This window comes from Streptomyces sp. NPDC037242 (assembly GCF_055604165.1).
Genome location: NZ_JBVJUY010000005.1, coordinates 85868 through 133306, shown reverse-complemented (window position 1 = coordinate 133306; position 47439 = coordinate 85868). Strand labels below are relative to the sequence as shown.

Here is a 47439-nt window from a genome sequence, read left to right as displayed (position 1 = left end):
TTTTTCCTCCTCCGCCCTCCCGCGCCCCCGACCAAAAAAAAAAAAAAAAAAAACCCCCCCCCCCCCCCCCCCCCCCCCCGCTTCTTCACTGTGGAGCTAAGGAGAATTGAACTCCTGACCTCCTGCATGCCATGCAGGCGCTCTACCAACTGAGCTATAGCCCCTTGTCTTGCCCGCCACCTCGGCTCTCCGTTTCCGGTTCCCCTTGGCGACGTCCCAAACATTACACGGTCATGGCCCTGGTCCAAAAATCGGTTTCCGTGGACCGCGGACCATGTCCGTTTTGATACAGATCGTCAGGCTCGCGCGAACTGGTAGAACCGCTTGAGCGTGCAGTGCTCGTCGAGCAGGCGCCCGTAGATCGGCTCCCCCTCCAGCTCGCGGTACGTCTCGATCGGGTCGCCTTTTATGATCAGCGCCCGCGCGCATTCCTCGCACCAGTACTGGTAGTCGGAGTTGATCGGGTCCATGTCCCGCACGATCGGCGTGCCGTTGTTGCACCAGTCGCACCGCCGCCGGTGTGCACCCATCCGTCAGCGACTCCCTCCCGCGTCGGGCCGTCGTGTCCCCCTCCGGCCGTCCGATTCTGCCATGCCGGTGCGCGGCTGGTCAGCAAGGGACAAAAGCAAGGATCCCGCCCCCTGTTGGGGACGGGATCCTGATTGTGGAGCTAAGGAGAATTGAACTCCTGACCTCCTGCATGCCATGCAGGCGCTCTACCAACTGAGCTATAGCCCCGCTCTCCGCTGCGCTCCCCCCGTTTCCGGTGTTCTGCGCTGCGAACAAGAAGAACTCTAGCCTGTGACCAGCCGGAAAGTGAAATCCGGGTGGGAGGCGGGCGGAAGCGCTCAGTCGTCGTCGCCGAGAACCGGTTCCGGCAGCGTGCCGGCGTTGTGCTCCATCAGCCGCCAGCCGCGCGCGCCCTCGCCGAGGACGGACCAGCAGCAGTTGGAGAGCCCGCCGAGGCTCTCCCAGTGGTGCGCGTCCAGCCCCAGCAGACGGCCGATCGTCGTGCGGATGGCGCCGCCGTGGCTGACCACGACGAGCGTGCCGGCCTCCGACAGGCGGTTCGCGTGCTCCAGGACCACGGGAGCGGCCCGGTCGGCGACCTCGGTCTCCAGCTCACCGCCGCCGCGGCGGACCGGCTCGCCGCGCTTCCACGCTGCGTACTGCTCGCCGTACTTCTCGACGATCTCGTCGTGCGTGAGGCCCTGCCACTCGCCCGCGTACGTCTCGCGCAGCGCCGCGCTGCGCGTCACCGGCAGGCCCGTGACGGCGGCCAGCTCGTCGGCCGTGGCGGAGGCCCGCCGCAGGTCGGAGGCGATGATGGCGTCGGGCTTCAGCGAGGCGAGCAGCCGGGCGGCGCGGCGCGCCTGCGCCACACCGGTCTCGGTCAGCTCGATGTCCGTGGAGCCCTGGAAGCGGCGCTCCAGGTTCCACGAGGTCTGGCCGTGCCGCCAGAGGACGATCTTCCGTCCGGTCTTCCCCCTGGTGGGCGTGCTCAGAACAGATCACCGTCCAGGTCGTCGTCGCCCGCTGCCTCACGCAGCTTGGCGTGCTCCTCGGCCTTGCCCTTGGTGAGCTTGGCGTCCTCGGGCAGGTCGATCTCGGGGCAGTCCTTCCACAGGCGCTCCAGCGCGTAGAAGACCCGCTCCTCGCTGTGCTGCACGTGGACGACGATGTCGATGTAGTCGAGCAGGATCCAGCGGGCGTCGCGGTCGCCCTCGCGGCGCACCGGCTTGGCGCCGAGCTCCTTGAGGAGGCGCTCCTCGATCTCGTCCACGATCGACTTGACCTGGCGGTCGTTGGGCGCCGAGGCGAGCAGGAAGGCGTCGGTGATCGACAGCACGTCGCTGACGTCGTACGCGATGATGTCGTGCGCGAGCCGGTCGGCCGCGGCCTGGGCGGCGGCGGTGATGAGCTCGATGGAGCGGTCCGTGGCGGTCACTGGCCATGCTTTCGGGTTGGCGGGCAGATCCATACAAGGGTCTCATGTACCGCCGTCACCGCCCGCGCGGAACGTCCCGCGCGGGCGTATCCCCACCTCGGAGCCCTGACCGGGCAAGGCTCAGGACGTCTTGTAGTCCTTGCCCAAGATCACCACGATGTCCGCGTTGACCGTGTTCTCGCCCTTCTTCACGACCGTCTCGGGCAGCCCCAGCGTCTTGGCGACCTCGATCGCCCGGTCCCGCTGCGCGTCGTCCTGGTACGTGATCTGCGACGCGGGAGCGGTCTTGTCCGCCTTGCCGCCGTCGACCAGCGAGTAGCCGCCGTTGAGCAGCGCCGCCTTCGCCGCGGTCTGGTTCTTGTCGTCGCCGCTGGCGTCCTTGAGGCCGACCCGCGGGGCGGCGCCGGACTGGGCCGCCGTGAAGGAGCCGCCGAGCACCTCCTTGACGACCGTCTTGTTGGCGTCGTCCGTGAGGCCGCCGTCGGGCTTCACCGCGAGCACGTCGGTGCGGTACGAGCCCACCTTGGCGTGTTCGCCGAGCTTGGCCAGCATGGCGCCGAGGGTCTGCGCGTTCAGTGCCGGGTCCAGGATCTGGCCGATGCTCTCGACCGTCATCGTCGCCGACTTGGCGTCCCCGGGGACCTTGCGCAGCACGGCGTACAGGACCTTGCCGAGCCGGTCCAGCTGCTTGGCCTCCGGTTCGCCCTGGCCGCGGTGGGTGGCGTACGCGACGGCCATCGCGCCGCTGAGGCTCTGCTTCTGGCCCTGGGCCACGGCCGGGGCCTTGGCCGCGTCGTCCGCGGGCACCGCGGCGTCGGTGTCGACCTCGATGCCGCCGACCAGCTCGACGAGGTTCTCCAGGAAGGGGGTGTCCAGGCGCCAGGTGCCGCCGATGTGCGTGCCGAGCACCGTGTCGAGGGATTCGCGCACGCCGAGGCCGCCCTCCTCGACCGCCTTGCCGAGGGCGGCGGCGCTGCCGTCCTCCTTGGGGACGTTGAGGGTGTTGGGCACGAGGACGGTGGCGCCCTGCTTGGTGGTGACGTTGTCCACGAGCAGCGCCGTGGAGGTGCCGCCCTTCTTGGTGTTGTGCACGTGCACGACGATCATGTCGCGCTTCTGCGGCCCGGTGGCGGCCGCGGCGTCCTTCGCCTTTCCTGGGCCCTCCAGGAAGGGCAGCTTGCCCGCGTACCAGAGGTAGCCGAGGCCGCCCACCACGAAGAGGGCGAGCGCGACGATCAGCGCCACCACGCGCTTGCGGCCGCGCCTGCGGGCCTCCTCGCGGCGCTCGGTGCGGCTCTCGGTGAAGGCGAGCCAGTCGATGACGTCCTCGGAGTCCTCGTCCGGCTGGTCGATGAAGGCGAACTGCTCGGTGTGGTACCCGGCGGCCTGCTGCCCGGGGGCGGCGTCGGAGCGGCGGGGCTCCGGGACCTGCGCGGCGGGCCGGCGGTACTCGGGCTCCGGGGACGGTGCGGGCTCGGCGGCGGGGGGCTGGGCCGGGGCCTCGGGGGCGGCCTGCTGCGGGATCCACTGCTGCGCGGCCTGCGTGTCGTAGCCGTACGCGGGGGCCTGGGCGTAGTCCTGCGGCTGCTGCTGCTGCGGGTAGTACTGCTGCGGCTGCTGGTCGTACGGCTGGTAGCCGTACCCGCCGTACGACTGCTGCTGCCCGTAGCCCTGCTGCTCGTACTGCTGGGCGGGGGCGGGGGACGGCTGCGCGGGCACCTGGCCGTACACCGGCCGCCCGTACTCGTCGTAGCCGATGAGCTGCTGCTCGTGGGCGTGCGGATCGTACCGGTCGTACTGATCCTGTCGGTCGTTCACCGCGGGGCCCCTCTCTCCGGAAGCTCAGGCTCCCCGGTACAGCTCACGCTTGTCGATGTAGCGCACCACGCCGTCCGGAACCAAGTACCAGACAGGATCCCCCTTGGCGACCCGGGCGCGGCAGTCCGTGGACGAGATCGCCAGTGCGGGCACCTCGACCAGGGAGACGCCGCCCTCCGGCAGACCGTCGTCGGTGAGGACGTGGCCCGGACGGGTGACGCCGATGAAATGGGCGAGCGAGAAGAGTTCCTCAGCATTTCGCCAGGTCAGGATCTGTGCGAGGGCGTCGGCGCCGGTGATGAAGAACAGGTCGGCGTCGTCGTTGAGTGCGCTGAGGTCCCGCAGGGTGTCGATCGTGTACGTCGGCCCGCCGCGGTCGATGTCGATGCGGCTCACCGAGAACTGCGGGTTCGAGGCGGTCGCGATGACCGTCATCAGGTAGCGGTCCTCGGCGGACGACACGGCCCGCTGCGACTTCTGCCACGGCTCGCCGGTCGGTACGAACATCACCTCGTCGAGGTGGAACAGCGCGGCCACCTCACTGGCGGCCACCAGGTGGCCGTGGTGGATCGGGTCGAACGTCCCGCCCATCACGCCGAGCCGGCGCTTGACCGGGCCGGTAGGCACTTCCTGCTCTTCCATGAGCGCAGAGCCTACTGGCCCGGCGGAGCGGTCCGGACCCGCATTCGAGCGCGTACGCGAGGTGATCTAGCGGTCGCGGTTCAGGCGCGTGGTGACCCACAGCAGCAGCAGCAGGATGACGAACGCGGCGCCGCCGGTCAGGTAGGGGTTGAGGCTGTCGTGGTTGCCGCCGTGCTTCTCGGCCCCCTCCGAGGCGAGGACGACCAGGCTGTTGGCGGTGGTGGCGAGGCTCATCAGGCAGGTACCTATCGAGTCGGGGAGCGGGCGGAGATTTCGCTCACATCGTATGCGGGGGCCTGGGGCACGCTCACGTCGACTCAGGCGTTGGAGAGGATAGACGCACAGGCTGGAAGTCAGATCGAGGGGGAGGCGCTATGACGGACACGGGATTCGAGAAGGCACCGGCACGGGACCGCAGGAGGTTCCCCGGGATCTCCTCGCGGGCGTATGAGCACCCCGCGGACCGCTCGGCGCTGGTGGCGCTGCGCAGGCTGAGCGGGTTCGACACGGTGTTCAAGGCCCTGAGCGGGCTCCTTCCGGAGCGGAGCCTGCGGCTGCTGTTCCTGTCGGACTCCGTGCGGGTGGGCGAGACGCAGTTCCCGCACCTGTACGCGATGCTGCGGGACGCCTGTTACATCCTGGACCTGGAGAAGGTCCCGCAGATGTACGTGCAGCAGGACCCGAAGCCGAACGCGATGTGCATCGGGCTGGACGAGCCGATCATCGTGGTGACGACGGGCCTCGTGGAGCTGCTCGACGAGGAGGAGATGCGGGCGGTCGTGGGCCACGAGGTGGGCCACGCGCTGTCGGGGCACGCCGTGTACCGCACGATCCTGCTGTTCCTGACGAACCTCGCGCTGAAGGTGGCGTGGATCCCGCTGGGCAATGTGGCGATCATGGCGATCGTGACCGCGCTGCGGGAGTGGTTCCGCAAGTCGGAGCTCTCCGCGGACCGGGCCGGTCTGCTGGTGGGGCAGGACGTGAACGCCTCGATGCGCGGGCTGATGAAGATCGCGGGCGGCAACCACCTCCACGAGATGAATGTCGACGCCTTCCTTGCCCAGGCCGAGGAGTACGAGGAGAGCGGCGACCTGCGCGATTCCGTGCTGAAGATCCTCAATGTGCTGCCCCGCACGCACCCCTTCACTACGGTCCGGGCGGCCGAGCTGAAGAAGTGGTCGCAGAGCCGGGACCACCAGCGGATCATGGACGGCCACTACCCGCGGCGGGACGAGGACAAGGACACCTCGGTGACCGACTCCTTCCGGCAGTCGGCCGCGCACTACGCCGACTCGGTGCGCACCAGCAAGGACCCGCTGATGAAGCTGGTCGGCGACATCGCCGGCGGGGCGGGCGACCTGGGCGGCAAGCTCCGGGACAAGTTCACCGGAGCCGGAGCCGGAGCGGGTGGAACGGGCGGCGCGGGAGGCGACGCGCAGGGCAAGGGCCAGGGCGCCGGAGGGTCTACGGAACAGGGCTGACGCTCTGCGCCGGCGCCGGCGTCGCCGCCAGTACGCCGCACAGCCCGGCCGTCATGCGCGGATGGCCGCTGGCGTACGGGTCGCTCGCAGCCGGGCCGACCGTGGTCGGCCCGGCCCCGGCCAGGAGCGGGCGGAAGCCCGCGGCGGGGTCGGCGGAGCAGTCCTGCGGGCCGGCCATCACATAGGCCGAGGCCAGCTCGGCGCGCCGGGCGGTGAGGTCCTCGCGGTCGAAGCGCAGCCGCAGCTCGCGGCGGACGGTGAAGAGCGAGGCGCCGTCGGCCGCGGTCGGGGGCCCGGTGGCCGGGCGGACGGCGTAGACGAAGGTGTGGTCGGTGGTCACCTCCAGCACCTCCGGGCTCACCTCCAGGACGGCGAGGGTGCCGCTCACCCGGACCCGGGAGTCGGCCACGACGGCGGCCCCCGCGTCGAAGCGGACCAGCCAGCCGGTGGCGGCGTGCCGGCCGTCGCCCGAGGGCGAGAGCATGCTGCGGTCGAACTGCGCCAGCTGGTCGGGGTCGAGCAGGACCCGCACCGGCCGGGAGGCGGCGGAGGACAGCACGTCCGGGTCCAGCGAGGACTGCACCAGGTAGTCCTTGGCGACGGTCAGGGCGACGAGCACCTGGCCCTCGGTGAAGTGGTGGGTGCGGCGCACCGCGGGCAGGGTGATCCCGGCCGCCCCGACGCGGTACTGCGCGGCCGGGCTCTGGGCGTACAGGTCGGCCGGGCGGCCGCCCGGGACGGTCACGCTGGGCGCCAGCGGGACGACGGTGCTGCTGAGCGGCTCGGCGCGGCCGCCGACGGGTGGCACGTACGGGTTGCGCAGGCCCATGTAGACGGCGGCCGCGAAGGCCGCGGCGATGAGCAGCACGAGCAGCATGCCCTGCCGGGCTCCGCGGCCGGGGCTGCCGGTGCGGGAGCCCGCGTAGCCGCCGGACCAGATGGAGCGGCTGCGTACGGCGCGGGAGTGCCCGTCGAGGCGTTCCTCGGCGGAGTACTCCTGGATGCGGGCAGCCCTGACGAAGTCGTCGTCGAACACCACCGACCGGTACTCGTCCGCCCGGAACTCGTCGTCGCCCCCGCCGATGCCGTCGGGGGTGCCGTTGGGTGGATCTCCTGGCATGGCCATCGCTTCTCCCCGCTGTCCCCGCTTCAGAGAAGCCCCCGGCTCCGGCGAAAAAGGGAGTGGGGTCGTACCTTCAGGGTTGGCGGCCGACGGGCTGCGTAAACGCCTTGGCGCCGCTGACTTCGCCCATCGGAGTGCTGGCGGGTAGTGGGGCCGGGCCGGCGGGGTCTGCGTCGGCGGCGGCGCTGCGGTAGACGGCGCTGAAGGCGAGGGCCACCATGCCCAGGCCCATCACGAAGGCGAGCACCCAGGCGACGGGGCGCAGCCATGGTGAGCGGCCGCGGTAGGGGCGCAGGGCGCCGCCGTAGGCGCCGTACGGGCCTTCCGCGTAGCCGTAGCCGTGGCCGTTCTCCCAGCCGGATTCGTCGAGCCCGTATCCGTCGGGATGGCCGTAGGCGTAGTCCTCGTCGCCCTGCCAGCCGCCGGCGACGGCGCGGGCGGCTTCGGCCTCCGCGCGGGCCCGGTCGGCCGCCCGTTGGCGCTCTGCGGCGCTCGGTTCATGGATCTCGGCGTTCCGGACGAAGTCCTCGTCGAACACCACGGAGGCGAAGTCCTTGTCCGCGCCTCCGCGGTCGTCTGCATCGTCTTCGGGGGACCCGTCGTCCGGGAACGGCTTGCCCCCCACGTCGTCCGGCACAGAACCAGCGTAGACCTGGGGGGCGGGTTTGGGCAGGGCATGTGCCGAAATCCGGCCACGCGCCGTCCCGGCTGCGATTACCGAACGTGACCGTCGCCGGTGACGATGTACTTGGTCGAGGTGAGCTCGGGGAGGCCCATGGGGCCCCGGGCGTGCAGCTTCTGGGTGGAGATTCCGATCTCGGCGCCGAAGCCGAACTGGCCACCGTCCGTGAACCGGGTGGACGCATTCACGGCGACCGTGGTCGAGTCGACCAGCTGGGTGAAGCGGCGCGCGGCGGCCTGCGAGGTGGTCACGATCGCCTCGGTGTGGCCGGAGGTCCAGCGGCGGATGTGGGTGACGGCGTCGTCGAGGGAGTCCACGACGCCGGCCGCGATGTCGTACGAGAGGTACTCGGCGGCCCAGTCCTCGTCCGTGGCGGGGAGCGCGGTGACCTTGGAGTTCTCGGCGAAGGCGAGCACCCGGTCGTCGCCGTGGACGGTCACCCCGGCGTCGGCGAGCGCGTCGAGGGCGAGCGGCAGGAAGGCGTCGGCGATGTCGCGGTGGACGAGGAGCGTCTCGGCGGAGTTGCAGACGGAGGGCCGCTGGGCCTTGGAGTTGACGAGGATGTCCACTGCCATGGCCAGGTCGGCCTGGGCGTCCACATAGACGTGGCAGTTGCCGGTGCCGGTCTCGATGACCGGGACGATGGACTCCTCGACCACGGTCTTGATGAGGGAGGCGCCGCCGCGCGGGATGAGCACGTCGACGAGGCCGCGGGCGCGCATCAGCTCGCGGACGGAGTCGCGGGACTCGCCCGGGACCAGCTGGATCGCGTCGGCGGGCAGGCCCGCGGACTCGACGGCGTCGCGCAGGATGGCGACCAGGGCGGTGTTCGAGGCGTACGCGGAGGAGCTGCCGCGGAGCAGGACCGCGTTGCCGGACTTCAGGCAGAGGGCGGCGGCGTCGACGGTGACGTTGGGGCGGGCCTCGTAGATGATGCCGACGACGCCGAGGGGGACGCGGATCTGGCGGAGGTCGATGCCGTTGGGGAGCGTGGAGCCCCGGACGACCTCGCCGACGGGGTCGGGCAGGGCCGCGACGTCGCGTACGTCGGAGGCGATGGCCGCGACCCGCTCGGGGGTGAGGGTGAGCCGGTCGATGACGGTCTCGCTGGTGCCGGCCGCCCGCGCCTTGGCCGTGTCGGTGGCGTTGGCCTCGACGATCTCGGCCGTACGGGCCTCCAGCGCGTCCGCGATGGCCAGCAGGGCCGTGTCCTTGGCGGACCGCGGGAGTGGGGCGATGGCGGCGGCCGCCGTGCGGGCCGCTTGCGCGGTGGCGAGGACGGGCGAGGTGGCGGTGGCGTCATCGAGCGTGGTCATGCGGCCAGGGTAGTCCCCGGCCCGGCCCCGGCGGACGGGGGTTTCACCCCCCGAGACCGGGTCCTCGCAGCCGCCGCGTTCAGTACGGGTGGACGCCCACCGGGTGGGCCGGGGGCGGACCGTAGCCCTCCGCAACGCGCTGGTGGTAGGTGGCGCGGTCGATGACCTCCAGGCCGACGATCTCCCAGGGCGGCAGCTGCGCCGAGGAGCGGTGCTCGCCCCACAGCCGCAGGGCGACGGCGGCCGCGTCATGGAGGTCGCGGGCCTCCTCCCAGTAGCGGATCTCCGCATGGTCGTCGGCGTACCGGCTGGTCAGCAGGAAGGGATGGTCGTGCGCCAGCTGCTCCAGCCCGCGCCGGACCTCGGACAGCGGCGCCGGCTTGCCGGAGACGCTCAGGGTCACGTGCCAGAGGCGGGAGGAGTCGTCCTGCCCGTCTGCGCCGCCGTCCCCCGTGCCGACGCTGGTCAGCGCTCGCCTCACCAGCCGCCTCCTGTTCTTGCTACGCGTGTCCGCCCCTCACAGTTGACCAGTCCTTGGCGCACCGCGCGGCGGTTTTACGGAACCTCAGCCCTGGAGCAGGACCAGATCGTCACGGTGGACGACCTCCCGCTCGTACGCGGGTCCGAGTTCCCGCGCGAGCTCTCGGGTGGAGCGGCCGAGGAGCTGCGGCAGCTCCTTGGCGTCGAAGTTGACCAGGCCCCGGGCCACCGCACGGCCGTCGGTGGCCCGCAGTTCCACGGGGTCCCCGGCCACGAAGTCGCCCTCGACGGCGGCGATGCCCGCCGGCAGCAGGGAGCTGCCGCGCTCGGTGACCGCGCGCACCGCGCCCTCGTCCAGCACGAGGTGCCCCTGCGGGGTCGACGCGTGCTGGAGCCACAGCAGCCGGTCCGCGGAGCGCCGGCCCGTGGCGTGGAAGTGCGTACCGGTCAGGCGCCCGGCCAGCGCGTCGGCCGCCTGGCTGGCCGAGGTGAGGACGACCGGGATGCCGGCGGCGGCGGCGATGCGGGCCGCCTCGACCTTGGTGACCATGCCGCCGGTGCCGACGCCCGCCTTGCCGGCGCTGCCGATCGAGACGTGCGCGATGTCCTCGGGACCGCGCACCTCGTCGATGCGGGTGGTGCCGGGCAGGGACGGGTCGCCGTCGTAGAGGCCGTCGACGTCGGAGAGCAGGACGAGGAGGTCGGCCCGGACCAGGTGGGCCACCAGTGCCGCGAGCCGGTCGTTGTCGCCGAAGCGGATCTCGTCCGTGGCGACGGTGTCGTTCTCGTTGACCACGGGGAGGGCGCCCATGGCGAGGAGCTGGTCCAGCGTCCGGTAGGCGTTGCGGTAGTGGGCGCGCCGGCTGGTGTCGTCGGTGGTGAGCAGCACCTGGCCGACACGGACTCCGTAGCGCGCGAAGGAGGCGGTGTAGCGGGCGACGAGCAGTCCCTGTCCGACGCTGGCGGCGGCCTGCTGCCGGGCCAGGTCCTTGGGGCGGCGGCGCAGTCCGAGCGGGGAGAGGCCGGCAGCGATGGCGCCGCTGGAGACCAGGACGATCTCCTTCTCGCCGCCGCTGCGGGCCTTGGCCAGTACGTCGACCAGCGCGTCCACCCGGTCGGCGTCGAGTCCGCCGGCCGCCGTCGTCAGGGAGGAGGAGCCGACCTTGACCACGATCCTGCGGGCGTCCACGACACCTTGCCTAGCCGCTGACACTTCTGTCCCCTTGCCCCTTGCCGAATGCCTTGCCTGCCACCTCAATCTACGGGGTGGCAGGCAGGCACTGCGCGGGGGTTTCAGACCCTGGACGCGCCGCCGACCGGCTCGGGGTCGGCGCTCTGCGCCGCGGCTCCCGGAGTGAGGATCTTGCGCGACAGCAGGAAGGTGAACGGGATGGCGACGACGGCCGCGACCAGCGGCGCGATCTTGCTGTCCAGTCCGGCCCAGGCGACGAGGGCGTAGAGGCCGACCGACTGGACCACGTAGTTCGTGACGTTCGTCAGCGGGAAGAGGAAGAACTTCTTCCAGGTCGGCCGGGTCCGGTAGGTGAAGTAGGTGTTCATGAAGAACGACCCGATCATCGACAGCCCGAACGCCAGCGTGTAGGCCAGGAAGTACGGCATCCACGGGTGCAGGAGGAGGTAGATGAGGAAGAAGGTGCCGGTGTTCACGCCGCCCACGAGGGCGAACCGTATGACCTGGCCGAGCTGCTCTTTCCTGTCCTTCGTCATCGGCGGCTGTCCTCCGCGATCACTGCTTTGGACACGCCGGGCACTCCTTCCGCGCCGTGCGCTTCCTTCACGAGGAAGTGCGGGCGACGCTTGGTTTCGTAGTAGATGCGGCCGATGTACTCGCCGATGAGGCCCAGCATGATCATCTGGACCCCGCCGAGGCCGGTGATGAGGGCGACGAGGGTGACGTAGCCGGGCGACTCGACGCCGTTCGTGATCGCCATGACGGTGATCCACAGCGCGTACAGCCCGGTCAGGGCCACCAGCGACACGCCGAGCCAGATGCCGATGCGCAGCGGGCGGTTGTTGAACGAGATCAGCCCGTCCATGCCGTAGTTCAGCAGGGACCCGAACTTCCACTTCGTCTCGCCGGCCTCGCGCTGGGCGTTGCGGTAGTCGAAGTGGACGGTGTCGAAGCCGATCCAGGAGAAGAGGCCCTTGGAGAAGCGGTTGTACTCCGGCAGCGACAGCAGGGCGTCCACGGCCGGGCGCGAGAGCAACCGGAAGTCGCCGACCCCGTCGGTGAGCTCCACGTCGACCCAGCGGTTGATGCCCCGGTAGTACAGGCGGCTGAGGGCCGAGCGGAGCTTCTTGTCGCCCTCGCGCGTGCGGCGGGCGATGATCTGGTCGTGTCCCTGCCGGTAGTAGTCGAGCATGGTCGCGATGAGCTCCGGCGGGTGCTGGAGGTCCGCGTCCATGATCACGACGGCGTCGCCGGTGGCCTCGCGGAGGCCCGCGAGCATGCCGGCCTCCTTGCCGAAGTTGCGGCTGAAGGATACGTACCGGGTCCGCTCGCCGTGCTGCGCGGCGATCTTGCGGAGCTTTTCGAGGGTTCCGTCGCGGCTGCCGTCGTCGACGTAGCAGACCTCGTACTCGACGGGGAGGGCGTCCAGGACCCTGCGGATTTCGAGGTCGAAGCTGTCGACAACAGCTTCCTCGTTGTAGCAAGGGACTACTACGGACAGCTTCATGAACACTTCCTGCTGGGTCCGAACGGGTGATTGTCGGCGACCGGACCCGCCACTCACCTCTTCCTTAGAAGTATGCACGCCGACCATCGGCCTGCCTGAGTGGAGTGCGGCACACGGTAGCTTTGACGGGATAAGCGGAATGGAACGAAGGGATCGAGGTGCACGTGCCTGACGTCTCCGTGGTCGTCATCGTCTACAACGACGCAGAGCGTCTGCCGACAGCCGTCCAGTCGGTTTTGGACCAAACCCTGCACGGGGTCGAAGTCGTGATCGTCGACGACTGCAGCAAGGACCGGTCCTACGCGGTCGCGCAGGAGCTGGAGGCGGCGCACCCTGGCAGGGTGCGCGCCTTCCAGCTGCCGGAGAACAGCGGCGGCTGCGGTGCGCCGCGCAACCACGGCATCCGGCAGGCCACCGGCACGTACGTCATGTTCCTGGACAGCGACGACGTGCTGGAACGAAACGCCTGCCGCAACATGCTGTACGCCGCCGAGCGGACCGACTCCGACCTGGTCTCGGGCATGTGCGTACGCGTGCACCTCGACAACCGGTGGGGCAAGACCACCGAGTGGTACCCCTGGATCTACTCGCGCACCCGGACGCTGGAGTCGATCACCGAGTTCCCCGACCTGCTGGTCTACGACACCCTCTCCACGAACAAGTGCTACCGGCGCGCGTTCCTGCTGGAGCAGGGCCTGGAGTTCCCGGTCGGGATCCACTACGAGGACCTGCTGTTCTCCGCGCAGGCCTATGTCGCCGCCCGCCGCATCACGCTGATCCCCAACCACGTCTACTTCTGGAACGTGGTCGAGAAGGCGGCGGCGAAGTCGATCAGCAACCGGCGCCACGAGATCGCGAACTTCGTCCACCGGATGGAGATCCACCGGCGCGTGGACGAGCTGCTCGCGGCCAAGGGCCACGCGCAGATCAAGTCCGCGAAGGACGCCAAGTTCCTCAAGCACGACCTGGTGCTCCACCTGCGCGACCTGCCCCTGCTGGGTGATGCGTACCGGCAGGAGTTCGCCCGCCTCGCCAACGGCTACCTGGCCGGCATCGACCCGGCGGCGTACGACAACGTCAACCACCTCCAGGCCATCTGCGCCTACCTGCTGGGCAAGGAGGACTGGGACAACCTGCTCCCGGCCGCCGACGCCATGACCAACAAGGGCCGGCTGTCCTCCCCGCTGGCCGAGCGGGACGGCCGCGTCTACTGGTGCGCACAGCACATCGACGACCCCGACGACACCGAGGCCCGCCGGATACTGGATGTCACCGAGCAGGGCTTCCACACCACCCCGCTCGGCTCCCTGACCCTGGGCAACCGCCTCACCTCGTACGAGGACGACGGGCGCGGCACGGTGACGCTCTCCGGCGCCGTCGTGAACCCCCTGGGCCGCATCAAGCCCGAAACGGAACTCAAGGCTTCGCTCGAATTCCGGGCCCGCCGGCAGATCGGGGTGCGCTCGTTCAGCTTCCCGGCGGCAACCGTGCGCCACGCCGGTGACACGATCGAGTGGACCGCGACGGCCGACATCGGGAGCACGATCCGCCCCCTCGGCATCATCGACGCCGTCTGGGACGTGCGCCTGAAGTTGACGGCCGGCGCGGACCGGGTCACCACCCGCGTCTCGGTCGGCGGGGTCGACCTGGAGACGGCGGCGCGGCTGCGGGTCCGCCCCCGGCTGACCCGGCTGGTCTCGGACCGCTTCGAGCCGGAGATGACGAAGAAGGGCAACCTCTCCTACGTCCTGATCGCCGAGGGCGCCGCAGCCGTGCGCACCCAGACGCTGATCAACAGCGCGATGCACGGCAAGGCCGCCGGTGTGGTCAAGCGCAGCCTGCGCAGGGCCCTGAAGGCCCGGCGCAACCTGGGCTCCGGCGAGCAGAAGGTGAAGGTCTACCACGAGGTCTTCTCGAAGCTGCCGATCAAGAAGGGCACGGTCGTCTTCGAGAGCCACATGGGCAAGCAGTACAGCGACAGCCCCAAGGCGATCTACGAGGAGATGGTGCGCCAGGGCGCGCCCTTCGAGGCGATCTGGTCCTACGCGGGCGGCAAGCCCACCGGCTTCCCCAAGGAGGCCACCCTGGTCCGGCGCTGGAGCTGGCCGTACCTGCGGGCGCTGGCACAGGCCGAGTACTGGGTCGACAACCAGGGCTTCCCGCTGGCGTTGGCCAAGCGCTCCGGAACCACCTACATCCAGACCTGGCACGGCTCCGCACTCAAGCGGATGGGCTTCCACGAGCCGCGCACCAAGGCTCAGGGCCGGGCGGGCCAGGCCCGGTTCCAGGCGGCCGTCGACCGCTTCGACCACTTCCTGATCCGCTCCGAGCACGACACCCGCACCCTCGCCAAGGGCTTCCGGCTGCGCGACGAGGTCCTGCTGCGCACCGGCTACCCGCGCAACGACGCCCTGGTCGAGGCGCACCGCAGCGAGGCCCACAGCGGCGAGCGGGTGCGCGGGCCGCTGGCCGCGGAGCTCGGCATCGACCCGGACAAGAAGGTGCTGCTGTACGCGCCCACCTTCCGGGCGGCCGCGGACGGCACCGTCGAGGGCTTCGAGTTCCCCTTCGACGTCGAGGAGTTCGCCGACCGGCTCGGCGACCGCTTCACGCTGCTGGTGCGCACCCACTACCTCAACAGCGTCTCGCTGCCGCCGTCGGTCGAGGGCCGGGTGATCGACGTGTCCAAGCACCACGACATCACCCCGCTGCTGGCGCTCGCGGACGGGCTGGTCACCGACTACTCGTCGGTGATGTTCGACTACGCGGTCCTGGACCGGCCGATGCTGTTCTTCGCGTACGACTACGACAAGTACGCGACCGACATCCGCGGCACGTACTTCGACCTGAAGGAGAAGGCCCCGGGCCCGGTCGTGGCCACGGCGGACGAGCTCCTCCAGGCCATCGCCGCCTTCGACGAGGCGGACGCCAAGTACGCCGAGGCGCGCCAGCGCTTCCTCACCGAGTTCGGCGAGTACGACCGTGGGGACGCGGCCCGCCAGATCGTCGAGAAGTTCTTCACCAGGAGCGGCAAGTGAGCCAGCACACCGCCGGGTCCGCGTCGGGCGGCCGTGACATCTTCCTCGTCTCCAACAGCGTCGACGAGCTCGGCGGGGTGACCACCTGGTCGCACCAGATGGCCCAGCTGTTCACCGACCGCGGGCACCGGGTGCACATCGTCGGCATCGCCCCGGTCGCCGAGGAGATCCGGCAGAAGCTGCCGCAGGACCTCCCGTACGAGATGACCACGCTCTACGACGCCCACCCGCCCAAGGCCCGCCGGCTGCACGGGCTCAAGGGCCGGCTCAACGCGCCCGAGCGGCGCCGCCAGGCGGCCCGCCGGGCCCGGATGCGGGCCAAGGCGCAGACGCTGAACGACCTCTTCCGCGCGGCCCGTCCCGGCGGCGTGGTGATCGTCACCCAGGTCTGGGCGATGGAGTGGGTGGCCCTCGCCGACACCAAGGGGCTCAGCGTCATCGGCATGAGCCACGAGTCCTTCGAGGCCAGCCAGAAGTCCACCCGGGGCGAGCGGGTACGCCGCTACTACCCGGAGGTCGACCGGATGCTGGTGCTGACCCCGGAGGACGCGGACCTGTGGATCCGGGCGGGCATGGAGAACGTGGGGAGCATGCCGAACCCGCTGCCCTTCATGCCGGACGCACCCGCTCCGCGCACGGAGAAGGTCGTCGCGACGGTGGGCCGGCTCGCGTTCGAGAAGGGCATGGACCTGCTGCTCGACGCGTGGGCCGACGCCGCCCCGCACCACCCCGACTGGGTGCTGCGGGTCTACGGCGCGGGCGTGGAGGAGCCGGCGCTGCGGGCGCACTGCACCTCGCTCGGGCTCGACGACTCCGTGGAGTGGATGGGCAGTACGGACGACGTGCTGGCAGCGCTGCGCGGTGCCTCGGTGTTCGCGCAGGCCTCCCGGGCCGAAGGGTTCCCGATCACCCTGCTGGAGGCGATGGCGGCAGGCGTGCCCGTGGCCGCCTTCGACTGCGCGCCGGGCGTACGGGAGATCGTGGAGCACGGCGAGGACGGGCTGCTGGCCCGGCTGGGCAACACCATGGAGCTGGCGGGCCACTTGGACGCGCTGATGTCGGACCGCGCGCTGCGCGACCGGCTCGGTGACACCGCTTTCCACCACGTCCAGCGGTACTCCAGTGCCGAGATCACCGACCGGTGGGAGGAGCTGTTCTCCTTCCTGGAGCGCTGAAGCCCCTCCCCCGCGCAGACGAAGCCGCCCGCCCCGGTCGTGTCCGGGGCGGGCGGCTTCGTACGTACGTGGGCGGGCGGGCGGGTCAGCCCTTGCGGTTGGCCTCCCAGCCCTTCCAGGCGGAGGTGATCATCTCGCGGACGTCGTGCCGCGCCTTCCAGCCCAGCTCGGCCGCGATCCGGTCGGCCGAGGCCACGACCTTCGCCGGGTCGCCGGGGCGCCGCGGGGTGACCACGGGCTCGTAGGTGTGCCCGGTGTTCTCGTTCAGCAGCTCGACCATCTCCCGTACGGAGACGCCCTCGCCACGGCCGATGTTCACGGTGAGGTCCTGGTACTGGCCCTGCGCACCCCACTCGGCGAGCTTGCGCGCGGCCACGACGTGCGCGTCCGCGAGGTCCTCGACGTGGATGTAGTCGCGGATGCAGGTGCCGTCCGGGGTCGGGTAGTCATCGCCGAAGATCCGCGCGCCCTCGCCCGCGTCGAACCGCTCGAAGACCATCGGGACGAGGTTGAAGACGCCGGTGTCGGCGAGCTCGGGGGTCGCGGCGCCCGCCACGTTGAAGTAGCGCAGGCAGGCGGTGGAGATGCCGTGCGCCCTGCCGGCCGCGCGAACCAGCCACTCGCCCGTCAGCTTGGTCTCGCCGTACGGGCTCAGCGGCGCGCACGGGGTCTCCTCGGTGACCAGGTCCACGTCGGGCATCCCGTACACGGAGGCGGAGGAGGAGAAGAGGAAGTTGCGGATGCCCGCGGCGGCGACGGCCTGCAGCAGGACCGTGAGCCCCTGGACGTTCTCGTGGTAGTAGAACAGCGGCTTCTCGACGGACTCGCCGACCTGCTTCTTGCCCGCGAGGTGCACCACGCCGGTGATCTTGTGCTCGGAGATGGTCTCGTCCAGGATCAGCCGGTCCAGGACCGACCCGATCACCAGCGGGACGCCCTCCGGAACGCGGTCCTCGTTGCCCGTGGAGAGGTCGTCGAGGACGACCACCTTCTCCCCCGCGAGCAGCATCGCGCGGACGACGTGCGCGCCGATGTAGCCGGCGCCACCGGTGATCAGAAAAGTCATGCCGTGTCTCCCGAGTCCTGTCCGATATTTCTGGTGTGCCTCAGCCCGACGCGCGGCCTGCCATGGCCCGGTGCAGACGGTTGCGTACGAAGCTGAGCGCGCCCTGTGCGCCGGGCGCGAGCCGCAGGCCCAGCGAGCCGCCCGCGGCACGGAACGGCTGTGCCAGCAGAACACCGTACCGGCTGCTCGCCAGCGCGCGGCGGTGGAGCAACCCGTCCAGGGGGCGCGGGGAGGTGAGCAGGGAGCTCCCGTCCTCGCACTCCACGCCCACTTCGACGTTCCAGGCCTGCATCCCGCGCGCGCCGGTGCGGCGCCCGGCGGCGGCCACCGCGGTGAGCCGGAACGGCAGCTCCGCGCTCCAGCCGCCGGCCTCCTCGGACCGCAGCCCGGCCGACCGGGTGACCACGGGCTCGCCGCCCGCGCGGGGCACGAAGCGCAGGTACGCCGTGTGCGGCCCGGCCGCGGCGAGGCGCCCGTACAGGTCGTGTACGTGGATCCGCAGCCCGGCGGAGCCGGCCGGCCCGGCGTCGACGGTGACGGGCAGCTCGGCGACCGGCAGCCCGGCCAGGCCGTCCAGCCGGACCGGGAGTTCCGCGCTCCACACCGGCAGCCCGTCGGCTCCGGTGGCGTACGGGGGCAGCAGGCGGGGCGGGTCGGCGGCGAAGCGGGTGAGCCGCTCCAGGTCCGCGGGCGCGGGCGGGGTCGCGGTGGCGCGCAGCACCCGGACGATCCAGCGGGCATGCGCCCCGGCGGCCTCGATGTCGGCCTCGGCGAAGGTGTCGACGTACTCGCGGGTCAGGGTCCACCAGGCGGCCTGGTACTCGGGGTCCTTGCCGAGCTCGCGCAGGTACATGCGCAGGTCGTACTCCAGGAACTTGACCTGGCAGGCCCGGCCCAGCTCCGGCGAGGCCGCGCTGATGATCCGGGAGGCCGTGCGGTGGGCCTCGATGCGCGAGCGCCAGTTACCCACGTCCTTGCGGTCCAGGGAGATCGACACCTGGGCGGCGCTGCGGCGCACGTGCCACACGTAGACGAGGTCGCCGATCACCGCGATGCGCGGGGCGGCGGCCAGGACGCGGGCGGTGAAGACGAAGTCCTCGTAGATGAAACGACCGTCGGGAAAGCGGATCGAATGCTTGTCCAGGAAGGAGCGGTCGTAGAGCTTGTTGACGCAGAGCGTGTCCCGGACCAGTCCGGGCCGGTCGGCGGGCCGCTCGATCACGTCGCCCGCGGTGTACACCCCGGGCGCCCACGGGACGTCGCGGCCCTCGGGCAGCTCCCGCCTGACGCAGGCGCCGACGGTGACGGGTGCGCGGTGCTGCTCGGCGGCGCGCACCAGGGCGTCGGCCGCTCCCGGGGGCAGGACGTCGTCGCTGTCCAGGAAGAGCACGTAGGGGGCGCTCGCGGCCGCGATGCCGTCGTTGCGCGGGGTGCCGCAGCCGCCGCTGTTCTCCGTGCGGTGCACCACCTTCAGGCGGGGGTGGCGGGCGGCCAGCTCGTCGAGCACCTGAGCGGTGCTGTCGGACGAGGCGTCGTTCACGGCGATGACCTCGGCGACCACCGGGCCCTGGGCGAGAGCCGAGGAAACGGCTTCGCCCACGAGCCCGGCGTCGTTGTACGCGATCACCACGACGGAAACGGTGGGAGAAATGGTGCTGGTCACCCGGTGGATCCTAGGCGACCGGAGTAAACACCACCTCAAGGGCGTCCGGCACTCAGAAGGGACGGAACTCGTCGTACTCCTGCTGGGCGGAGTCCCCGCGCTTGGCTTCCTTCTCCTTGCGGCGCGTGGTCGCCGGGCGGGGGGCCTCCAGGCGGTGGTCCTCGCCTCGGCGGCCCAGCATCTCGGCGCCGGCCATCATGGTCGGCTCCCAGTCGAAGACGACCGCGTTCTCGTCGGAGCCGATGGCCACGCCGTCACCGGCGCGGGCGCCGGCCTTGCGCAGCGCGTCCTCGACACCGAGGCGGTTGAGGCGGTCGGCGAGGTAGCCGACGGCCTCGTCGTTGTTGAAGTCGGTCTGGCGGACCCAGCGCTCCGGCTTCTCGCCGCGCACGTTGTAGACGTCCTCGACCTCGTCGTAGGTGACGGTGAAGCCGGCGTCGTCCACGGCCTTCGGGCGGATGACGATACGGGTCGCCTCCTCCTTCGGCTTGCGGGCACGGGCCTTCGCGATGACCTCGCCGAGGAAGTAGGACAGCTCCTTCAGACCCGTACGGGAGACCGCGGAGACCTCGAAGACCTTGTAGCCGCGGGCCTCAAGGTCCGGGCGGACCATGTCGGCGAGGTCCTGGCCGTCGGGGATGTCGACCTTGTTGAGGACGACGAGGCGCGGGCGCTTCTCCAGGCCGCCGCCGTAGAGCTTGAGCTCCTCCTCGATGACGTCGAGGTCGGCCAGCGGGTCGCGGTCGGACTCCAGGGTGGCGGTGTCCAGGACGTGCACGAGGATCGAGCAGCGCTCGACGTGGCGCAGGAACTCCAGGCCGAGGCCCTTGCCCTGGCTGGCGCCGGGGATCAGGCCCGGGACGTCGGCGATCGTGTAGACGGTCGAGCCGGCCGTGACGACGCCGAGGTTCGGGACGAGGGTCGTGAAGGGGTAGTCCGCGATCTTCGGCTTGGCCGAGGAGAGCACCGAGATCAGCGAGGACTTGCCGGCGCTCGGGAAGCCGACCAGCGCCACGTCGGCGACGGTCTTGAGCTCCAGGACGACGTCGCCGGTGGTGCCGGGGACGCCGAGGAGCGCGAAGCCGGGGGCCTTGCGGCGGGCGGAGGACAGGGCGGCGTTGCCGAGGCCGCCGCGGCCGCCCTCTGCGGCCACGTAGGTGGTGCCCTGGCCGACGAGGTCGGCGAGGACGTTGCCCTCCTTGTCGAGGACCACGGTGCCGTCCGGCACGGGCAGGACCAGGTCCTGGCCGTCCTTGCCGGAGCGGTTGCCGCCCTCGCCGGGCTTGCCGTTGGTGGCCTTGCGGTGGGGGCTGTGGTGGTAGTCCAGCAGGGTGGTGATCGCCTGCTCCACCACCAGGATGACGTCGCCGCCACGGCCGCCGTTGCCGCCGTCGGGACCGCCGAGCGGCTTGAACTTCTCCCGGTGAACGGAGGCGCAGCCGTGGCCCCCGTTACCCGCGGCGACGTGCAGCTCGACGCGGTCCACGAAGGTGGTCATGGGTGTTCCTCCAGATACATACGGGAATGTCCCGGGCAGGCCTTGCTGCCCATTAAACGTGTCTATGTGACAACGCGCCGAGGGCGGACCTCTCTTCCCGGCTTGCGCCGGAAAGAGCTGAGATCCGCCCTCGGGAAGTTACGAACGCGCTAGATCAGCAGAAGCTGGATCAGGCGGCCGGAACGATGTTGACGACCTTGCGGCCACGGTGCGTACCGAACTGCACGGCACCGGCCTGCAGCGCGAACAGCGTGTCGTCGCCGCCACGGCCGACACCCGAACCCGGGTGGAAGTGGGTGCCGCGCTGGCGGACGAGGATCTCACCAGCGGAAACGACCTGACCGCCGAAGCGCTTCACGCCGAGCCGCTGAGCATTGGAATCGCGCCCGTTCCGGGTGGACGATGCGCCCTTCTTGTGTGCCATGTCTCAGTCCCTCTTACTTCGCAGCCGCGGGGATACCGGTGACCTTGATCGCCGTGTACTGCTGGCGGTGACCCTGGCGACGGCGGTAGCCGGTCTTGTTCTTGTAGCGCAGGATGTCGATCTTGGCGCCCTTGTGGTGGTCCACGACCTCGGCCTGGACCTTGATGCCGGCCAGGACCCACGGGTCGCTGGTCACGGCTTCGCCGTCGACAACGAGCAGGGTCGAGAGCTCGACCGTGTCGCCAACCTTGGCAGTGGAAATCTTGTCAACCTCAACGATGTCGCCGACAGCAACCTTGTGCTGGCGACCACCGCTGCGCACGATGGCGTACACGCGGATCTCTCTCTCACTCGGGACGGATGCTCCTGAAGCCAGCCGCTCAGGCAGGCCCCTCGTGAAGAAGGGTCCGCGCAGATCCGGATTGGACGAGCGGCCTCTCCGGGCAGGGCCTGGAGGAAGGTGCTCAGGAGCGCGGCGTGCACTCAGACACGCCGACGGTCTAGGTTACGGGGCCGGTACCGGAGGGTCAAACCGGGCCCCGCACGGCCGCGGGCCCCGCCTCTCGGCAGGGGCCCACGGTCGTGCTGTGCCTCTCGGGCTGGGTCAGGCTTCGGTCGGAGCCGAGACGGACGGCAGCGTCTGCTGCTCGGCCGCCGCGGTCTTCTTCGTCGCCCGCTTCGCCACGGTCTTCTTGGCGGTGGCCTTCTTCGCCACCGTCTTCTTGGCAGCGGCCGTCTTGGCGGTCGCCGCCTTCTTGGCCGGGGCCTTCTTCGCCGTGGTCGTCGCCTTCTTGGCCGGAGCCTTGCGGGCCTTCTTCACGGGCGCCTCGGCCTCGGCCTCGACGGGGGCCGCCTCGGGCTCCGCAGCGGCCACCGGGGCCGCCTCGACGACCAGGACGGCCGCCTCGGCCGCGCCCGCCGGGGAGCCGGCGGGTGCGGTGGCCTTACGGGTGGCACGGCGGCGCGGACGGGCCGGTGCGGCCTCCGCGACGGGCTCGGCCGGGGTCTCCACGACCACGGGCTCGGGCTCGGCCACGACGACCGGCTCGGGCTCGACGACCGGCTCCGGTGCCACGACGGGCTCCGGTGCGACCTCGGCCGCGGGGGCCGGGGCCCCCGCCGGAGCGGTCGCCTTACGGGTGGCACGGCGGCGGGTGCGGCCCTTGGGGGCTTCCTCCACGGCCGGCTCGACGACGGGCTCGACCTCGACCACGGGCTCGACGACGGCCTCGACCTCGACCACTGCCTCCGGCGCCGCCTCGGCCACGGGGGCCGGGGCCGACGCCGCCGGGGCGGCTGCCGCACCGCGCGGGGCACCCGCCGGAGCGGTCGCCTTGCGGGTGGCGCGGCGGCGGTTGCGACGGCCGCTCAGACCTGCCGCGGCCTCGGCCTCGGCCGGGCTGCTGTAGAGCTCCTCGTCGGGGACGAAGGACGGCTCGGGCAGCGCCACGGGGGCGGCGGCCTCCGCGGCGACCTCGGCCTCGGTCTCCACCTCGAAGACCTCGGCGCCCTCGGTCTCGACGGCCTCGATCTCGTGGTCGTGCTCGTGGGTGCGGCCACCGCGGCGCTTGGAACGCTTGCCGTTGCCACCGCCCCCGATCGCGGCCGGCGTCTCCATGTGCACGATGACGCCGCGGCCGTTGCAGTGGACGCAGGTCTCGGAGAAGGACTCCAGCAGACCCTGGCCCACCCGCTTGCGGGTCATCTGGACCAGGCCCAGCGAGGTGACCTCGGCCACCTGGTGCTTCGTACGGTCGCGGCCCAGGCACTCCAGCATGCGCCGCAGGACCAGGTCGCGGTTGGACTCCAGGACCATGTCGATGAAGTCGATGACGACGATGCCGCCCAGGTCGCGCAGCCGCAGCTGGCGCACGATCTCCTCGGCCGCCTCCAGGTTGTTCCTGGTGACGGTCTCCTCGAGGTTGCCGCCCTGACCGGTGAACTTGCCGGTGTTGACGTCGATGACGATCATCGCCTCGGTCTTGTCGATCACAAGCGAGCCGCCCGAGGGCAGCCACACCTTGCGGTCGAGCGCCTTGGCGAGCTGCTCGTCGATCCGGTACGTCGCGAAGACGTCGACCTCGGAGGTCCAGCGCGAGAGCCGGTCGGCCAGGTCCGGGGCCACGTGGTTCACGTAGCCGTGGATGGTCTCCCAGGCGCTGTCACCGCTGACGATGACCTTCGAGAAGTCCTCGTTGAAGATGTCGCGCACGACGCGGACGGTCATGTCCGGCTCGCCGTACAGCAGGCTCGGCGAAGAGGTCGAGATCTGCTTCGACTTCTTCTGGATGTCCTCCCACTGGGCCTGCAGACGCTCGACGTCGCGGCGCAGCTCGTCCTCGCTCGCGCCCTCGGCGGCGGTGCGCACGATGACGCCCGCGTCCTCGGGGACGATCTTCTTGAGGATGGTCTTCAGGCGCGCGCGCTCGGTGTCGGGCAGCTTGCGGCTGATGCCGGTCATCGAGCCCTCGGGCACGTAGACCAGGTAGCGGCCGGGCAGCGAGACCTGGCTGGTCAGGCGGGCGCCCTTGTGGCCGATCGGGTCCTTGGTGACCTGCACCAGGACCGACTGGCCGGACTTGAGGGCGGACTCGATGCGGCGCGGCCCGTTGGCCATGCCGAGCGCCTCGAAGTTGACCTCGCCGGCGTACAGGACGGCGTTGCGGCCCTTGCCGATGTCGATGAAGGCGGCCTCCATCGACGGCAGCACGTTCTGGACCTTGCCCAGGTAGACGTTGCCGACGTACGAGGTGGCCTCTTCCTTGTTGACGTAGTGCTCGACGAGCACGTTGTCCTCAAGGACGCCGATCTGGGTGCGCTCGCCGGACTGGCGGACGACCATCACGCGCTCGACGGCCTCGCGGCGGGCCAGGAACTCGGCCTCGGTGATGATCGGGACACGGCGGCGGCCCTGCTCGCGGCCCTCGCGGCGGCGCTGCTTCTTCGCTTCCAGTCGGGTCGAGCCCTTGATGGACTGGACCTCGTCGGAGGAGGTGGACTCGCTGCGCTCGCGCGCCGGGCGCGGCTCGCGGACCTTGACGACGGTGCGTACGCCGTCCTCCTCGCCCGCCTCGGCGGACTCGGCGGAGGGCTCACCGCTGCGGCGACGGCGACGGCGGCGACGACGGCTGGAGCTGGAGCCGAGGGCCTCGTCGGCCTCGTCCTCCTCTTCCTCGTCGGCCTCCTGCTCGGCGGCCTCGGCCTCCTCCTCGACGGACTCGTCGAGGTCGGCGGCCTCGCCGCGACGGCGGCGGCGGCCACCGCGACGGCGGCGGCGGGACGGACGCTCGCCCGACTCGTCGCCCTCGTCGAACTCGGCGGACTCCTCTTCCAGCTCGGCCTCGGGCTCCTCCTCGGCGAGCACCTCGGGGAGGGAGACCGGCGCGGACTCGGCGACCGGGGCGGCCTCGACGGCGCCGCGGCCACGGCGGCGGCGACGGCCGGCCGGCTGCGGGGCCGGGGCGGCCTCGACCGGGGCGGAGGCCTCGGTGAGCTCCTCCTCCTCTTCCTCGACCTCGTCGGCCGGGGTGGCGGCGCGGGCGGCGGCCGCGGCCATGGCTGCGGTCTCGGGGGTCTGGAACATCGGCTCGGCGAAGACGGGAGCCTGGAAGACGGCCACGGCGGGGCGCGCGGCGCGGCGGGCACGGCCCGGGGCGGCGGGCTCCTCAGCCTCGGCTGCGGCCACGGGCTGCGCGGCGGGGGCGGCCGGGGCCGTGGCGCGGGTGGCGCGGCGGCGGCCGCCGCGCTTCGGGGAGTCCACGGCGTCGGCGACGGTCACGGCGCGGGCGGCGGCCTTGGCGGCCGGTGCCTCCTCCGCCTCGGGCGCGGCCGCAGCGGCGGCGGGCGCCTCGGGGGCGGTCACGGCGCGGGTCGCACGGCGACGGGCACGCGGGGCCGGAGCGGCGGTCTCCTCGGCGGCGACCGGCGCGGCGGCCGCCACGGGCGCGGCCTCGACCGGAGCAGCCTCGGCGGCGGGCGCCTCGGGGGCGGTCACGGCGCGGGTCGCGCGGCGACGGGCACGCGGAGCGGGAGCAGCGGCCTCCTCGGCGGCGACCGGCGCGGCAGCCACGGGGGCCTCGACGGGAGCGGCCTCGGCCACGGCGGCCGGCGCCTCGGCGGCGGTCCCGGCGCGGGTGGCGCGGCGGCGGGTACGCGCCGGGGCGGCGGCCGGAGCGGCCTCCTCGGCGGGAGCGGCGACCGGCGCGGCCTCGGCCACGGCGGCGGGCGCCTCGGGGGCGGTCACGGCGCGGGTCGCACGGCGACGGGCACGCGGAGCGGGAGCAGCGGCCTCCTCGGCGGCGACCGGCGCGGCAGCCACGGGGGCCTCGGCGGGAGCGGCGGCCACAGCGGCCTCGGGGGCGGCCACGGCGCGGGTCGCGCGGCGGCGGGTGCGGGCCGGGGCGGCGGCCGGAGCGGCCTCCTCGACGGGAGCGGCGACCGGGGCGGCCGCGGCGGGAGCCGTTTCGGCGGCGACCGGACCGCCGGGCGGGCCGGCGGGCCGGGAAGCGGCGCGGCGACGCCTGCGCGGAGGCAGGTTGTCGCTCGGGCTGCCGCTGTCGGCGCTGCCTGCGGTGGTGTTGTCGGTTTCGTTGTTGAGCATGCGGGGTTTCTCCCGTCACGCTCCCGGGCGCCGCGGCTGACTTCCGGTCCGGCACGGTTCCGCCCTATCAGCGCGGATCCGGCCTCCGGGGCGCGTTCGCCACACGGGAGCTCAGTTCATGGCCGCCGGTTCCGTACGTGTTGTCCGTACGGCCTGGCGGAAGTCTTCAGGTCTGTGCGCGGCCCGACCCAGGTGGCTCCCGAGTGCCAGGGCTGCGCGACGACGACGATCCCTACGCGGCGGGACCTTCCGGCGCCTTCGCGTCGGCGGCTACGGCGGCCGTGGGTGGGGCGGCCGTGACAGCCTCGCGGTCGGGCGCGAGCGGGTCGGTCACCGTGCCGGACTCCTCGTCGAAGAGCCCCTGCGCCAGCCTGGTCACCGCTGCGGGGACCGGCGGCGCCAGGTCGGCCACAGCTCGGAGACCGGACAGGACGTCGTCGGGTCGCACGGCAGGTGTCAGATGCCGAACAACCAGCCGCAGTATCGCACAAGCATTGTCCAGGGTCCTATCAGCCTGCGCGGGAACCGCTTCCAGACTGACGACGGCGCCCCGGGTGTCGAAGGTCCGCATGCCGTTCTTGGTGCGGCGCTGGACCTCCACGCTCTCGGCGGCGAGGAAGGCGGCCACGGCGCGCTCGGCGTCCGCGTGCTCCACGCCGTCCAGGCGCAGCTCCCACACGGAGGCGGTCAGCCGGTCGGCGAGGCCGGAGGTGCGGGCCTCGACGGCGTCGACGATGTCGAGGCCGACGGGCATCGACTCGTCGAGCAGCTCGCGGAGCTTCGCGGGGTCGCGGGCCTCGGCGAGGGCGATCTCCAGGTATTCGGCCTCGCTGCCGGTCCCGGTCGGGGCGGCGTTCGCGTACGAGACGCGCGGGTGCGGGGTGAAGCCCGCCGAGTACGCCATGGGCACCTCGGAGCGGCGCAGGGCCCGCTCGAAGGCGCGCTGGAAGTCCCGGTGGCTGGTGAACCGGAGGCGGCCGCGCTTGGTGTAGCGCAGACGGATGCGCTGCACCACCGGTGCGGGGGGCGGGCCTTCGGGCTGTCGCTTGCCCAGTGGTTCTTCTCCTTGTGCGGGGCTCCGCGCTCGCGCGTCGCCCTGAGGTCTGTGGGAGCCTGCGGGCCACTCCGTGCCCTCCGGCTCACACCTGCTCGTGCAGGGGGCCCGACGGGATCGGCTTGGCTGGCGTGTTGCCTGCGGCTGTCGTACTACCCAGAGTACGCGCCCGTGACCTCGCCGGTTCCCGGGGCGGCCCACCGAACAGCGCCCGCCGCACGTCCGCGCGGGCCTCGCGCACCGCCGCGCGGGTGGTCCGCCAGACCTCCCGGACGACGTGCCCGACGGGAGTGGCGACCCGCCGGTAGACCCAGGCGGCGGGCCGTGCGACGAGCCCGCGCCACAGCCGCAGGAGGCCTCGCCCGAGGGCCCGGCTGACCCGCCCGGCCAGGTGCCAGGCGCTGGCCAGCAACCGCCCGAGGGGCGCGAGCACATACGCGTACAGCCCGCACGCGACCCAGCCGATCCCGCGGCCGAGCGGTGTCAGCAGGTACCGGTACACCCCGACCGCGACCGGCACGACGGCGTAGCGCCACAGCGCGACCCACGGCCACACGAACAGCGCCCGGCCCAGCCATGCCAGCGCGGCCCCGATCCCGCGCGCCACCCAGGCGATCCCCGCCCCGGCGGGCCGCAGCAGGTAGCGCAGCAGGGCGCGGCCGCCGGGCGTCAGGACGTAGCGCCACAGGGCGACCCAGGGCCAGACGAACAGCGCCATCCCCACCGGCCGGAGCAGGTAGGCGTACACCCCGCGCGCCAGCCATGCCAGCCCCTGGCCGATCGGCACGAACACGTACGTCAGCGCCCCGCGGCCCAGCCACGCCAGCGCTCGGCCGACGGGGACCAGGGCGTAGCGCCACAGACCGACCCACGGCCAGACGAACACCAGCTTCAGCAGGGTCCCCGCCGTCCATCCGAGCGCGCGCAGCACCGGCCGCACGGCGTGCTCGTAGAACCAGCTCAGCCCCTGCCCCACCGGCCCGAGGACGTGCCGGTTCAGCATCCGGGCTCCGGCGACGAGCACGTCCCAGACCATCCGCACGGGCAGCACGATCAGCACCGCCACGATCCTGACGGGTACTCGGACGATCCCGACGAGGCAGCCGTCTCCCTGGGGTGGCGGCTGCGGCTTCTCCAGTTCCATGAATGTAGAGACACGCGAGGGGCCCCCGCCGTTGCGGCGGGGGCCCCTCGTTGTGGAGGCGTTACTTGATTCAGGCGTTACTTGACGACCGACAGCGGCAGCAGCTTCTTGCCCGTCGGGCCGATCTGAATGCTGGTGTCCATCTGCGGGCACACACCGCAGTCGAAGCACGGGGTCCAGCGGCAGTCCTCGACCTCGGTCTCGTCGAGGGCGTCCTGCCAGTCCTCCCAGAGCCAGTCCTTGTCGAGGCCCGAGTCCAGGTGGTCCCAGGGCAGGACTTCCTCATAGGTGCGCTCGCGCGTGGTGTACCAGGCCACGTCCACGCCGTGGGCGGGCAGCGTCTTCTCCGCGGCCTGCATCCAGCGGTCGTACGAGAAGTGCTCGCGCCAGCCGTCGAAGCGGCCGCCCGACTCGTACACGGCGCGGATGACGTCGCCGATGCGGCGGTCACCGCGCGAGAGCAGGCCCTCGACGATGCCCGGCTTGCCGTCGTGGTAGCGGAAGCCGATGGAGCGGCCGTACTTCTTGTCCCCGCGGATCTTGTCCCGGAGCTTGCCGAGGCGCGCGTCCGTCTCCTCGGCCGACAGCTGCGGCGCCCACTGGAACGGGGTGTGCGGCTTCGGCACGAAGCCGCCGATGGACACGGTGCAGCGGATGTCGTTCTGGCCGGAGACCTCGCGGCCCTTGGCGATGACGTTGACCGCCATGTCGCCGATCTGGAGGACGTCCTCGTCGGTCTCGGTCGGCAGGCCGCACATGAAGTACAGCTTCACCTGGCGCCAGCCGTTGCCGTACGCGGTGGAGACGGTCCGGATCAGGTCCTCTTCCGAGACCATCTTGTTGATGACCTTGCGCATGCGCTCGGAGCCGCCCTCGGGGGCGAAGGTCAGGCCGGAGCGGCGCCCGTTGCGGGTCAGCTCGTTGGCCAGGTCCACGTTGAACGCGTCCACGCGGGTCGACGGGAGGGACAGGCCCACCTTGTCGTCGGTGTAGCGGTCCGCGAGGCCCTTGGCGATGTCGGCGATCTCGGTGTGGTCGGCGGACGACAGCGAGAGGAGGCCGACCTCCTCGAAGCCGGTCGCCTTGAGGCCGCGTTCCACCATCTCGCCGATGCCGGTGATGCTTCGCTCCCGCACGGGGCGCGTGATCATGCCGGCCTGGCAGAAACGGCAGCCGCGGGTGCAGCCGCGGAAGATCTCCACGGACATGCGCTCGTGGACGGTCTCGGCGAGCGGGACCAGGGGCTGCTTGGGGTAGGGCCACTCGTCGAGGTCCATGACGGTGTGCTTGGACACGCGCCACGGCACGCCGGAGCGGTTCGGCACGACACGGCCGATGCGGCCGTCCCGCAGGTACTCGACGTCGTAGAAGCCCGGAACGTAGACGTTGCCGGTCTTCGCGAGGCGCAGCAGCACTTCCTCGCGTCCGCCCGGCCGGCCCTCGGCCTTCCAGGTGCGGATGATCTCGGTCATGTCGAGGACGGCCTGCTCGCCGTCGCCGATGACCGCGCAGTCGATGAACTCCGCGATCGGCTCGGGGTTGAAGGCCGCGTGGCCGCCCGCGAGGACGATGGGGTGGTCGACCGTACGGTTCCTGGACTCCAGCGGGATGCCCGCGAGGTCCAGTGCCGTCAGCATGTTGGTGTAGCCGAGCTCGGTGGAGAAGGAGAGCCCGAAGACGTCGAAGGCACCGACCGGGCGGTGGCTGTCGACGGTGAACTGCGGCACCTTGTGCTCGCGCATCAGCTCTTCGAGGTCGGGCCACACGCTGTAGGTGCGCTCCGCGAGCACGCCCTCGCGCTCGTTGAGCACCTCGTACAGGATCATGACGCCCTGGTTGGGCAGGCCGACCTCGTACGCGTCCGGGTACATGAGCGCCCAGCGGACGTCACACTCGTCCCAGTTCTTGACGGTGGAGTTCAGCTCCCCGCCGACGTACTGGATCGGCTTCTGGACGTGCGGAAGCAGGGCCTCGAGCTGAGGGAAGACCGACTCGGTCATCACGCGACTTTCGTGAAGCGGGCAGGGGGCGACTCTCAAGCGTACCCCGGTGCCCGGACGCCCCCGCCCGCCAAGATCACCGGCTACCCGGTGAGGGCCGCCCGGTGCGCCGGGTCCGAGGCTGCCGCCCAGACGTCGGGGAGCTCCCGTTCGCGCCGTTCGGCCAGGGCTTCCTCGCGGGCGTAGAGGACTCCCCAGGTGAAGGCCGACTCCCCTGCGCCCGCCGCCTGGGACGCGATGCCGAGCAGGGCGGTGCGGGCGACCACGCTGTCCTGGTGGTCGCCGAGCACGGTCTGGACCGACTTCATGTCCTTGGCCAGCCGTTTCGCCGGCTTGCCCAGCGCCGGAGTCGCCGCTTCGGCCGCGTACCGGGCGCGCTTGGCGGCCTTGCGCGCCTCGTGCAGGGCGAGGTCGCGCTCGTGGCCCGCGTCCATGGCCAGGGCGCCCTCGACGCGGGTGGCGAGGCGCTCGTAGTCGCCGAGGACGGCCTTGGGCAGGGTGTGCGCGGCGGCCCGGGCCGAGGCCCCCAGCAGCGGCGGATCGGCCAGCAGCGCGTCGAGGGAGTCCAGCAGGATCACGTACCGCTTGCCGTCGAGCACGGCGAGGGCGCGGCGCCGCGAGCCGGAGCGGCGGGTGGTGTTCCAGGTCCGCAGGCGGCTGCGGGCCGGGCCCGCGACCAGGGTGCGCGGGAGCTCTCCGAGGCGGGTGCGGATCCGCTCCAGCAGCACCTCCTGGTCGCGGTCGACGCCCAGTTCGGCGGCGAGCCAGCGCAGTTCCTCGCCGATGGGGTCGGTGGCGGCGCGGTCCAGCACCTTGCGGTACGTCTTGAAGGCGCTGCGGAGCCTGCGGGTGGCGACCCGCATCTGGTGGACGGAGTCGGGCAGGTCCCGGCGGACCGCCGGGTCGTGGGCGATCAGGGCGTCGCGCTGTTCGCGCAGGTACGAGAGCACGTACGCGCCCGCCGTGCCCTCGGGGGCAGCGCCCTCGGGCCGGGCGGGGGGCTCGCCGCCCGTCTCGGCGAGCGCGCGGGCGAGCTTGGAGGGGGCGTCGCAGACGCGCAGCCCGGCTGCGGCGAAGGTCTGTTCAACGGCGTCGAGGAGTGCCGGGGCGACCCCGTCGGCGAGTTCCACTTCGACCTCGGTCCAGGAGGCGGTCCGCTCGCCGCGCTCGGCCCGGACGCGGTCGGTGGAGAGTTCCGCGAGCAGGGCCCCTTCGGCGTCCAGGAGATGGCTGACCCGGCGCGAGGAGACCAGCCTGACCTGCGGTTCCAGGGCGCAGTCCCGGACGCGGGAGCGGACCAGGGCGGCCAGGGCGCGCGGGACGGTGTCGCCGAGCGGTGCGCCCACCTCGTCACGGACCCCGGGCGACACGGGCAGTTTGAGGTGCCAGCCGGCGTCCGCGCCGCCGGTCCGGCGCCGCAGGGTGAGGCCGTCGGCGGCGAGCCGCTGGTCGGGGGTGTCGTAGTAGGTGGCGTCGAGCTCGACGGTGCCCTGGTCGCAGACGGCCGCGATCCCGGCCGTGCCCGTCAGGTCCGGCACCTCGCGCCGGGCCCCCTTGGACTGCTTCTTGTGGGCCCGGGTGAACTCGAATTTCCGCTCGATCTCACGCTTCGTGTCCGCCATAGACCGAACTTAGTCCTGAACGGAACACGGCGGCAGGGTGAACTCCTGATTAGGCCGACAACGGCCGTTGGACCTTGATCGATTGGAGCAGGCCGATGGCCACCCACACGGCGAACATCGAGGATCCCCCGTAGGAGACGAACGGCAGCGGGAGCCCCGCGACCGGCATGATCCCCAGGGTCATCCCGATGTTCTCGAAGGCCTGGAAGGCGAACCAGGCGATGATCCCGGCGCAGACGATGGTCCCGTACAGCTCGGTGGTCTCGCGGGCGATCATGCAGGCCCGCCACAGCACGATGCCCAGCAGCGCCAGGATCAGGCCGGCGCCGAGGAAGCCGAGCTCCTCCCCCGCGACCGTGAAGACGAAGTCGGTCTGCTGCTCGGGGACGAACTGGCCGGTGGTCTGCGAGCCCTTGAACAGCCCAGAACCGGTCAGGCCGCCGGAGCCGATCGCGATGCGCGCCTGGTTGGTGTTGTAGCCGACGCCCGCCGGGTCGAGCTCGGGGTTGGCGAAGGCCGCGAAGCGGTTGATCTGGTACTCGTCGAGGACGCCGAGCTGCCAGATCAGGACGGCCCCGGCCACGCCCGAGCCGAGCAGGCCCAGCACCCAGCGGTTGGAGGCGCCGGAGGCCAGGAGCACGCCGAGCACGATGACGACCATGACCATGACGGAGCCCAGGTCGGGCATCAGCATGACGATGCCCATCGGGGCGGCCGCGAGGCACAGCGCCTTGACGACCGTGCGGTGGTCGGGGTGGGTCAGGTCGCCCGCGTCCACTCTGGTGGCCAGCAGCATGGCCATGACCAGGATGATCGTGATCTTCACGAACTCGGAGGGCTGGAGGGAGAATCCGCCGCCGATCACGATCCAGGCGTGGGCACCGTTGATGGTGGCGCCGAGCGGGGTGAGCACGGCGAGGATCAGCAGCAGCGAGAGCCCGTAGAGGACCGGCACGGCGCCGCGCAGGGTGCGGTGGCCGAGCCAGACGGTGCCGATCATCAGCACGAGGCCGATGCCGGTGTTCAGGGCGTGCCGGGCGAGGAAGTAGTACGGGTCCCCGTTGTTCAGCGAGGTCCGGTTGCGGGTCGCCGACCACACCAGCAGGGCGCCGATGAAGGACAGCGCGAGGGCGGACAGGAGTATCGGCCAGTCGAGCCGGCGCACCACGGAGTCGCGGGCGGTGAGCCTGGCCATCGCCCCGCGCTCGGGCGCGTACCGGGAGACGGAGAACTTGTTGGCGGTCTGCATGTCTTTCGGTCCTCAGTCGTGCTGCGCGGGGCGCTGGGCGGGCGGGCCGGCGAGCGCGGGCGGCGCCGGCTCCTCCGGGGACGGCGGCACGTACGGCCGGATCTCGGGGGAGTCGATGGAGCCGTCGGGGTAGATCTTGGGCAGCTTCGTCTCCGGCCCCAGCAGCAGGGCCTTCTTCAGGTCCTGGTTGCCTTCCATGTCGAGGCCGTAGATGGCGTTGTAGATGTTGCGGACGGCGGGGCCGGAGGCCCCCGAGCCGGTGCCGCCCTGGGAGATCGTCATGACGATCGTGAAGTCCTTGGTGTAGGTCGCCAGCCAGGAGGTGGTCTGCTTGCCGTAGACCTGGGCGGTGCCGGTCTTGGCGTGCATCGGAATCTTGTCCATGGGCCAGCCGCCGAACCGCCAGGCGGCGGTACCGCCGGGCTCGACGACCATGCGCAGGCCGTGGTCGAGGTCGCTGATGGTCCGGGCGTCGACGGGCAGCCTGCCGTGGGCCTGGGGCTTGATCATCTCGATGCGCTTGCCGTCGGGGCTGATCACGGCCTTGCCGACGGTGGGGTCGAAGAGGGTGCCCCCGTTGCTGATGGCGGAGTAGGCGGTGGCCATCTGGATGGGGGTGACGAGGACGTCGCCCTGGCCGATGGCGAAGTTGATGCTGTCGAACGCCTTCAGCTGATTGCCTTCGAGGCAGCTCTCGTAGGCGATCTGCTCGACGTAGGTGCCGCCCTTCTTGCCCTGCTTGCACCAGGAGTCCTTGTTGGCCGCCCAGAAGCTCTTCTTCCACCGGCGGTCGGGGATGCGGCCGCTGACCTCGTTCGGCAGGTCGATCCCGGTCTCGGAGCCGAGTCCGAATTCGCGGGCGGTCCGGTAGAACCAGTCCTGGGCGTCCTTCTTGGGCTTGAGGCCGCCGTCGCGCTGCCACTCCTTGTGCCCGAGGGCGTAGAAGACGGTGTTGCAGGAGAACTTGAGGGCCTCGCCGAGGGTGATGGGCCCGTGCCCCTTGGACTCGAAGTTCGCGAAGCTGCGGCCGCCCATGTTGTAGGAGGCGCTGCAGTTGTACTTGTCGTCGAAGGCGTAGCCGGCCCGTACGGCCGCGCTCGCCGAGACCACCTTGAAGATGGAGCCCGCGGGTGCCTGGCCCTGGATGGCCCGGTTGAGCAGCGGGTAGTTGGACTTCTGGCTGGTGAGGTTGGCGTAGTCCTTGCCGGAGATGCCGCCGACCCAGGCGTTGGGGTCGTAGTCGGGCTGGGAGGCCATCGCGACGACGCGCCCGGTCTTGGCCTCCATGACGACGACGGCGCCCGAGTCCGCCTCGTACTTGCGGCCGGTGATGTTGTCGGTCTCGTTGCGGACGACCTTCATCGCCTCTTGGAGCTCGTACTCGGCCACGGCCTGGACCCGGGCGTCGATGCTGGTGATCAGGGTGGATCCGGGTACGCCCGCGTCGGACTGGGTCTGGTGCATGACCCGGCCGAGGTTGTCGACCTCGTAGGAGGTGACGGTCGCCTTGCCGCGCAGCTGCCTGTCATAGGTTCGTTCGATGCCGGAGCGGCCGACCTGGTCGGAGCGCAGGTGCGGCGAGTCGGTGTCCTTGGCCTTCTGGATCTCGTCGTCGGTGACCGGCGACAGGTAGCCGAGCACCTGTGCGGCGCGGGCCCCGCCGGGGGCCGGGTAGCGGCGGACGGCGGTGGGCTCCGCGGTGATGCCGGGGAAGTCCTCCGGGCGTTCGCGCAGTTGCAGCGCCTGCTGCGTGTTGGCTTCGAGGGTGATCGGGATCGGCTGGTACGGGGAGCCGTTCCAGCAGGGCGCGGGGGTCTGGGAGTCGCAGAGGCGGACCTTCTCCATGACCTCCTTGGGGGTCATGTCCAGGACGTCGGCGAGGCGGGTCATGACGCCCTTGCCCCTGTCCTTCATCTTCATCAGCGCCGTGCGGCTGGCCGAGACGACCAGGCGCGTCTCGTTGTCGGCGAGCGGTACCCCGCGGGCGTCGAGGACCGGCCCGCGGACGGCGGGCCGGACGACCCGCTGGACGTGGTTGCTCTTCGCCTCGTTGTAGTACTCCTCGCCGTTGCGGATCTGGAGGTACCACAGGCGTCCGCCGAGGGTGACCAGCATCGAGACGACGAGTACCTGGATGATGACGAGGCGGATCTGCACCCGGGAGGTGCGGCCGGTCTCGGGAATGTTGGTCACGTCCGCTCCCTCCTCAGAGTTTCTTGATGCTCTTCACACCCTTGACGCCCTTGACACCCTTTATCCGGCCGGCCCGGTTGGCGCGGCTGCGCGCGGTCTTCATGCGCAGGCCGCCGCGCTGGCTGCCGATCCGCAGGCCGGTGCCGCCGGCCAGCCAGCCGGAGGCGATGTCCTTGCCCTGCGGCGGGCCGCCGTTGGCCTCGACGGCCATCGGGTCGTTCTCGGCGCGCCGGGCGAGCGCCATGATGAACGGCACCGTGAACGGGGCGAGCAACAGGTCGTAGAGGACGGCGGTGAACAGCAGTCCGGTCAGCCCCACGTGCCGGGCGGCGGTGTCGCCGACGAGCGCTCCGACACCGGCGTAGAGCAGCGTGGAGGCGAAGGCGGCGCCCACGACGGTGAGCATCGGGCCCCAGGCGGAGCGGAAGCGTCCGCTGTCGGGGCGGACCAGCCCGGCGACGTAGCCGATGACGCACAGGACGAGCGCGTACCGGCCCGCGGCGTGGTCGGCGGGCGGGGCCAGGTCGGCGAGGAGTCCGGCGGCGAAGCCGATGAGGGCCCCGCTGACGTGCCCGTACACGAGTGCGAGGGCGACGACGGTGAGGAGGACCAGGTCGGGCACGGCACCGGGCAGTTGGAGCCGGCCCAGGACGGAGACCTGGAGGACGAGGGCGACCACGACGAGCGTGCCCGCGAGCAGGATCCGGTTGAAGCGCATGGCGGTCAGCTCCTACTCGTCGGCCGGCTTGCCGGACGCAGTGGCGGACGGGGTGACCGTGACGGTGACCGTCGGGGTGGGCTTGGGCGCCTCGGGCTTGGGCGGCAGGACGGCGTCGCGCGGGTCCTCGCGCGGGGGCATCACGACGACGCCGACGATGTCGAGGCGTGAGAAGGCGACGGCCGGCTTCACCCAGACGGTGCGGGTCAGGTCTCCGCGGGAGGGGTCGACCTTGATGACCTCGCCGATCGGCACGCCGGGTACGAAGGGCTTGTTGCCGCGCGAGCCGAAGGTGACGAGCCGGTCGCCGGGGTTGATCCGGGCCTTGCCGTTGAGCATCTGGACGGACATCGCGCGGTCGCCCTGGCCGGTGGCGAAGCCGAGCTCGCCGGTCTTCTCCAGGCGGGTGCCGACGGTGAAGTCCGGGTCGTTGGCAAGCACCACGGTCGCGGTGTCGGGGCCGACGGTGGAGACGCGGCCGACGAGGCCGTCCCCGTTGATGACGGTCATGTCGCGCTCGATGCCGTCCTTGCTGCCGGCGTCGATGGTGACGGTCCAGGAGAAGCCCTGGGCCGCTCCTATGGCGATGACCTCGGCGCCCTTGATGCCGTACTGACCCGCGCCCGCCCGCTTGAGCATCTCGTCCAGCTCGCGGATCCGGCTGCGGGTCTGGTCGTCGCTGCCCAGCTTGGCCTTCAGGACGGCGTTCTGGCGCTCCAGTACGGCGATCCGGTCGTGCCGCTCACCGGAGTCCCGTACCGCCCCTATGGCGTTGGCGACGGGGTCGACGGCGGTCGACACGCCCTTCTCGACCGGGCCGAAGACCGCTGCGGCGGCCTGCCGGGCGCCGTCGACCGGCGACTCCTCGCCTGCCCTGATGTCCACCGTGATCAATGCGAACGCGATGGCGATCAGAAGCACCAGGAGCAGCCGGCTCTCTCGTGTGTCCCTCACGTGCGGCGGCCGTGCCTTCCTCGTCGTAATTCTCTTTTGCCTGTATATCAACGATCCGCCGCACGGGCCCGGTAGCACCCGTACGGCGGATCCTTGTGTGTCCGCATGGCCCTCCGGCAGGGAGGGCGTGTGTCAGCGCCGGGGCTGGGCGTCCAGGACCTGCTGGAGGGCCTCGAACTCCTCGACGCACTTGCCGGAGCCGAGCGCGACGGAGTCGAGCGGGTCCTCGGCGATGTGGATGGGCATGCCCGTCTCGCGGCGCAGCCGCTCGTCGAGGCCGCGCAGCAGGGCGCCGCCGCCGGTCAGGACGATGCCGCGGTCCATGATGTCGCCGGAGAGCTCCGGCGGGCACTTGTCCAGGGTGGTCTTGACCGCGTCGACGATGGCGTTGACCGGCTCCTCGATGGCCTTGCGCACCTCGGCGGCCGAGATGACGACGGTCTTCGGCAGCCCGGACACCAGGTCACGGCCGCGGATCTCGGTGTGCTCGTCCTTGTCGAGGTCGTAGGCCGACCCGATGGTGATCTTGATCTGCTCGGCGGTGCGCTCGCCGAGGAGGAGCGAGTACTCCTTCTTGATGTGCTGGATGATCGCGTTGTCGAGCTCGTCGCCGGCCACCCGGATGGACTGCGCCGTGACGATTCCGCCGAGGGAGATGACGGCGACCTCGGTGGTGCCGCCGCCGATGTCCACGACCATGTTTCCGGTGGCCTCGTGGACGGGCAGGCCCGAGCCGATGGCGGCGGCCATGGGCTCTTCGATGATGTGCACCTGACGGGCGCCGGCCTGCGTGGACGCCTCGATGACGGCGCGGCGCTCCACTCCCGTGATGCCGGAGGGTACGCAGACCACGACGCGCGGGCGGGCCAGGTAGCGGCGCTTGTGGATCTTGAGGATGAAGTACCGGAGCATACGCTCGGTGATCTCGAAGTCGGCGATCACGCCGTCCTTCAGGGGCCGGACGGCGACGATGTTGCCGGGCGTCCGGCCGATCATCTTCTTCGCCTCGGAGCCGACCGCGAGAATTCCGCCGGTGTTCGTGTTGATGGCGACCACGGACGGCTCGTTCAGAACGATTCCCCGGCCCCTCACGTACACCAGCGTGTTGGCGGTCCCGAGGTCGATCGCCATGTCACGGCCGATGAACGACATGTTGTTCCCCTTGTTCCCCATGAGGAGCGTCTGGCCTTCCAGTTGATAGCGGCTGCTGTCAGGTCGGCGAGGTGGGTGTGTGGGTGGAGGCCCCATCGTAGTGCCGCAGGTACGGACATCGCGCGACGGGACTCCGGCAATCCCGCCGGAACGGATACCCGTCCCCTTAGTGGTGACGTCGGGTCCTGCACATGCGTTCCCGCTACGGCCCCCGAATACCGAAGGGCGACCGAAATTACTTCGGTCGCCCCAGGTCATGAGCGCTATTCGGCTGATGTTGAGTCAGAAAAGAGTGATCACAGCGCCGGGAAGAACAGCTTCAGCTCACGCTCGGCGGACTCCTCGGAATCCGAGGCGTGGATCAGGTTCTCCCGGGTGACGGTGCCGAAGTCTCCGCGGATGGAACCGGGCGCCGCGGCGATCGGGTCGGTGGGTCCGGCCAGCTGGCGGACGCCCTCGATCACGCGTTCCCCTTCCACGACCAGGGCGACCACGGGACCGCTGGACATGAAGCCCATGAGGGGCTCGTAGAAGACCTTGCCCTTGTGCTCGCCGTAGTGCGCCTCAAGGGTCTCCTGGTCCAGCGTGCGCAGCTCCAGCGCCGGGATGGTCCAGCCGGCCTTCCGCTCGATGCGGCCGATGATCTCGCCCACCAGACCGCGGCGGACGGCGTCGGGCTTGAGCAGGACGAGGGTGCGCTGGGTCATGTTTCGGCTCCTTGCGGCATACGGGTGCGGTGGGACGAATCTACAGGGCCGTCGGAGGCCGTCCGATCGGCACCCGTCACGCAGCGTCAGGCGCTGTCGGCGACGCCGCCGATTCCTGAGCGGCGGCCCAGCGGGCCTTGATCGAGTCGATCTTGCGGCCGTAGTGCACCGAGCACCACCACAGTGCCGCGAACGCCGTGCCGAGGATGAACATCATCGGGACGACCAGCCCGCTCAGGAACAGGCCGATCTGGAGCGCCCACCCGATCTGCACGGCCCCGGGCCGCGAGAGCATCCCGCACAGCAGGACCGACAGCAGCATGGCGATCCCGCAGACCGTCCAGACCACCGCCTGCGTCAGGTCCGGGTTCTTCATCGCCACGAGTCCCGCGAACCCGATCACGAAGAACTCGGCGATCAGCGTGCTCGCACACAGTGTGCGCATCCTCAGCCCCTCCCCAGCAGCAGGCGGGCCTCGCCCACCGTGATCACGGACCCGGTCACCAGCACACCGGCCCCGCCGTACTCGGCCTCTTCCTCCGCCAGGGTGATCGCCGCCTCGATGGCGTCGTCCAGCCGCGGCTCCACCTGCACCCGGTCCGGCCCGAAGACCTCCACCGCGACCGCGGCGAGCTCGTCGGCCCCCATCGAGCGGTGGCTGGAGTTCTCCGTCACCACCACCTCCGCGAGGATCGGCTCGAAGGCCTCGAAGAGCCCCCGCACGTCCTTGCCCTCGCTGGCGCCGACCACGCCGATCAGCCGGCTGAAGCCGAAGGACTCGGTGAGCGCCTCGGCCGTGGCCCCCGCACCCGCCGGGTTGTGCGCCGCGTCCAGGACCACCGTCGGGCTGCGCCGCACGACTTCCATCCGGCCCGGCGAGGTCACCGAGGCGAAGGCCTTGCGCACCGTATCGGCGTCCAGCACCCGCGCGCCGTCGCCGCCGACCCCGAAGAAGGCCTCGACCGCGGCCAGCGCCACGGCCGCGTTGTGCGCCATGTGGGCGCCGTAGAGCGGCAGGAAGATGCCGTCGTACTCGCCGCCCAGTCCGCGCAGCGTCAGCTGCTGGCCGCCGACGGCGACCTCGCGGCTCACCACGCCGAACTCCATGCCCTCGCGGGCCACCGTCGCATCGACCTCGACGGCCTTCTTCAGCAGCACCTGCGCCGCGTCCACCGGCTGCTGCGCCAGGATCACGGTGGCGCCCTGCTTGATGACCCCGCCCTTCTCCTGCGCGATCTCGCCCGGCGTGGAGCCGAGCCGGTCCGTGTGGTCCAGGCTGATCGGGGTGACCACCGCGACCGAGCCGTCGATCACGTTGGTCGCGTCCCAGCTGCCGCCCATGCCGACCTCGACCACGGCGGCGTCCACCGGGGCGTCCGCGAAGGCCGCGTACGCCATGCCGGTGAGGACCTCGAAGAACGACAGCCGGTACTCCTGCGCCGCGTCCACCATCTCCACGTACGGCTTGATGTCGTGGTAGGTCTCCACGAACCGCGCGGCGGTGATCGGCGCCCCGTCCAGGCTGATCCGCTCGGTGATCGACTGCACGTGCGGGCTGGTGTAGCGGCCCGTGCGCAGCTCGAAGGCGTTCAGCAGGGCCTCGATCATGCGGGCCGTGCTGGTCTTGCCGTTGGTGCCGGTGACATGGATGGAGGGGTACGCGCGCTGCGGCTCGCCCAGTACGTCCATCAGCGCCGCGATCCGCGACACCGACGGCTCCAGCTTGGTCTCGCCCCAGCGGGTGGCCAGCTCCTGCTCCACCTCCTGCAGCGCCTTCGCCACCTCGGGGTCGACGGGCGCCTGGCGCACCGGGTCGCCCTGGGGCGGGCCGGCCTGGGCGCGCAGGGTGCGGCTGCCCGCCTCGATCACCGCCAGGTCGGGGTCACGGTCGGACTCTGCCGTCACGATCCGGTCGAACTCGTCGGGTCCGGCGGAACCGTCGGAGTCATCGAAGGGGCTGTTGTGGCTGTCGGGCTGCTGCTCACTCACGGAGCCCAGTCTACGGACGTGGACCCCAAGGACTTTCGGCCCGGCCGTTTCGGGACCTTCGGCGACGGAAGCGACCGTATCGTTATGCAAGCCTTGCGGGCAGGAGATTGGGGAACAAATGCCGCAGGCCAGCACCAACAAGACAGCGTCCAGCCGCGACATAGGGATAGACCTCGGGACGGCCAACACGCTCGTCTATGCGCGGGGGCACGGCATCGTCCTGAATGAGCCGTCCGTGGTCGCCGTCAAGGCGGGCACGACCACAGCCCTGGCCGTAGGCGCCGAGGCCAAGGAGACCATCGGCCGCACCCCCGGCTCCATCACCGCGATCCGCCCCCTCAAGGACGGCGTGATCTGCGACTACGAGGCCGCTGAGGAGATGATCCGGCACTTCGTCCGCAAGGCGGTCCCCGGCCGGCGGACCCGTACCCGGATGGTGATCTGCGTACCGTCCGGGGTGACCCCCGTCGAGCGGCGGGCCATCGTCCACGCCTCCACCCGGGCCGGCGCCAAGGTCGTGCACCTGATCGAGGAGCCCATGGCGGCCGCGATCGGCGCAGGACTGCCGGTGTCCGAGCCGCGCGGCTCGATGGTCGTCGACATCGGCGGCGGCACCTCCGAGGTCGCCGTCATCTCGCTGGGCGGCATCGTCACCTCCCAGTCGCTGCGCGTCGGCGGGGACCGGCTGGACGCCGCGATCATGGACTACGTGCGCAAGGAGCACTCGCTGCTCATCGGCGAGCGCACCGCCGAGGACATCAAGGTGGGCATCGGCTCGGCCTGGCCCGTGCCCGGCCAGCCCGAGCTGGAGACCCGCACCTTCACCGTGCGGGGCCGCGAGAAGGTCGGCGGCATGCCGAAAACCCTCCAGCTCGGCGCCACGGACGTGCGGGCCGCGCTCGACGAGCCGATCGAGGCGATCATCGCCGCGGTGCGCACCACCCTGGAGGAGTGCCCGCCGGAACTGTCCGGCGACGTGATGGAACACGGCATCGTCCTGACCGGCGGCGGCGCCCTGCTGCCCGGCCTGGACCTGCGCATGGCCTCCGCGACCGGCATCCCGGTCTTCGTGGCGGACGATCCGCTGGACTGCGTGGCGCTGGGCTCCGGCAAGTGCGTGGAGGACCTGGACACCCTGAGCAGCCTGCTGGCCCCGGCCCGGGCCTGACCGGCGGCCCGGCCCCGGCCCGATCGGCTCAGCCGCGCGGGAGGGTGGCCACGACCTCGTAGGCGTCGGGGGTGCGCGTCGCCGTCAGGTCCCCGCCCAGGCTGCGCACGCGCTCCGACATGCTCGCCGTGCCCGAGCCCGCCGAGACCGGGGCCCTGGTCGGGTTCCGGTCGGGCAGGCCGTTGCGCACGGCGATCCGCAGCCGGTCGCCCTCCGCCGTGATCGACACCTCGATGGTCTCGCCGCGGGCGTGCTTGGCCGCGTTGGTCAGGCACTCCTGCACCACTCGGTAGACCGCCGCCTGCCGCAGCGGCGACACCCCGTTCACGTCCGGGTCCATGGCCAGCCGTACGGGAGAACCGGCCCGGCCGCTCTCCTCCGCGAGCGCCGCCAGCCCGTCCACGCCCGGGGTCGAGGCCCGCTCCCCGCGCTGCACGATGATCTCGTTCAGCACCAGGTGGGCCCGGCGCGCCGTGTCCGCGAGCTCCTCGAAGTCCTTCGCGTACGCCGTCTCGCGCGCCCGCATCGACAGCACCTCGGAGCGAACCGTGAGCAGCGTCAGCTCCCGCCCGACGAAGTCGTGGACGTCGCGGGCGACGGAGGTCCGCTCCTGCTGGACGGCCTGGAACACGGCGGACTCGGCCCGCCGCGCGGCGATCTCGCGCACCAGGTCGTGCCGGTAGGCGGCGATGCCCACGGCCGAGGCGAGCACCCCGATGGGCACGACGAGGCTGAGGAAGGAGCTGAGGCTCTCGACCCGCGGCTCGGGCCAGCCCGGCACGCTGAACACCACCAGCGCGAAGGCCACGTACCCGAGCGTGGCCAGGATCCCGGCCCGGCGCCCGCGGTAGCGGCCGACCGAGTAGAGGGCGAACTGGATCAGGGTGAGCTCGTGGAGCCAGCCGATGAAGAGCAGCGCGGCGAGGAACGAGATCCACGGCGCCCGGCGCCGCACCAGCAGGCTCGCGCAGCCCGCGGCGAGCACGACGGCGGCGGCGGGGCCGCTGAGCGAGTTGTCGGCGGCCGCCAGACCCGGCAGGTCCAGCGCCATCAGGGCGAAGCAGCTCAGTGCCGCCAGCACGTCCAGCGTCCGCGGTGACCCGGACCAGCCCTCGCTGAGCCGGCGGCCGGTGGCCACGGCCCAGTTGAGCGCCGAGGCGACGGGCTTGACGTGCATGCCCCCCATCATCCGTCGTCGGCGGCTGCGATCCGATCCAGCCAACGCCACAAATGGAGTGATATACCGCACTCCAGTCATCGCGGAAAGGGGCCGGAAGGCCCTGCGGGCCGCGACTTTCCGCCCTGCCGAGGGCCGCCGCGCCTCTCGTAGCGTCGAAAGAATGACGACCGACGACATCCGCCCCGTCCGTACCTCCCGGGGTACGGCACTGCTCCTGCTGATCGGCGGCCTGATCGGCACGCTGGCCTCGGGCGTCCTCACCTACGACCGCATCCGCACCCTGGAGGACCCGCTCTTCACGCCCGGGTGCAATGTCAACGCGGTCCTCAGCTGCGGTGACGTGATGACCACCTGGCAGAGCAACCTGCTGGGCTTCCCCAACATGCTGCTCGGCATCGCCGGCTTCGCGGGGCTGGCGGGCCTGGGCGCGGCCCTCGTGGCCGGCGCCGTGTTCCCCCGCTGGCTGTGGCGCGTCCTGTGGGCCGCGACCGCCGCGGGCTTCGCCTTCACCGCGTGGCTCATCAGCCAGTGCCTGTACGTGATCGGGGCGCTCTGCCCGTGGTGCATGGTCGTCTGGGCGGTGATGATCCCGCTGTTCTGGTACGTCACCCGGCAGCTGGCCGCGCCCGGCTCACGACTGCGGGCGCTCCCCCACTGGCTGGTCCCGGCCGCCCTGTACGCGGTGCTCACCGGGCTGATCGTCGGAGAGTTCGGCAGCCGGCTGCTGTGATGCCGGCCCCCGCGCGGGGAAGGCATACGGGGAAGGCCCCCACATCGACCGACGGTGTGGGGGCCTTCCCTGTGTCCTGCTTCGTACGGGCTGCTAGGCGGCGGGCAGCGCCGCCAGCTGCGCCTGGAGCCGGGCGATGTCCGCCTCGGCCTTGGCGAGCCGGCCCTTGATCTTGTCCACGACGTTGTCGGGGGCCTTGGCGATGAACGCCTCGTTCCCCAGCTTCGCCTCGGCCTGCTGCTTCTCCTTCTCGGCGGCGGCCAGGTCCTTGGTCAGGCGCTTGCGCTCCGCCGGGATGTCGATGGTGCCCGACAGGTCGAGCGCGACGCTGGCTCCGGCGACCGGCAGGGTCGCGGTGGCGCTGAAGCCGTCGCCCTCCGGCTGGAGGCGCAGCACCTGGCGGATGGCGGCCTCGTGGGCGCTCAGCGAGGTGGCGGACAGGTCCAGGCGGGCCGGGACCTTCTGCTTGTCGTCGAGCCCCTGCTCCTTGCGGAACCGGCGGACCTCCCGGACCAGGCTCTGGACGGCCTCGATTTCGGCCTCGGCGGCCGCGTCGCGGAAGCCGCTGTCCTTCGGCCAGTCGGCGATCACGAGGGACTCGCCGCCGGTCAGCGCGGTCCACAGCGTCTCGGTGACGAAGGGGACCACCGGGTGCAGCAGGCGCAGCATGACGTCGAGGACCTCGCCGAGGACCCGCGCGGAGGCCTTGGCCGGCTCGCCGCCCGCGAAGAACGTGGTCTTCGACAGCTCGACGTACCAGTCGAAGACCTCGTCCCACGCGAAGTGGTAGAGGGCGTCCGACAGCTTCGAGAACTGGTAGTCGTCGTAGAACCCGTCGGCCTGCGCGACCGTCTCGTTCAGCCGGGACAGGATCCAGCGGTCGGTCGCCGACAGCTGCTCGACCGGCGGCAGGTCGCCCTCGATCGTGGCGCCGTTCATCATCGCGAAGCGCGTGGCGTTCCAGATCTTGTTGGCGAACTTGCTGGAGGCCTGGACCCAGTCCTCGCCGATCGGGACGTCGACGCCCGGGTTGGCGCCGCGGGCCAGGGTGAAGCGGACGGCGTCGGAGCCGTACTTGTCCATCCAGTCCAGGGGGTTCACGGCGTTGCCGAAGGACTTCGACATCTTCTTGCCGCGCTCGTCGCGGACCATGCCGTGCAGGGCGATGGTGTGGAACGGCGGGGTGCCGTCCATCGCGTAGAGGCCGAACATCATCATCCGGGCGACCCAGAAGAAGAGGATGTCGTAGCCGGTGACCAGGACGGAGTTCGGGTAGAACTTCGCCAGGCTCTCGGTCTGCTTCGGCCAGCCGAGCGTGGAGAACGGCCACAGGCCCGAGGAGAACCAGGTGTCGAGGACGTCGGTGTCCTGGGTCCAGCCCTCGGCCTCGGTGCCGGGAGGCTGTTCGTCCGGTCCGACGCAGACGACCTCGCCGTTCGGGCCGTACCAGACGGGGATGCGGTGGCCCCACCACAGCTGGCGCGAGATGCACCAGTCGTGGAGGTTGTCGACCCAGTCGAAGTACCGCTTCTCCATCTCCTGCGGGTGGATCTTGACCTTGCCGTCGCGGACCGCGTCACCGGCGGCCTTCGCGAGCGGGCCGACCTTGACCCACCACTGCATGGACAGGCGCGGCTCGATGGTGGTCTTGCAGCGCGAGCAGTGGCCGACCGAGTGGGTGTACGGGCGCTTCTCGGCGACGATGCGGCCCTCGGCGCGCAGCGCGGCGACGATGGCGGAGCGGGCCTCCAGACGGTCCAGACCCTGGAAGGGGCCGTGGGCCGTGATGATGGCGTGCTCGTCCATGACGGCGAGGTTCGGCAGGCCGTGGCGCTGGCCGATCTCGAAGTCGTTGGGGTCGTGCGCCGGGGTCACCTTGACGGCGCCGGTACCGAACTCGGGGTCGACGTGCTCGTCGGCGACGATCGGGATGCGGCGGCCGGTCAGCGGCAGCTCGATCTCGGTGCCGACCATGTGCTTGTAGCGCTCGTCCTCGGGGTGGACGGCGACGGCCGTGTCGCCGAGCATCGTCTCGGCGCGGGTCGTCGCGACGACGATGGAGTTCTCCCCGTCGCCGTAGCGGATGGAGACGAGCTCACCGTCGTCGTCCTGGTACTCGACCTCGATGTCCGAGATCGCGGTGAGGCAGCGCGGGCACCAGTTGATGATGCGCTCGGCGCGGTAGATCAGCTCGTCGTCGTAGAGCTTCTTGAAGATGGTCTGGACGGCCTCGGAGAGGCCCTCGTCCATGGTGAAGCGCTCGCGCGACCAGTCGACGCCGTCGCCGAGGCGACGCATCTGGCCGGAGATCTGCCCGCCGGACTCGCCCTTCCACTGCCAGACGCGCTCGACGAACGCCTCACGGCCCAGGTCGTGGCGGGACTTGCCCTCCTTGGCGAGCTCGCGCTCGACGACGTTCTGGGTCGCGATGCCGGCGTGGTCCATGCCGGGCTGCCACAGGGTCTCGTAGCCCTGCATGCGCTTGCGGCGGGTCAGGGCGTCGATCAGCGTGTGCTCGAAGGCGTGGCCCAGGTGGAGCGAGCCCGTGACGTTCGGCGGCGGGATGACGATGGTGTACGGAGGCTTATCGCTCTTCTCGTCGGCCTCGAAATACCCACGCTCTACCCAGCGCTCGTAGAGCTTCCCCTCTACGTCGGCCGGCGCGTACGTGGTCGGCAGTTCGGAGTTGGGGCTGCTGGGTGTCTGCGTGTTCTCGGTCACGGGGCACAGTTTAGAGCCGTAACAGTCCAGTCATGAAACCGGCTTTCCAGGGACCCGGGGCCCTGCGCGCCTTCGGCTTCCGACAGGATGTGTGAAACGGATAAGCAACCTCACAGGGGGACGCGGGATGAGTTACAACCAGCCGGGACCGTACGGGCAGCAGCCGCAGCAGCCGGGACCCTACGGGCAGCAGCCTCCGCAGGCACCGGGGCCGTACGGGCAGCCCGCCCCCCAGCCCGGTTACGGCTACCCGCAGCAGCCGGGCGTACCGCCGCAGCAGGGCTACCCGCAGCAGCCCGGATACCAGCAGCAGCCCCCGCAGGGCGGCTACGGCTACCCCCAGCAGCAGGCCCCGTACGGCGGGCAGCCCCCGAAGAAGTCCAAGGCGGGCGTCATCATCGCGGTGGTCGTCGCGGTCGCGGTGGTCGCGGGCGGCGGCTGGTACTTCACGATGGGCGGCGGCGCGAGCGCCTCCATCTCGGCCGACACCAAGGGCTACAAGCTGGTCGCCCCGGAGTCGGTGGACGAGTTCAAGAAGGACCCGAAGTACAAGGACAAGGACTTCAGCGACAAGGACAAGAAGGAAGCCGAGGCGGTGGGCGTCAAGGACCCCACCCAGGTGGGCATGACCTACCAGTCCGGCGACCCGAAGAACCCGCTGGCCGGCAAGCTCCTCAACTTCTCCGGCGTCTACGGCGAGATCGCCGACCCGGAGAAGACCGTGGACGCGTACTTCGCCCTGGCCAAGCTGGAGGCCACCAAGGACGACAGCAAGCAGTCGGTCGACCTCATCGGGAGCCCCAAGACGATGACCCCGTCCGGGTTCAAGGGCGCCGTGATGAAGTGCCAGGAGGCCAAGTTCACCTCGAAGGACCCGGCGACCAAGGGTCCCAAGGAGTTCACGCTCCCGATCTGCATCTGGGGTGACTACAGCACCCTGGGCACGGTCACCGCCATGGAGATGGCCTCCCTGATCGCCGGCAAGTCGGGCTACACCCTGGACCAGACGGCGGAGTACACCGCGAAGCTCTACAACACCGCCCGCGTCAAGAAGTAACAGCGCTGCGGCAGGCATGCAGAAGGGGGGGGGGGGGGGGGGGGGGGGGGCCTTTCTGCTTTTTTTCTGTGTTCCTTTCTTTTGGCGTCCCTTCTTCCCCTCCTTTTTGGTTAGGCGGCATTCTCTTTTGGGTCCCGGTCTTTTTGGA

At 71.1% G+C, this 47439-nt stretch carries 39 protein-coding genes and 2 tRNA genes; 6 read left to right on the top strand and 35 right to left on the bottom strand.

The annotated features are described in order from the left end of the window. Positions 1-91: 91 nt before the first annotated feature. The 8 genes from ACZ7GJ_RS08770 to ACZ7GJ_RS08735 all read right to left on the bottom strand — a co-directional run bounded on the left by ACZ7GJ_RS08770 (position 92) and on the right by ACZ7GJ_RS08735 (position 4642). Positions 92-164 (bottom strand) — tRNA-Ala (locus ACZ7GJ_RS08770). Between the two features lie 132 nt (positions 165-296). Beyond that, positions 297-530, bottom strand: coding sequence for a hypothetical protein (locus ACZ7GJ_RS08765; RefSeq protein ID WP_365920427.1), 234 nt, complete (start codon positions 528-530; stop codon positions 297-299). Positions 531-665: 135 nt separating this feature from the next. After that, a tRNA-Ala gene (locus tag ACZ7GJ_RS08760) sits at positions 666-738 on the bottom strand. Positions 739-848: 110 nt separating this feature from the next. After that, a complete protein-coding gene (locus ACZ7GJ_RS08755; RefSeq protein ID WP_470750555.1) occupies positions 849-1505 on the bottom strand; it encodes a histidine phosphatase family protein in 657 nt (218 codons plus the stop codon). After that, positions 1502-1948, bottom strand: coding sequence for a ribosome silencing factor (gene rsfS / locus ACZ7GJ_RS08750; RefSeq protein ID WP_365920425.1), 447 nt, complete (start codon positions 1946-1948; stop codon positions 1502-1504). Before rsfS ends, ACZ7GJ_RS08755 begins: the two co-directional genes overlap by 4 nt. A gap of 120 nt (positions 1949-2068) precedes the next feature. Next, a complete protein-coding gene (locus ACZ7GJ_RS08745; RefSeq protein WP_470750441.1) occupies positions 2069-3766 on the bottom strand; it encodes a LytR C-terminal domain-containing protein in 1698 nt (565 codons plus the stop codon). A 24-nt stretch (positions 3767-3790) separates the two neighbouring features. Continuing rightward, complete coding sequence (gene nadD / locus ACZ7GJ_RS08740) at positions 3791-4408, bottom strand: nicotinate-nucleotide adenylyltransferase (protein ID WP_470750440.1); 618 nt, start codon at positions 4406-4408, stop codon at positions 3791-3793. A 66-nt stretch (positions 4409-4474) separates the two neighbouring features. Then, positions 4475-4642, bottom strand: a complete 168-nt coding sequence (locus ACZ7GJ_RS08735; RefSeq protein ID WP_470750439.1) for a hypothetical protein — start codon at positions 4640-4642, stop codon at positions 4475-4477. Between the two features lie 140 nt (positions 4643-4782). Here ACZ7GJ_RS08735 and ACZ7GJ_RS08730 point away from each other — a divergent pair, with 140 nt between their 5' ends. Continuing rightward, entirely contained in the window at positions 4783-5889 is a 1107-nt protein-coding gene (locus ACZ7GJ_RS08730) for a M48 family metallopeptidase (RefSeq protein ID WP_470750438.1), read from the top strand. Here ACZ7GJ_RS08730 and ACZ7GJ_RS08725 read toward each other — a convergent pair. From ACZ7GJ_RS08725 to ACZ7GJ_RS08695, 7 genes are all read right to left on the bottom strand, one after another. After that, a complete protein-coding gene (locus tag ACZ7GJ_RS08725; RefSeq protein ID WP_470750437.1) occupies positions 5873-7015 on the bottom strand; it encodes an SCO2583 family membrane protein in 1143 nt (380 codons plus the stop codon). The genes ACZ7GJ_RS08730 and ACZ7GJ_RS08725 overlap by 17 nt on opposite strands. 70 nt (positions 7016-7085) lie before the next feature. After that, on the bottom strand, positions 7086-7649 hold the full coding sequence (locus ACZ7GJ_RS08720; RefSeq protein WP_470750436.1) for an SCO2584 family spore wall biosynthesis protein: 564 nt from the start codon (positions 7647-7649) through the stop codon (positions 7086-7088). A gap of 77 nt (positions 7650-7726) precedes the next feature. Next, entirely contained in the window at positions 7727-9010 is a 1284-nt protein-coding gene (locus ACZ7GJ_RS08715; protein WP_470750435.1) for a glutamate-5-semialdehyde dehydrogenase, read from the bottom strand. A gap of 79 nt (positions 9011-9089) precedes the next feature. Continuing rightward, positions 9090-9479 carry a hypothetical protein gene (locus tag ACZ7GJ_RS08710; RefSeq protein ID WP_470750554.1) on the bottom strand — a complete coding sequence of 130 codons (390 nt, stop codon included), beginning with the start codon at positions 9477-9479 and terminating at the stop codon, positions 9090-9092. Between the two features lie 96 nt (positions 9480-9575). Next, the gene (proB, locus tag ACZ7GJ_RS08705; RefSeq protein ID WP_365920409.1) at positions 9576-10703 is read right to left on the bottom strand and encodes a glutamate 5-kinase; all 1128 of its coding nucleotides are present in this window, start codon (positions 10701-10703) and stop codon (positions 9576-9578) included. Between the two features lie 80 nt (positions 10704-10783). Continuing rightward, positions 10784-11218, bottom strand: coding sequence for a GtrA family protein (locus ACZ7GJ_RS08700; RefSeq protein WP_470750434.1), 435 nt, complete (start codon positions 11216-11218; stop codon positions 10784-10786). Then, a complete protein-coding gene (locus ACZ7GJ_RS08695) occupies positions 11215-12189 on the bottom strand; it encodes a glycosyltransferase family 2 protein (protein ID WP_470750433.1) in 975 nt (324 codons plus the stop codon). Before ACZ7GJ_RS08695 ends, ACZ7GJ_RS08700 begins: the two co-directional genes overlap by 4 nt. A 158-nt stretch (positions 12190-12347) precedes the next feature. On the opposite strand from ACZ7GJ_RS08695, the gene ACZ7GJ_RS08690 reads away from it, so the two are divergent. Then, positions 12348-15227, top strand: a complete 2880-nt coding sequence (locus ACZ7GJ_RS08690) for a bifunctional glycosyltransferase/CDP-glycerol:glycerophosphate glycerophosphotransferase (protein ID WP_470750432.1) — start codon at positions 12348-12350, stop codon at positions 15225-15227. Further along, complete coding sequence (locus ACZ7GJ_RS08685) at positions 15224-16402, top strand: glycosyltransferase (protein WP_470750431.1); 1179 nt, start codon at positions 15224-15226, stop codon at positions 16400-16402. The genes ACZ7GJ_RS08690 and ACZ7GJ_RS08685 overlap by 4 nt, the downstream gene beginning before the upstream one ends. 85 nt (positions 16403-16487) lie before the next feature. Here the strand turns inward: ACZ7GJ_RS08685 and galE are convergent, their stop codons facing one another. The 18 genes from galE to folC all read right to left on the bottom strand — a co-directional run bounded on the left by galE (position 16488) and on the right by folC (position 40435). Then, on the bottom strand, positions 16488-17468 hold the full coding sequence (galE, locus tag ACZ7GJ_RS08680) for a UDP-glucose 4-epimerase GalE (protein ID WP_470750430.1): 981 nt from the start codon (positions 17466-17468) through the stop codon (positions 16488-16490). 40 nt (positions 17469-17508) lie between these two features. After that, positions 17509-19131, bottom strand: coding sequence for a glycosyltransferase family 2 protein (locus ACZ7GJ_RS08675; RefSeq protein WP_470750429.1), 1623 nt, complete (start codon positions 19129-19131; stop codon positions 17509-17511). 52 nt (positions 19132-19183) lie between these two features. Beyond that, the gene (gene obgE / locus ACZ7GJ_RS08670; protein ID WP_470750428.1) at positions 19184-20629 is read right to left on the bottom strand and encodes a GTPase ObgE; all 1446 of its coding nucleotides are present in this window, start codon (positions 20627-20629) and stop codon (positions 19184-19186) included. Between the two features lie 169 nt (positions 20630-20798). Further along, positions 20799-21053 (bottom strand): 50S ribosomal protein L27, encoded by a 255-nt coding sequence (rpmA, locus tag ACZ7GJ_RS08665; RefSeq protein WP_030027134.1) that lies wholly within the window; start codon positions 21051-21053, stop codon positions 20799-20801. A gap of 13 nt (positions 21054-21066) precedes the next feature. After that, entirely contained in the window at positions 21067-21387 is a 321-nt protein-coding gene (rplU, locus tag ACZ7GJ_RS08660) for a 50S ribosomal protein L21 (RefSeq protein WP_365920392.1), read from the bottom strand. 270 nt (positions 21388-21657) lie between these two features. Next, on the bottom strand, positions 21658-25653 hold the full coding sequence (locus ACZ7GJ_RS08655) for an Rne/Rng family ribonuclease (protein ID WP_470750427.1): 3996 nt from the start codon (positions 25651-25653) through the stop codon (positions 21658-21660). A 232-nt stretch (positions 25654-25885) separates the two neighbouring features. After that, positions 25886-26665: a TIGR03936 family radical SAM-associated protein gene (locus ACZ7GJ_RS08650; RefSeq protein WP_470750426.1), complete on the bottom strand. Its 780-nt coding sequence runs from the start codon at positions 26663-26665 to the stop codon at positions 25886-25888. Positions 26666-26792: 127 nt separating this feature from the next. Further along, complete coding sequence (locus ACZ7GJ_RS08645) at positions 26793-27851, bottom strand: hypothetical protein (protein ID WP_470750425.1); 1059 nt, start codon at positions 27849-27851, stop codon at positions 26793-26795. 77 nt (positions 27852-27928) lie between these two features. Further along, positions 27929-29854, bottom strand: a complete 1926-nt coding sequence (locus tag ACZ7GJ_RS08640) for a TIGR03960 family B12-binding radical SAM protein (RefSeq protein WP_470750424.1) — start codon at positions 29852-29854, stop codon at positions 27929-27931. A gap of 80 nt (positions 29855-29934) precedes the next feature. Continuing rightward, the gene (locus ACZ7GJ_RS08635) at positions 29935-31473 is read right to left on the bottom strand and encodes a CYTH and CHAD domain-containing protein (RefSeq protein WP_470750423.1); all 1539 of its coding nucleotides are present in this window, start codon (positions 31471-31473) and stop codon (positions 29935-29937) included. Between the two features lie 49 nt (positions 31474-31522). Continuing rightward, positions 31523-32722 (bottom strand): rod shape-determining protein RodA, encoded by a 1200-nt coding sequence (gene rodA, locus ACZ7GJ_RS08630; protein WP_470750422.1) that lies wholly within the window; start codon positions 32720-32722, stop codon positions 31523-31525. Positions 32723-32734: 12 nt separating this feature from the next. Further along, entirely contained in the window at positions 32735-34915 is a 2181-nt protein-coding gene (gene mrdA / locus ACZ7GJ_RS08625; protein WP_470750421.1) for a penicillin-binding protein 2, read from the bottom strand. 13 nt (positions 34916-34928) lie between these two features. Further along, positions 34929-35633, bottom strand: coding sequence for a rod shape-determining protein MreD (gene mreD, locus ACZ7GJ_RS08620; protein WP_470750420.1), 705 nt, complete (start codon positions 35631-35633; stop codon positions 34929-34931). 12 nt (positions 35634-35645) lie between these two features. Continuing rightward, a complete protein-coding gene (mreC, locus tag ACZ7GJ_RS08615; RefSeq protein ID WP_470750419.1) occupies positions 35646-36587 on the bottom strand; it encodes a rod shape-determining protein MreC in 942 nt (313 codons plus the stop codon). A gap of 132 nt (positions 36588-36719) precedes the next feature. Then, positions 36720-37739 (bottom strand): rod shape-determining protein, encoded by a 1020-nt coding sequence (locus ACZ7GJ_RS08610; protein WP_008738981.1) that lies wholly within the window; start codon positions 37737-37739, stop codon positions 36720-36722. Between the two features lie 296 nt (positions 37740-38035). Then, positions 38036-38446, bottom strand: a complete 411-nt coding sequence (gene ndk / locus ACZ7GJ_RS08605; protein WP_365920372.1) for a nucleoside-diphosphate kinase — start codon at positions 38444-38446, stop codon at positions 38036-38038. A 76-nt stretch (positions 38447-38522) separates the two neighbouring features. After that, entirely contained in the window at positions 38523-38891 is a 369-nt protein-coding gene (locus ACZ7GJ_RS08600; protein ID WP_470750418.1) for a DUF4233 domain-containing protein, read from the bottom strand. A 2-nt stretch (positions 38892-38893) separates the two neighbouring features. Next, a complete protein-coding gene (gene folC, locus ACZ7GJ_RS08595) occupies positions 38894-40435 on the bottom strand; it encodes a bifunctional tetrahydrofolate synthase/dihydrofolate synthase (protein WP_470750417.1) in 1542 nt (513 codons plus the stop codon). A gap of 118 nt (positions 40436-40553) precedes the next feature. On the opposite strand from folC, the gene ACZ7GJ_RS08590 reads away from it, so the two are divergent. Continuing rightward, positions 40554-41603: a rod shape-determining protein gene (locus ACZ7GJ_RS08590; protein ID WP_470750416.1), complete on the top strand. Its 1050-nt coding sequence runs from the start codon at positions 40554-40556 to the stop codon at positions 41601-41603. Between the two features lie 28 nt (positions 41604-41631). On the opposite strand, the gene ACZ7GJ_RS08585 is transcribed toward ACZ7GJ_RS08590, so the two are convergent. Further along, a complete protein-coding gene (locus ACZ7GJ_RS08585; protein ID WP_470750415.1) occupies positions 41632-42780 on the bottom strand; it encodes a sensor histidine kinase in 1149 nt (382 codons plus the stop codon). Between the two features lie 163 nt (positions 42781-42943). On the opposite strand from ACZ7GJ_RS08585, the gene ACZ7GJ_RS08580 reads away from it, so the two are divergent. Continuing rightward, the gene (locus ACZ7GJ_RS08580; protein ID WP_470750414.1) at positions 42944-43513 is read left to right on the top strand and encodes a vitamin K epoxide reductase family protein; all 570 of its coding nucleotides are present in this window, start codon (positions 42944-42946) and stop codon (positions 43511-43513) included. Between the two features lie 93 nt (positions 43514-43606). On the opposite strand, the gene ACZ7GJ_RS08575 is transcribed toward ACZ7GJ_RS08580, so the two are convergent. After that, positions 43607-46234 (bottom strand): valine--tRNA ligase, encoded by a 2628-nt coding sequence (locus ACZ7GJ_RS08575; protein WP_470750413.1) that lies wholly within the window; start codon positions 46232-46234, stop codon positions 43607-43609. A gap of 127 nt (positions 46235-46361) precedes the next feature. Here ACZ7GJ_RS08575 and ACZ7GJ_RS08570 point away from each other — a divergent pair, with 127 nt between their 5' ends. After that, positions 46362-47291: a hypothetical protein gene (locus ACZ7GJ_RS08570; RefSeq protein ID WP_470750412.1), complete on the top strand. Its 930-nt coding sequence runs from the start codon at positions 46362-46364 to the stop codon at positions 47289-47291. Positions 47292-47439: the final 148 nt, after the last annotated feature.

Excerpts from the sequence above, each read along its gene's own strand:
- ACZ7GJ_RS08715 (WP_470750435.1), bottom strand. The coding sequence starts at position 9,010 with ATGACCACGCTCGATGACGCCACCGCCACCTCGCCCGTCCTCGCCACC.
- ACZ7GJ_RS08600 (WP_470750418.1), bottom strand. The coding sequence starts at position 38,891 with ATGCGCACACTGTGTGCGAGCACGCTGATCGCCGAGTTCTTCGTGATC.
- ACZ7GJ_RS08580 (WP_470750414.1), top strand. The coding sequence starts at position 42,944 with ATGACGACCGACGACATCCGCCCCGTCCGTACCTCCCGGGGTACGGCA.
- ACZ7GJ_RS08590 (WP_470750416.1), top strand. The coding sequence starts at position 40,554 with ATGCCGCAGGCCAGCACCAACAAGACAGCGTCCAGCCGCGACATAGGG.
- ACZ7GJ_RS08635 (WP_470750423.1), bottom strand. The coding sequence starts at position 31,473 with ATGGCGGACACGAAGCGTGAGATCGAGCGGAAATTCGAGTTCACCCGG.
- rpmA (WP_030027134.1), bottom strand. The coding sequence starts at position 21,053 with ATGGCACACAAGAAGGGCGCATCGTCCACCCGGAACGGGCGCGATTCC.
- ACZ7GJ_RS08610 (WP_008738981.1), bottom strand. The coding sequence starts at position 37,739 with ATGTCGTTCATCGGCCGTGACATGGCGATCGACCTCGGGACCGCCAAC.
- ACZ7GJ_RS08765 (WP_365920427.1), bottom strand. The coding sequence starts at position 530 with ATGGGTGCACACCGGCGGCGGTGCGACTGGTGCAACAACGGCACGCCG.
- ACZ7GJ_RS08570 (WP_470750412.1), top strand. The coding sequence starts at position 46,362 with ATGAGTTACAACCAGCCGGGACCGTACGGGCAGCAGCCGCAGCAGCCG.
- ACZ7GJ_RS08585 (WP_470750415.1), bottom strand. The coding sequence starts at position 42,780 with ATGCACGTCAAGCCCGTCGCCTCGGCGCTCAACTGGGCCGTGGCCACC.
- ACZ7GJ_RS08695 (WP_470750433.1), bottom strand. The coding sequence starts at position 12,189 with ATGAAGCTGTCCGTAGTAGTCCCTTGCTACAACGAGGAAGCTGTTGTC.
- nadD (WP_470750440.1), bottom strand. The coding sequence starts at position 4,408 with ATGGAAGAGCAGGAAGTGCCTACCGGCCCGGTCAAGCGCCGGCTCGGC.
- ACZ7GJ_RS08735 (WP_470750439.1), bottom strand. The coding sequence starts at position 4,642 with ATGAGCCTCGCCACCACCGCCAACAGCCTGGTCGTCCTCGCCTCGGAG.
- ndk (WP_365920372.1), bottom strand. The coding sequence starts at position 38,446 with ATGACCCAGCGCACCCTCGTCCTGCTCAAGCCCGACGCCGTCCGCCGC.
- ACZ7GJ_RS08725 (WP_470750437.1), bottom strand. The coding sequence starts at position 7,015 with ATGGCCATGCCAGGAGATCCACCCAACGGCACCCCCGACGGCATCGGC.
- obgE (WP_470750428.1), bottom strand. The coding sequence starts at position 20,629 with ATGACCACCTTCGTGGACCGCGTCGAGCTGCACGTCGCCGCGGGTAAC.
- ACZ7GJ_RS08645 (WP_470750425.1), bottom strand. The coding sequence starts at position 27,851 with ATGGAACTGGAGAAGCCGCAGCCGCCACCCCAGGGAGACGGCTGCCTC.
- ACZ7GJ_RS08655 (WP_470750427.1), bottom strand. The coding sequence starts at position 25,653 with ATGCTCAACAACGAAACCGACAACACCACCGCAGGCAGCGCCGACAGC.
- ACZ7GJ_RS08730 (WP_470750438.1), top strand. The coding sequence starts at position 4,783 with ATGACGGACACGGGATTCGAGAAGGCACCGGCACGGGACCGCAGGAGG.
- rodA (WP_470750422.1), bottom strand. The coding sequence starts at position 32,722 with ATGCAGACCGCCAACAAGTTCTCCGTCTCCCGGTACGCGCCCGAGCGC.
- galE (WP_470750430.1), bottom strand. The coding sequence starts at position 17,468 with ATGACTTTTCTGATCACCGGTGGCGCCGGCTACATCGGCGCGCACGTC.
- mreD (WP_470750420.1), bottom strand. The coding sequence starts at position 35,633 with ATGCGCTTCAACCGGATCCTGCTCGCGGGCACGCTCGTCGTGGTCGCC.
- ACZ7GJ_RS08700 (WP_470750434.1), bottom strand. The coding sequence starts at position 11,218 with ATGACGAAGGACAGGAAAGAGCAGCTCGGCCAGGTCATACGGTTCGCC.